Source organism: Achromobacter spanius, assembly GCF_039673305.1.
GTDB classification, from domain to species: Bacteria; Pseudomonadota; Gammaproteobacteria; order Burkholderiales; family Burkholderiaceae_B; genus Achromobacter; species Achromobacter spanius_F.
In genome coordinates, this window is the sequence record NZ_JBDJLJ010000001.1 from 223,696 (window position 1) to 279,975 (window position 56,280).

The 56,280-nt window shown below is 65.7% G+C and carries 55 protein-coding genes (2 of these 55 cut by a window edge); 40 read left to right on the forward strand and 15 right to left on the reverse strand.

The window, feature by feature from the left end:
• The 14 genes from rpsH to rplQ all read left to right on the forward strand — a co-directional run.
• On the forward strand, positions 1–183 hold the end of the coding sequence (gene rpsH / locus ABE485_RS01090) for a 30S ribosomal protein S8 (protein WP_346512835.1). It extends 213 nt beyond the left edge of the window; 183 of the gene's 396 nt are visible here — the last part of the coding sequence; its start codon lies beyond the left edge, outside the window; it ends in the stop codon at positions 181–183.
• Positions 184–195: 12 nt separating this feature from the next.
• Positions 196–729, forward strand: a complete 534-nt coding sequence (rplF, locus tag ABE485_RS01095; protein WP_346512837.1) for a 50S ribosomal protein L6 — start codon at positions 196–198, stop codon at positions 727–729.
• Between the two features lie 21 nt (positions 730–750).
• Entirely contained in the window at positions 751–1,116 is a 366-nt protein-coding gene (rplR, locus tag ABE485_RS01100; RefSeq protein WP_008168985.1) for a 50S ribosomal protein L18, read from the forward strand.
• Between the two features lie 15 nt (positions 1,117–1,131).
• A complete protein-coding gene (rpsE, locus tag ABE485_RS01105) occupies positions 1,132–1,653 on the forward strand; it encodes a 30S ribosomal protein S5 (RefSeq protein ID WP_008168987.1) in 522 nt (173 codons plus the stop codon).
• Between the two features lie 3 nt (positions 1,654–1,656).
• Positions 1,657–1,842 (forward strand): 50S ribosomal protein L30, encoded by a 186-nt coding sequence (rpmD, locus tag ABE485_RS01110; RefSeq protein WP_006216520.1) that lies wholly within the window; start codon positions 1,657–1,659, stop codon positions 1,840–1,842.
• A 9-nt stretch (positions 1,843–1,851) separates the two neighbouring features.
• The gene (gene rplO, locus ABE485_RS01115; RefSeq protein WP_346512840.1) at positions 1,852–2,292 is read left to right on the forward strand and encodes a 50S ribosomal protein L15; all 441 of its coding nucleotides are present in this window, start codon (positions 1,852–1,854) and stop codon (positions 2,290–2,292) included.
• 13 nt (positions 2,293–2,305) lie between these two features.
• Complete coding sequence (secY, locus tag ABE485_RS01120) at positions 2,306–3,631, forward strand: preprotein translocase subunit SecY (protein ID WP_043519460.1); 1,326 nt, start codon at positions 2,306–2,308, stop codon at positions 3,629–3,631.
• 8 nt (positions 3,632–3,639) lie between these two features.
• Positions 3,640–3,858, forward strand: a complete 219-nt coding sequence (gene infA, locus ABE485_RS01125) for a translation initiation factor IF-1 (RefSeq protein WP_003806927.1) — start codon at positions 3,640–3,642, stop codon at positions 3,856–3,858.
• A 34-nt stretch (positions 3,859–3,892) separates the two neighbouring features.
• Entirely contained in the window at positions 3,893–4,006 is a 114-nt protein-coding gene (rpmJ, locus tag ABE485_RS01130) for a 50S ribosomal protein L36 (RefSeq protein WP_003806928.1), read from the forward strand.
• Positions 4,007–4,049: 43 nt separating this feature from the next.
• Positions 4,050–4,415, forward strand: a complete 366-nt coding sequence (rpsM, locus tag ABE485_RS01135; protein WP_008168996.1) for a 30S ribosomal protein S13 — start codon at positions 4,050–4,052, stop codon at positions 4,413–4,415.
• Positions 4,416–4,430: 15 nt separating this feature from the next.
• On the forward strand, positions 4,431–4,832 hold the full coding sequence (gene rpsK / locus ABE485_RS01140; RefSeq protein ID WP_006216516.1) for a 30S ribosomal protein S11: 402 nt from the start codon (positions 4,431–4,433) through the stop codon (positions 4,830–4,832).
• Positions 4,833–4,843: 11 nt separating this feature from the next.
• A complete protein-coding gene (rpsD, locus tag ABE485_RS01145; protein ID WP_088143469.1) occupies positions 4,844–5,467 on the forward strand; it encodes a 30S ribosomal protein S4 in 624 nt (207 codons plus the stop codon).
• Between the two features lie 215 nt (positions 5,468–5,682).
• Positions 5,683–6,669: a DNA-directed RNA polymerase subunit alpha gene (locus ABE485_RS01150; RefSeq protein WP_008169002.1), complete on the forward strand. Its 987-nt coding sequence runs from the start codon at positions 5,683–5,685 to the stop codon at positions 6,667–6,669.
• A 186-nt stretch (positions 6,670–6,855) separates the two neighbouring features.
• Positions 6,856–7,248 (forward strand): 50S ribosomal protein L17, encoded by a 393-nt coding sequence (rplQ, locus tag ABE485_RS01155; protein WP_006216513.1) that lies wholly within the window; start codon positions 6,856–6,858, stop codon positions 7,246–7,248.
• Positions 7,249–7,435: 187 nt separating this feature from the next.
• Here rplQ and ABE485_RS01160 read toward each other — a convergent pair whose 3' ends face one another.
• Complete coding sequence (locus ABE485_RS01160) at positions 7,436–7,873, reverse strand: HIT family protein (protein ID WP_346512846.1); 438 nt, start codon at positions 7,871–7,873, stop codon at positions 7,436–7,438.
• A 122-nt stretch (positions 7,874–7,995) separates the two neighbouring features.
• Between ABE485_RS01160 and cutA the strand changes: the two genes are divergently transcribed.
• The 3 genes from cutA to ABE485_RS01175 all read left to right on the forward strand — a co-directional run bounded on the left by cutA (position 7,996) and on the right by ABE485_RS01175 (position 11,305).
• A complete protein-coding gene (gene cutA, locus ABE485_RS01165; RefSeq protein WP_346512848.1) occupies positions 7,996–8,343 on the forward strand; it encodes a divalent-cation tolerance protein CutA in 348 nt (115 codons plus the stop codon).
• Positions 8,343–10,229: a protein-disulfide reductase DsbD gene (dsbD, locus tag ABE485_RS01170; RefSeq protein WP_346512850.1), complete on the forward strand. Its 1,887-nt coding sequence runs from the start codon at positions 8,343–8,345 to the stop codon at positions 10,227–10,229. Before cutA ends, dsbD begins: the two co-directional genes overlap by 1 nt.
• Positions 10,230–10,426: 197 nt before the next feature.
• Positions 10,427–11,305, forward strand: a complete 879-nt coding sequence (locus ABE485_RS01175; protein WP_346513092.1) for a DMT family transporter — start codon at positions 10,427–10,429, stop codon at positions 11,303–11,305.
• 45 nt (positions 11,306–11,350) lie between these two features.
• On the opposite strand, the gene hemB is transcribed toward ABE485_RS01175, so the two are convergent.
• On the reverse strand, positions 11,351–12,367 hold the full coding sequence (gene hemB / locus ABE485_RS01180; protein ID WP_346512852.1) for a porphobilinogen synthase: 1,017 nt from the start codon (positions 12,365–12,367) through the stop codon (positions 11,351–11,353).
• Entirely contained in the window at positions 12,364–12,987 is a 624-nt protein-coding gene (yihA, locus tag ABE485_RS01185) for a ribosome biogenesis GTP-binding protein YihA/YsxC (RefSeq protein WP_346512854.1), read from the reverse strand. The genes hemB and yihA overlap by 4 nt, the downstream gene beginning before the upstream one ends.
• 251 nt (positions 12,988–13,238) lie before the next feature.
• Here yihA and ABE485_RS01190 point away from each other — a divergent pair, with 251 nt between their 5' ends.
• The 3 genes from ABE485_RS01190 (at position 13,239) to ccsB (ending at position 17,493) form a co-directional block, all read left to right on the forward strand.
• Positions 13,239–13,940, forward strand: coding sequence for a c-type cytochrome (locus ABE485_RS01190; RefSeq protein WP_346513093.1), 702 nt, complete (start codon positions 13,239–13,241; stop codon positions 13,938–13,940).
• Positions 13,941–14,059: 119 nt separating this feature from the next.
• Positions 14,060–16,138 (forward strand): cytochrome c biogenesis protein ResB, encoded by a 2,079-nt coding sequence (locus ABE485_RS01195; protein WP_346512856.1) that lies wholly within the window; start codon positions 14,060–14,062, stop codon positions 16,136–16,138.
• Between the two features lie 8 nt (positions 16,139–16,146).
• Positions 16,147–17,493, forward strand: coding sequence for a c-type cytochrome biogenesis protein CcsB (gene ccsB / locus ABE485_RS01200; protein ID WP_346512858.1), 1,347 nt, complete (start codon positions 16,147–16,149; stop codon positions 17,491–17,493).
• Positions 17,494–17,508: 15 nt separating this feature from the next.
• Here the strand turns inward: ccsB and ABE485_RS01205 are convergent, their stop codons facing one another.
• Genes ABE485_RS01205 through ABE485_RS01225 form a run of 5 tightly spaced genes read right to left on the reverse strand, consistent with a single transcriptional unit; the run spans position 17,509 to position 24,418 of the window.
• Entirely contained in the window at positions 17,509–17,892 is a 384-nt protein-coding gene (locus tag ABE485_RS01205; protein WP_346512860.1) for a DUF4150 domain-containing protein, read from the reverse strand.
• 46 nt (positions 17,893–17,938) lie between these two features.
• Entirely contained in the window at positions 17,939–18,997 is a 1,059-nt protein-coding gene (locus tag ABE485_RS01210; RefSeq protein WP_346512862.1) for a pentapeptide repeat-containing protein, read from the reverse strand.
• Positions 18,994–21,615 carry a DUF2169 family type VI secretion system accessory protein gene (locus ABE485_RS01215; RefSeq protein ID WP_346512864.1) on the reverse strand — a complete coding sequence of 874 codons (2,622 nt, stop codon included), beginning with the start codon at positions 21,613–21,615 and terminating at the stop codon, positions 18,994–18,996. Before ABE485_RS01215 ends, ABE485_RS01210 begins: the two co-directional genes overlap by 4 nt.
• 6 nt (positions 21,616–21,621) lie before the next feature.
• Complete coding sequence (locus tag ABE485_RS01220; RefSeq protein WP_346512866.1) at positions 21,622–22,023, reverse strand: hypothetical protein; 402 nt, start codon at positions 22,021–22,023, stop codon at positions 21,622–21,624.
• 7 nt (positions 22,024–22,030) lie between these two features.
• On the reverse strand, positions 22,031–24,418 hold the full coding sequence (locus ABE485_RS01225) for a type VI secretion system Vgr family protein (protein ID WP_346512868.1): 2,388 nt from the start codon (positions 24,416–24,418) through the stop codon (positions 22,031–22,033).
• Between the two features lie 508 nt (positions 24,419–24,926).
• On the opposite strand from ABE485_RS01225, the gene tssA reads away from it, so the two are divergent.
• The 10 genes from tssA to tssH are packed head-to-tail and all read left to right on the forward strand — an operon-like array spanning position 24,927 to position 36,341.
• On the forward strand, positions 24,927–25,976 hold the full coding sequence (gene tssA / locus ABE485_RS01230) for a type VI secretion system protein TssA (RefSeq protein ID WP_346512870.1): 1,050 nt from the start codon (positions 24,927–24,929) through the stop codon (positions 25,974–25,976).
• Between the two features lie 41 nt (positions 25,977–26,017).
• Positions 26,018–26,557: a type VI secretion system contractile sheath small subunit gene (gene tssB / locus ABE485_RS01235; protein WP_346512872.1), complete on the forward strand. Its 540-nt coding sequence runs from the start codon at positions 26,018–26,020 to the stop codon at positions 26,555–26,557.
• 31 nt (positions 26,558–26,588) lie between these two features.
• Positions 26,589–28,091, forward strand: a complete 1,503-nt coding sequence (gene tssC, locus ABE485_RS01240; RefSeq protein WP_346512874.1) for a type VI secretion system contractile sheath large subunit — start codon at positions 26,589–26,591, stop codon at positions 28,089–28,091.
• A 49-nt stretch (positions 28,092–28,140) separates the two neighbouring features.
• The gene (locus ABE485_RS01245; RefSeq protein ID WP_346512876.1) at positions 28,141–28,626 is read left to right on the forward strand and encodes an Hcp family type VI secretion system effector; all 486 of its coding nucleotides are present in this window, start codon (positions 28,141–28,143) and stop codon (positions 28,624–28,626) included.
• Positions 28,627–28,638: 12 nt separating this feature from the next.
• Entirely contained in the window at positions 28,639–29,454 is an 816-nt protein-coding gene (locus tag ABE485_RS01250; protein WP_346512877.1) for a type VI secretion system accessory protein TagJ, read from the forward strand.
• Positions 29,454–30,005, forward strand: a complete 552-nt coding sequence (tssE, locus tag ABE485_RS01255; protein ID WP_346512878.1) for a type VI secretion system baseplate subunit TssE — start codon at positions 29,454–29,456, stop codon at positions 30,003–30,005. Before ABE485_RS01250 ends, tssE begins: the two co-directional genes overlap by 1 nt.
• Positions 30,005–31,909, forward strand: coding sequence for a type VI secretion system baseplate subunit TssF (gene tssF, locus ABE485_RS01260; RefSeq protein ID WP_346512879.1), 1,905 nt, complete (start codon positions 30,005–30,007; stop codon positions 31,907–31,909). The genes tssE and tssF overlap by 1 nt, the downstream gene beginning before the upstream one ends.
• A 31-nt stretch (positions 31,910–31,940) precedes the next feature.
• Positions 31,941–32,597 (forward strand): DUF3540 domain-containing protein, encoded by a 657-nt coding sequence (locus ABE485_RS01265; RefSeq protein WP_346512881.1) that lies wholly within the window; start codon positions 31,941–31,943, stop codon positions 32,595–32,597.
• Positions 32,572–33,708 carry a type VI secretion system baseplate subunit TssG gene (gene tssG / locus ABE485_RS01270; protein WP_430795376.1) on the forward strand — a complete coding sequence of 379 codons (1,137 nt, stop codon included), beginning with the start codon at positions 32,572–32,574 and terminating at the stop codon, positions 33,706–33,708. Before ABE485_RS01265 ends, tssG begins: the two co-directional genes overlap by 26 nt.
• A 14-nt stretch (positions 33,709–33,722) precedes the next feature.
• Positions 33,723–36,341 carry a type VI secretion system ATPase TssH gene (gene tssH, locus ABE485_RS01275; RefSeq protein ID WP_346512882.1) on the forward strand — a complete coding sequence of 873 codons (2,619 nt, stop codon included), beginning with the start codon at positions 33,723–33,725 and terminating at the stop codon, positions 36,339–36,341.
• 4 nt (positions 36,342–36,345) lie between these two features.
• Here tssH and ABE485_RS01280 read toward each other — a convergent pair whose 3' ends face one another.
• The gene (locus ABE485_RS01280; RefSeq protein ID WP_346512883.1) at positions 36,346–37,107 is read right to left on the reverse strand and encodes an FHA domain-containing protein; all 762 of its coding nucleotides are present in this window, start codon (positions 37,105–37,107) and stop codon (positions 36,346–36,348) included.
• Between the two features lie 27 nt (positions 37,108–37,134).
• Positions 37,135–37,479 (reverse strand): TssQ family T6SS-associated lipoprotein, encoded by a 345-nt coding sequence (locus ABE485_RS01285; RefSeq protein ID WP_346512884.1) that lies wholly within the window; start codon positions 37,477–37,479, stop codon positions 37,135–37,137.
• Positions 37,480–37,624: 145 nt separating this feature from the next.
• Here ABE485_RS01285 and tssJ point away from each other — a divergent pair, with 145 nt between their 5' ends.
• From tssJ to ABE485_RS01315, 6 genes are read left to right on the forward strand one after another with little or no spacing between them, the layout of a single operon-like run.
• Positions 37,625–38,203, forward strand: a complete 579-nt coding sequence (gene tssJ, locus ABE485_RS01290; protein ID WP_346512886.1) for a type VI secretion system lipoprotein TssJ — start codon at positions 37,625–37,627, stop codon at positions 38,201–38,203.
• A 24-nt stretch (positions 38,204–38,227) separates the two neighbouring features.
• A complete protein-coding gene (tssK, locus tag ABE485_RS01295) occupies positions 38,228–39,562 on the forward strand; it encodes a type VI secretion system baseplate subunit TssK (protein WP_346513095.1) in 1,335 nt (444 codons plus the stop codon).
• A 14-nt stretch (positions 39,563–39,576) separates the two neighbouring features.
• A complete protein-coding gene (locus ABE485_RS01300; protein ID WP_346512887.1) occupies positions 39,577–40,863 on the forward strand; it encodes a DotU family type VI secretion system protein in 1,287 nt (428 codons plus the stop codon).
• Positions 40,860–44,486, forward strand: a complete 3,627-nt coding sequence (tssM, locus tag ABE485_RS01305) for a type VI secretion system membrane subunit TssM (RefSeq protein WP_346512888.1) — start codon at positions 40,860–40,862, stop codon at positions 44,484–44,486. Before ABE485_RS01300 ends, tssM begins: the two co-directional genes overlap by 4 nt.
• A gap of 13 nt (positions 44,487–44,499) precedes the next feature.
• Positions 44,500–45,216, forward strand: coding sequence for a type VI secretion system-associated protein TagF (gene tagF, locus ABE485_RS01310; protein ID WP_346512889.1), 717 nt, complete (start codon positions 44,500–44,502; stop codon positions 45,214–45,216).
• A 26-nt stretch (positions 45,217–45,242) separates the two neighbouring features.
• On the forward strand, positions 45,243–46,655 hold the full coding sequence (locus ABE485_RS01315) for a hypothetical protein (protein ID WP_346512891.1): 1,413 nt from the start codon (positions 45,243–45,245) through the stop codon (positions 46,653–46,655).
• 33 nt (positions 46,656–46,688) lie between these two features.
• Here ABE485_RS01315 and lysA read toward each other — a convergent pair whose 3' ends face one another.
• Together lysA and lptM are read right to left on the reverse strand one after the other, a co-directional pair.
• Positions 46,689–47,981, reverse strand: coding sequence for a diaminopimelate decarboxylase (gene lysA, locus ABE485_RS01320; RefSeq protein WP_346512892.1), 1,293 nt, complete (start codon positions 47,979–47,981; stop codon positions 46,689–46,691).
• Positions 47,978–48,247: an LPS translocon maturation chaperone LptM gene (gene lptM, locus ABE485_RS31205; RefSeq protein ID WP_430795377.1), complete on the reverse strand. Its 270-nt coding sequence runs from the start codon at positions 48,245–48,247 to the stop codon at positions 47,978–47,980. The genes lysA and lptM overlap by 4 nt, the downstream gene beginning before the upstream one ends.
• On the opposite strand from lptM, the gene cyaY reads away from it, so the two are divergent.
• The gene (cyaY, locus tag ABE485_RS01325; RefSeq protein ID WP_056327082.1) at positions 48,198–48,527 is read left to right on the forward strand and encodes an iron donor protein CyaY; all 330 of its coding nucleotides are present in this window, start codon (positions 48,198–48,200) and stop codon (positions 48,525–48,527) included. The genes lptM and cyaY overlap by 50 nt on opposite strands.
• 36 nt (positions 48,528–48,563) lie before the next feature.
• Here the strand turns inward: cyaY and ABE485_RS01330 are convergent, their stop codons facing one another.
• Positions 48,564–51,011 carry a penicillin-binding protein 1A gene (locus ABE485_RS01330; RefSeq protein WP_346512894.1) on the reverse strand — a complete coding sequence of 816 codons (2,448 nt, stop codon included), beginning with the start codon at positions 51,009–51,011 and terminating at the stop codon, positions 48,564–48,566.
• Positions 51,012–51,125: 114 nt separating this feature from the next.
• On the opposite strand from ABE485_RS01330, the gene ABE485_RS01335 reads away from it, so the two are divergent.
• Genes ABE485_RS01335 through ABE485_RS01345 form a run of 3 tightly spaced genes read left to right on the forward strand, consistent with a single transcriptional unit; the run spans position 51,126 to position 53,992 of the window.
• Entirely contained in the window at positions 51,126–51,767 is a 642-nt protein-coding gene (locus ABE485_RS01335) for a shikimate kinase (RefSeq protein ID WP_346512895.1), read from the forward strand.
• The gene (gene aroB / locus ABE485_RS01340) at positions 51,764–52,840 is read left to right on the forward strand and encodes a 3-dehydroquinate synthase (protein ID WP_346512897.1); all 1,077 of its coding nucleotides are present in this window, start codon (positions 51,764–51,766) and stop codon (positions 52,838–52,840) included. Before ABE485_RS01335 ends, aroB begins: the two co-directional genes overlap by 4 nt.
• Before the next feature lie 24 nt (positions 52,841–52,864).
• On the forward strand, positions 52,865–53,992 hold the full coding sequence (locus tag ABE485_RS01345) for a deoxyguanosinetriphosphate triphosphohydrolase (RefSeq protein ID WP_346512898.1): 1,128 nt from the start codon (positions 52,865–52,867) through the stop codon (positions 53,990–53,992).
• A gap of 9 nt (positions 53,993–54,001) precedes the next feature.
• On the opposite strand, the gene ABE485_RS01350 is transcribed toward ABE485_RS01345, so the two are convergent.
• Together ABE485_RS01350 and uvrA are read right to left on the reverse strand one after the other, a co-directional pair.
• Positions 54,002–54,664 carry a glutathione S-transferase family protein gene (locus tag ABE485_RS01350; RefSeq protein ID WP_346512899.1) on the reverse strand — a complete coding sequence of 221 codons (663 nt, stop codon included), beginning with the start codon at positions 54,662–54,664 and terminating at the stop codon, positions 54,002–54,004.
• 29 nt (positions 54,665–54,693) lie between these two features.
• Positions 54,694–56,280: the 3' portion of an excinuclease ABC subunit UvrA gene (gene uvrA, locus ABE485_RS01355; RefSeq protein WP_346512901.1), read on the reverse strand. It continues 1,269 nt past the right edge of the window; the window shows 1,587 of its 2,856 coding nt (coding positions 1,270–2,856); its start codon lies off the right edge, out of view; its stop codon occupies positions 54,694–54,696.

Consider the following 56,280-nt stretch of genomic DNA (forward strand, 5'->3'; position numbering starts at 1 on the left):
GTTATCGAGCGCATCGAACGCGTTTCGCGCCCTGGTCTGCGTATCTACAAGGGCCGTACCAGCATTCCTCAGGTCATGAACGGCCTGGGCGTGGCTATCGTTTCGACCTCGCGCGGCGTCATGACCGACCGTAAGGCTCGCGCCAACGGCGTCGGCGGCGAAGTGCTGTGCTACGTGGCCTAAGGAGAAATTCGAATGTCACGTATCGCTAAGTATCCGGTCGAACTGCCCAAGGGTGTCGAAGCTGACATCAAGCAGGATCAGATCACTGTCAAGGGTCCGCTGGGCACCTTGACCCAAGCCCTGACTGGCGACGTCACGATTTCGCTGGACGGCAGCAAGCTCACGTTTGCCGCCGCCAACGAAACCCGTCACGCCAACGCCATGTCGGGTACCGTGCGCGCGCTGGTGGCCAATATGGTTACTGGCGTGAGCAAGGGTTTCGAGCGCAAGCTGAATCTGGTTGGCGTGGGTTACCGCGCCTCGATTCAAGGCGACGCCGTTAAGCTGCAGCTCGGTTTCTCGCACGACGTTTTGCACCAGTTGCCGGCCGGTATCAAGGCCGAATGCCCCACCCAGACGGAAATCGTCATCAAGGGCGCCAACAAGCAAGTCGTCGGTCAGATGGCCGCTGAAATCCGCGCGTACCGCGAACCCGAACCCTACAAGGGCAAGGGTGTGCGTTACTCGGACGAACGCGTCGTCATCAAAGAAACCAAGAAGAAATAACGGCGCACGCAAGGACGAATCATGGACAAAAAAGTTTCCCGTTTGCGTCGTGCGGTTCCGACCCGCCGGAAGATCAACGAGCTGCGCGTTCACCGCCTCTCGATCTTCCGCTCGAACCAGCACATCTACGCCAACATCATTTCGCCGGAAGGCGATCGCGTTCTGGTCAGCGCCTCGACGGTGGAAGCCGAAGTGCGTGCGCAACTGGCCGGCCAAACCGGTCAGGGCGGCAACAAAGCCGCTGCTACGCTGGTCGGCAAGCGCGTGGCCGAAAAGGCCAAGGCTGCCGGCATCGAACTGGTCGCTTTCGATCGCTCGGGCTTTCGTTACCATGGCCGCGTGAAAGCGCTGGCCGATGCCGCGCGTGAAGCCGGCCTGAAGTTCTAAGCGAGGATCTGTCAAATGGCTAAAGTACAAGGCAAGAACGCCGCGGAAAAAGAGAACGATGACGGCCTCCGCGAAAAGATGATCGCGGTCAACCGCGTGAGCAAAGTGGTCAAGGGTGGTCGCACCATGAGCTTTGCCGCGCTGACCGTGGTTGGCGATGGCGATGGCCGCATCGGCATGGGCAAGGGCAAGGCGCGTGAAGTGCCGGTGTCCGTTCAGAAGGCCATGGAACAAGCCCGTCGCGGCATGTTCAAGGTCGCTCTGAAGAACGGCACGCTGCACCACACCGTGGTTGGCAAGCATGGCGCCGCCACCGTGCTGATTTCGCCCGCTGCTGAAGGTACCGGCGTTATCGCCGGCGGCCCGATGCGCGCTATTTTCGAAGTGATGGGTGTGCGTAACGTGGTTGCCAAGAGCCTGGGCTCGAGCAACCCCTACAACATGGTTCGCGCCACGTTGAACGGCCTGCGCGCCTCCCTGACCCCGGCCGATGTTGCTGCCAAGCGCGGCAAGACGGTCGAAGAGATCCTGGGGTAAATCATGGCTCAGAAGCAGATCAAAGTGACCCTCGTGCGCTCGGTGATCGGTACCAAGCAATCGCACCGTGATACGGTTCGCGGTTTGGGCTTGGGCCGCATCAACAGCAGCCGCGTGCTGGTCGATACGCCCGAGGTGCGTGGGATGATCCGTAAGGTGGATTATCTCGTTTCCGTCTCGGAAGCCTAAGGAATCACCATGTCGGATATGCAACTTAATTCGCTGAAGCCCGCCGAGGGCTCCAAGCACGCCAAGCGCCGCGTCGGCCGTGGCATCGGTTCGGGTCTGGGTAAGACCGCCGGCCGTGGTCACAAGGGTCAGAAGTCGCGCTCGGGCGGTTTCCACAAGGTTGGCTTCGAAGGCGGTCAAATGCCGCTGCAACGTCGCCTGCCCAAGCGCGGTTTCACCCCGCTGGGTCAACACCTGTATGCCCAAGTTCGTCTGTCGGACCTCCAGGCCCTGCCCATCGACGAAATCGATGTGCAAGTGCTGAAGGCGGCCGGCGTGATTGGCCAGGCGGTTCGTTACGCCAAGGTCATCAAGTCGGGTGAACTCTCGCGCAAGGTCGTGCTCAAGGGCATTACCGCGACGGCCGGCGCTCGCGCCGCCATCGAAGCCGCGGGCGGCTCGCTTGCTTGATCAGAGGTGACGAGTGGCTAACGCGCAGGCATTGGGCAAATCCGGAGCACGTTACGGCGATCTGAAGCGCCGTCTGGTGTTCCTGGTGCTCGCCCTGGTGGTTTACCGTTTGGGTACACACATCCCCGTACCGGGTATCAACCCGGATGCGCTGGCGGACTTGTTCCGTCAGAACCAGGGCGGGATCCTGGGCCTGTTCAACATGTTCTCGGGCGGGGCGCTCTCGCGTTTCTCGATTTTTGCCCTGGGGATCATGCCGTACATTTCGGCATCCATCATCATGCAGTTGATGTCGGTGGTGGTGCCGTCGCTGGAAGCGCTCAAGAAAGAGGGCGAGGCCGGACGTCGGAAGATTACCCAATACACCCGCTACGGCACGGTCGTGCTGGCGCTGGTGCAGGCTGTGGGCATTTCGGTGGCGCTGGAGTCCCAGCAGGGACTGGTGATCGATCCGGGCATGTTGTTCCGCTTCACGACCGTCGTGACCTTGGTCACCGGCACCATGTTTGTCATGTGGCTGGGTGAGCAAATCACGGAACGTGGTCTTGGCAACGGGATTTCCATCCTGATCTTTGCAGGTATCGTTGCGGGTCTGCCCGCGGCGCTGGCTGCTCTGTTGGACCTGGTCCGCACCAACGCGATGTCTGTGCTTTCGGCGCTGTTCATCGTGGCTCTGGTGGTGCTGGTTACCGCTTTTGTGGTGTTCGTGGAACGCGGACAGCGCAAGATCACGGTGAACTACGCCAAGCGTCAGGTCGGCAACAAGGTCTACGGTGGTCAAAGCTCGCATTTGCCGCTGAAGCTGAACATGGCAGGGGTGATTCCGCCGATCTTCGCGTCGTCGATCATTCTGTTCCCGGCCACGATCACGAGCTGGTTCTCCAGCAGCGAGAACATGCGCTGGCTTAGCGACCTGGCTGCGGCCCTGTCGCCTCGTCAACCGCTCTACATCACGCTGTACTCGGTCGCGATTATTTTCTTCTGCTTTTTCTACACGGCTCTGGTTTTCAACAGCCGCGAAACGGCGGACAACCTGAAGAAGAGTGGTGCGTTTGTTCCGGGCATCCGTCCGGGCGAGCAAACGGCGCGCTACATCGACAAGATCCTGATGCGTTTGACGCTCGCAGGTGCCATCTACATCACGTTGGTGTGCCTGTTGCCGGAATTCTTGGTGATGCGCTGGAACGTTCCCTTCTACTTCGGTGGTACGTCTCTGTTGATCATTGTGGTGGTGACGATGGATTTCATGGCACAGGTTCAGGCCTACATGATGTCTCACCAGTACGACTCGTTGCTCAAGAAGGCTAACTTCAAGGGCGCGGGTTTGCCGATGCGGTAAGCAAAAGAATGTCCAAGGACGACGTCATTCAGATGCAAGGCGAGGTTCTTGAGAACCTCCCGAACGCGACATTTCGCGTCAAGCTCGAAAACGGCCACGTGGTGTTGGGCCATATTTCCGGCAAGATGCGTATGCATTACATCCGGATCCTGCCGGGTGACAAGGTCACAGTGGAGCTCACGCCCTATGATCTGACGCGAGCCAGGATAGTTTTCCGCTCCAAATGAGCGGAACCGGATTACGGAAAATTAGGAGTCAACCATGAAAGTAATGGCATCGGTTAAGCGGATCTGCCGCAACTGCAAAGTTATCAAACGTCACGGCGTGGTGCGCGTTATCTGCACCGACCCGCGTCACAAGCAGCGTCAAGGCTAACTCGGGTTAGCGACTACGCAACGGATTTATTCAAGGAACAGTCATGGCCCGTATTGCTGGCATTAACATTCCGCCGCAACAGCACGCCGAGATCGGCCTGACCGCCATTTTTGGCATCGGTCGTACGCGCGCTCGCAAGATTTGCGAAGCGGCAAACGTACCCTTTGACAAAAAGGTCAAGGATCTGAGCGACGCTGAATTGGAACGCGTCCGCGAACATGTTGGTTTGTTCACGGTTGAAGGCGACCTGCGTCGTGAAGTACAGCTCTCGATCAAGCGTTTGATCGACCTGGGAACCTACCGCGGTATGCGTCACAAGCGCGGTTTGCCCGTGCGCGGCCAGCGCACTCGCACCAACGCCCGGACCCGCAAGGGCCCGCGTCGTGCTGCTGCGTCCCTGAAGAAATAATCGAGGAACAGGATTATGGCGAAAGCTTCCACCAGCGGCGCTTCGCGCGTGCGCAAAAAGGTCAAGAAGAACGTCTCGGACGGCATCGCGCACGTTCACGCTTCGTTCAACAACACCATCATCACCATCACCGACCGTCAGGGCAACGCACTGTCGTGGGCCACGTCGGGCGGTGCTGGTTTCAAGGGTTCGCGTAAGTCGACCCCGTTTGCCGCGCAAGTCGCCGCTGAAACGGCTGGCCGCGTCGCGCTCGAGTACGGCATCAAGACGCTGGAAGTCCGCATCAAGGGCCCCGGCCCCGGTCGCGAGTCGTCGGTGCGCGCTCTGAACGCGCTGGGCATCAAGATTTCGTCCATCGCCGACATCACGCCCGTTCCGCACAACGGCTGCCGTCCGCCGAAGCGTCGTCGTATCTAAAGGGAATCCACATGGCACGTTATATTGGACCCAAATGCAAGCTCTCGCGCCGCGAGGGTACTGACCTGTTCCTGAAGAGCGCCCGCCGCTCGCTGGATTCCAAGTGCAAGCTGGATTCCAAGCCTGGCCAACACGGCCGCACTTCGGGTGCCCGCACTTCCGACTACGGCCTGCAGCTGCGCGAAAAGCAAAAGCTCAAGCGCATGTACGGCGTGCTGGAAAAGCAATTCCGCAAGTACTTCGCTGAAGCCGAGCGCCGCCGTGGCAACACCGGCGAAACGCTGATCCAGCTGCTGGAATCGCGTCTGGACAACGTCGTCTACCGCATGGGCTTCGGCTCGACGCGCGCCGAAGCTCGCCAGCTGGTGAGCCACCGCGCCATCGAACTGAACGGCCACACGGCTGACATCGCTTCGATGCTGGTCAAGGCTGGCGACGTCGTCTCGGTCCGCGAAAAGGCCAAGAAGCAAGGCCGCATCAAGGAATCGCTCGACCTGGCCACCAGCATCGGCATCCCCCAGTGGGTGGAAGTCGACACGACCAAGTTGACCGGTACGTTCAAGTCGGCCCCCGATCGCGCTGACGTCGCTCGCGACATCAACGAATCGATGGTCGTCGAACTGTACTCGCGTTAATCACGCCTGCCGGCGCATCCTTCCTGGAAGCGCTGGCAGCTGGTCCCGCGACCCGTTTGCACGTCCCGCAGCAGCCCGCTTTCCGCCTTTTGGCGGGGCGGGCTTTGCGGTAAGTATCGGGCGGCGTTTTCTGCGCCAACCGCGTTTCAAGTTTCACCCTGTCCATCAGCCTTATCGGTGTAACGAGCCGAGGGTATTGAAAAGGAACACAGTAAATGTCCACTCAAGGTTTCCTGAAGCCGCGCTCCATTGAAGTCGAACCGGTCGGCACGCACCATGCCAAGATCGTGATGGAGCCGTTCGAGCGTGGCTACGGTCACACGCTGGGCAACGCCCTGCGCCGCATCCTGCTGTCTTCGATGACCGGCTACGCGCCGACCGAAGTCCAGATGACGGGCGTGGTGCACGAATACTCGACCATCCCGGGCGTTCGCGAAGATGTCGTCGACATCCTGCTGAACCTGAAGGGCGTGGTCTTCAAGCTGCACAACCGCGACGAAGTGACGCTGGTTCTGCGCAAGTCCGGCGCCGGCACGGTGCTGGCCAGCGACATCGAACTGCCGCACGACGTCGAGATCATCAACCCCGGCCACGCCATCTGCAACCTGACGGAAGCAGGCAAGCTGGAAATGCAGATCAAGGTCGAGAAGGGCCGCGGCTACGTTCCGGGCAACGTGCGCGCGCTGTCGGAAGACCGCACCCACACCATCGGCCGCATCGTTCTGGACGCTTCGTTCAGCCCGGTCCGCCGCGTGAGCTACGCCGTTGAAAGCGCCCGTGTGGAACAGCGCACTGACCTGGACAAGCTGGTGCTGGACATCGAAACCAACGGCGTGATCTCGCCCGAGGAAGCGGTGCGCCAGTCGGCTCGCATCCTGATGGATCAGATCTCGGTTTTCGCCGCCCTGGAAGGCGCTGGCGATTCGTACGAAGCCCCGGTCCGCGGCACGCCGCAGATCGATCCGGTGCTGCTGCGCCCGGTCGACGACCTGGAGCTGACGGTGCGTTCGGCCAACTGCCTGAAGGCCGAAAACATCTACTACATCGGCGACCTGATCCAGCGTACCGAAAACGAGCTGCTCAAGACCCCGAACCTGGGTCGCAAGTCGCTCAACGAGATCAAGGAAGTTCTGGCTGCACGTGGCCTGACGCTCGGCATGAAGCTCGAGAACTGGCCGCCCCTGGGCCTGGAGCGTCCCTAAGTCTTGCAAGGGTGCCGCTCCTGAAAAGGGGCGTCTCCCGCAGCGCCCGGCTTTGCCGCCGGGCGATTTGCGAAACCGTCGTAAAATGCACCGTTTTCTACCGGACCGCGGCCTGATTGCAGGCTGATAGAAGAGCCGGCAACCCGATGGCGGAAACGTCGTCTTTAGATTCAAAGGAAACTTATCATGCGTCACGGTAATGGCTTGCGTAAGCTCAACCGCACCAGCAGTCACCGTCTTGCCATGTTCCGCAACATGGCTGTTTCGTTGATCACCCACGAAGCAATCAAGACCACGCTGCCGAAGGCGAAAGAACTGCGCCGCGTCATCGAACCCCTGATCACGCTGGGCAAAGAGCCCACGCTCGCGAACAAGCGTCTGGCATTTGCCCGTCTGCGCGATCGCGATGCGGTTGTGAAGCTGTTTGCCGAAATTGGCCCGCGCTACGCGGCCCGTAACGGCGGCTACACCCGCGTGCTGAAGATGGGCTTCCGTCAAGGCGACAACGCTCCCATGGCTTTCATGGAACTGGTTGACCGTCCGGAAGTCGATGAAGCCGCTGCGGACAGCGCCGAGTAATTCGGCAGCTCGATAAGCGACAAGGGCGGGTCTTCGGACCCGCCCTTGTTTTTTTGAGCTCGGCCTATGCGGCCAGACCTGAGCGGCCAGACCTGAGCGGCCAGACCTGAGCGGCCCCGCCTGAACGGGTCGACCTGCGCGGCCTCCCGTGTGTGGCCCGACCAAAACCGCCCAGGGCGGCTTTGGGTCAGGAGGCGTGCAGTTCGTCCCGCAGTTGCGCTGCGGTGGCCGCCAGCGCCTCCTGGGGGGGCTGGGGCGGCATCCTGAAGGTCAGGTCCTGCTGCTCGATGTATTGCGTGGACGTGACGTCCTGCGGGTGGTGCATGGGGATGACGTGCGCATGGGCATGCGCGACGTGGATGCCTGTGAAAGCGAAGCCGACCCGTTCCACGCCATACAGGCGCTTCATGTGGCGTCCCAGCTTCTGACCCAGGTTGAGGATGCGGCCGGCCAAATCCGCCGGCATGTCCTCGTAGTAGGGATAGTGCTGCTTGGGAATGATGAGCGTGTGCCCGGCGCGCACCGGTTGTATATCCAGGAAGGCCAGCAGGCGGTCGTCCTCGTGGATGATGTGCGCGGGGATCTCGTGGCGGGCGATGCGGCAGAACAGGCAGTTGTCGGACATGCTTGCCTCGGCGATTGAAATGGCGGCGCGGCTCGTTCGGGCCCGGGCGGAGCCGGGGCGCGGCCGCAATACCGATAAAATACCCCGAGTTACATCCCACGCGGGTATCCCAAGGAGGCTCCATGTTGCGCGATGACGACGTCGTGCTGGTCATCAGCAATGCGCCGGACCTGCTGCTGGCAAAGCGCATTGCGCATGTGCTCGTGGAGGACGGACTGGCCGCCTGCGTGAACCTTGGCGCCGCCGGCCTGTCCATCTACATGTGGAACGGTGAGGTCGAAGGGGCGGAGGAAATCCCGATCCACATCAAGACCACCTTCGCGCGCCAAGCCGCCGTCGTGCAGGCGCTGGCGCAGATGCATCCCTACGATGTGCCCGAGATCATCGTGCTGCCGGTCATCGGCGGCGCGGCGCCATACCTGGATTGGGTGCGCGAGCAGACGGCCACTACGCAGAACAAGAGAGACTGATGTTGCAACTTGCCGGTACCGTCGGCGCGCCCAGGCGCGCCGCCAGCGCGACCTCCGCCTTTATCAGGCAATGCCTGGCGTTCCTGGCGATGCTGCTCCTGCTGATGGCATGGCAAACGGCCGCGCGGGCCGAGGCCGATTTCCTGGAGCCCGAGAAGGCCTTTGCCTTCAGCGCCGAGATGACATCGCCGGACATGCTGGAGCTGCGCTTTCGCGTTGCCCCCGGCTATTACATGTACCGCGAGCGCTTCGCCATCGCGATCACCCCGGCGGACGCGACGACGCTGGGCGAACCTGTCTACCCCAAGGGCGAGGTCAAGTACGACCCGACCTTTGAGAAAGACATGGAAGTCTTCCACAAGGACGTGGCCATACGCGTGCCGGTGACGGCGGCGGGCCAACCCTTCACCCTGACGCTGACGGGCCAGGGTTGCGCGGATGCCGGGCTCTGTTATCCCCCGATGGACAGCAGCGTGAAGCTGACGCCGGTGGCGGGCGGCTACGCCCTGGCGGGGGCCGCTGCTCCGGCCTCGTCCGCGGGATCCGGCGGCCTGGGCGCGCTGATCAATGCGGGCGACACCAGTCTGGCCGACGCGCTGGGCGGCCTGGGCTGGGTCAAGACTGCGGGCGTGTTCCTGGTGCTGGGCCTCTTGCTGGCCTTCACGCCCTGCGTGCTGCCCATGATTCCCATTCTGTCTTCCATCGTGCTGGGCGGAGCGACGCAGCAACGGCCGGCGCGCGGGCGTGGGCTGGCGCTGGCGGCAACCTACGTGCTGGGCATGTCGGTGGTGTACACCGCCCTGGGCGTGGCAGCGGGCCTGAGCGGCGCGGGGTTGGCCGCCTGGCTGCAGACGCCGTGGATCCTTGCCTTGTTCGCCATTCTGCTGGCCGTGCTGGCGCTGGCGATGTTCGACGTGTTCACCTTCCAGATGCCCTCGGGCATCCAGGCCAGGCTGTCGGAAAGGTCTTCGCGCATTCCCGGCGGACGCTACACCGGCGCGCTGGTGATGGGCGCGCTGTCGGCGCTGATTGTCGGCCCCTGCGTGGCGGCGCCGCTGGCGGGCGCCCTGCTGTATATCTCGCAAACCGGGGACGTGGTCCTGGGCGGTTCCGCGCTGTTCGCCATGGCCTGGGGCATGGGCGTGCCGCTGCTGATCGTGGGAGCGTCCTCGGGCGCCTTGCTGCCCAAGGCCGGGCCGTGGATGGACGGCGTGAAGCGGCTGTTCGGCATGCTGTTGCTGGCGACCGCATGGTGGATGCTGATTCCCGTGGTGCCGACCTGGGTGCAGATGACGGGCTGGGCCTTCCTGGCCGTCGTATCCGCGGTGATGCTGCGGGCGTTCGATGCGCTGCCCGAGGGTGCGGGCGCCGCGCGCATGTTCGGCAAGGGCCTGGGCCTGCTGCTGGCGCTGGCGGCGGCGGCGTGGCTGGTGGGCGCGGCCAGCGGCGGCCGCGACGTGCTGCAGCCCCTGTCGCACCTGGCCGCGCGCGCCGATGCGCCGACCGGCGCCGTGAACGCCGGCGGCGAAGTCCATTTCAAGCGTGTGCGCAACAGCGCCGAACTGGACGCGGTGCTGGCGCAAAGCCGCCAGCCCGTCATGCTGGATTTCTATGCGGACTGGTGCGTGTCCTGTCGCGAAATGGAACGCTTCACCTTCACCGACCCCGGCGTTGCGCAACGGATGGCGGGGATGGTGCTGGTGCAGGCGGACGTCACTGCCAACAATGCCGACGACCGTGCGCTGCTCAAGCGTTTCCGCCTGTTCGGCCCGCCCGGGATCATGTTCTTCGAGCCGGGCGGCAAGGAAATCCAGGACGCGCGGGTCGTGGGTTTCCAGGACGCCAAGCGCTTCACGGAATCGCTGGACAGGGTGCTGGTGCGCTGAGGAAGCAGGGCGTGGACGCGCGCCCGCGTCTGATGCGCGCAACGCGCGGGGACGCGCATTGAACCGGGGGACGGGGCGATATACCATGTCCGCTGCGCCGCGTGGGCGGCGCATCCAACCCTTCCAGGCCGACGCCCGTGACGTCCCCGACAGTAGATGCAAGCCAGGACCGGAACGGTCTTATCTACCTTCAATTGATGTTCGTCATGGCCACCTGGGGCCTGAACATCGTCTCCATCAAGTACCTGACGCAGCACATGGACATCCAGGCGCTGGCCGCCGTACGGATCGTCATTGCGTTCATCACCGTTACGCTCATCATCAAGGCGCGAGGCGGCCGCATTCCCAAGCTGGGCGTCACGGAGCTGGGCTGGGTGGCGCTGGCCGGATTCCTGGTGGTGTACGCGCACCAGGTGGCGCTGGTGTCTGGCCTGCGGTTTTCGTCGGCCGCCAACGGCACGCTCATCATGGCCACCAGTCCTTTGCTGTCCGCCTTGCTGGCCGCGATTTTCTACCGCGAAAGACTGACCCTGGTGCGCATTTCGGGCGCGCTGCTCGGACTGCTGGGGGTGGGCATGGTGGTGGCCGGCGGCGGCGCCCAGCTCGGCCTGACAGGGTGGGGCGACGCGGTGGTTTTCGTGGCCGTGCTGGTGTTCGTGTTCGGCGGGCTGGTCATCCAGCGGATGTCGCGGATTATGGATCCGCTGGGGATGCTCTGGTACATGTACCTGGCGGGCGGACTGATGCTGGTTGCGCACGCGGCGCTGACGCCGGCCGCGTACCAGTCCGGCGCGTGGCAGATGCCGTGGTGGCCATGGGCCGTGCTGCTTTTTTCGGCGGTGATCGCCTCGGGCGTGAGCAATATCGTGTGGAATGCGGGCATTGCCCGACTGGGCATCAGCCGCGCGGCCCTGTTCGTGAACTGGCTGCCGATTTTCGGGCTGCTGTTCGCGGCGCTGTTCCTGGACGAACACGTCACGCCGACCCACGTCGCGGGGCTTGCGTGCGTGCTGGGCGGGACCTGGCTGGGGCTGCGGCGCACGCCGCAGGCCAGGCCGGGACCGGTGAAGGCCTGAGCCCGACCCGCGCGGCCCAGGGCCGCGCGGGATGCACGATGCGCCTTACCGCTGGCTCTTGAGCAGCTTTGCGGCTTCGATGGCGAAGTACGTCAGGATGCCGTCGGCGCCGGCGCGCTTGAAGGCTAGCAGGGCTTCCATCATGACCTTGTCGTGGTCCAGCCAGCCGTTTGCCGCGGCGGCCTTGATCATGGCGTATTCGCCGCTGACCTGGTAGGCGAAGGTGGGCACGCGGAACGCATCCTTGACCCGGCGCAGCACGTCCAGATAGGGCATGCCGGGCTTGACCATGACCATGTCGGCGCCTTCCTGGAGGTCGCCGGCCACTTCGCGCAGGGCCTCGTCGATGTTGCCCGGATCCATCTGGTAGGCCATCTTGTTGGACTTGCCCAGGTTGGTGGCCGAGCCCACCGCGTCGCGGAACGGGCCATAGAAGGCGCTGGCGTACTTGGCCGAGTAGGCCATGATGCGCGTGTGGATGAACCCGTTGGCTTCCAGCGCGCGGCGCACGGCGCCGATGCGGCCGTCCATCATGTCGCTGGGCGCCACCATGTCGACGCCGGCCGCGGCTTGCGTGAGCGCCTGCCGGACCAGGATTTCCACGGTGGGTTCGTTGATCACGTAGCCGTCCGCGTCGATGACGCCGTCCTGGCCGTGGCTGGTGTACGGATCCAGCGCCACGTCGCACAGGACGCCCAGTTCCGGGAAGCGCGACTTCAGCTCGCGCACCACCCGCGGGATCAGGCCGTCGGGGTTGGCGGCTTCGATGCCGTCGGGCGTCTTGAGGGCGGGATCGATGGCAGGGAAGAGCGACAGAACCGGGATGCCGAGCGCCACGCATTCTTCCGCGACGGGCAACAGGGTGTCCAGGGAATAGCGGACCACGCCAGGCAAGGACGGGACGGCCTGCCGCAGGCCGGTGCCCTCGGCCACGAAAACCGGATAGATCAGGTCATTGACCGTGAGGGCATTCTCGCGCACCAGACGGCGGGTGAAGTCGTCGCGGCGCAGGCGGCGGGGGCGGGAAACCGGAAAGTCAGGGGTGATGATCTGCGGGTTCATGGTACGACCTTGGGAGAAATCCAGTTTTCGATATGCGCGCCGGCCTCTTCCAGCCCGATGCGCTCGGGCGCCGAGAAAGGAATGGTGTGCAGCGCGCCGATATCAGCCAGGTCCTTGCGGACCGAGAAGACCGTGCGCATGCGCTGGCCGTAGGGCAGTTTGTCGGCCTTGGTGAGCAGCGCCAGCACCGGGCGTCCGGTGGGAGCGATGAAATTGGCCAGGCGGCGGTCCAGTTCGGTGACGCCGCGGCGGATGTCGATGAGCAGCACGATGCCTGCCAGCGACTCGCGGTCGCGCAGATAGCCGCCAAGAATGTCCGCCCATTTTTCTTTCTCGTTGCGGGCCACGGACGCATAGCCGTAGCCGGGCAAGTCGACGAGATAGCCGATGTGGCCCTCCGGATCCAGGGGGTCGGGCAAGCCGAACATGTTGATCAGGCGCGTGCGGCCGGGCGTCTTGCTGGAGAACGCAAGACGGCGCTGGTTGCACAGCACGTTGATGGCCGTGGACTTGCCGGCGTTTGAGCGGCCGACAAAGCAGACCTCGGGAGCGCCGGCGGCCGGCAACTGGTCGAGGCGAGCCGCGGAAGTGAGGAAAGAGGCGCGATGTAGGAGGGACACGGATGGCTTTGGATACGGTTGGTTTCGAGCCCTATTGTATAATCCGGCGTTTGCTACAGTGGTCCCCGTGCGCGGAGCCGTCTTTTTTGCTTACTGTTTAGCTGTTTCAGCCCCTTGTGGGTACTGCCCAAACAGCGCCGCAGCAAGATCGCAAGCAGGACAAGCAAAACAGGTTCGATACGGTTTACTGCGAGTGCGGGCAGGCGTGGGCGCCTTTTTGCGCCTTGATCGATGTGATCGTCGAGGTCTTCATGAAGCGTGTGCTGTCCCGGATGTTGGTCGCGAGCGGGCTGTTGCTCGGCGCCTCCGCCCTCTCTGCTACGAGTTTCGCCGCCAACGGCGCTGCGGGCCCGGCCAAACCAGATGCCGCCAAGGGCGGTCAGCTGTTTGACCAGGGAGACGCGTCCCGAGGAATCATTGCCTGTGCCTCCTGTCACGGCGCGGCGGGTAACAGCACCATACCGGTGAATCCCAACCTGGCCGCGCAGCCCCACGAATATCTGGCCAAGCAATTGGCCGATTTTCAGCTGAAAGAGGGCGCGAAGCTGCCCGTGCGCAATGGCGCAGGCGGCAATCCGACCCCGATGACGGCCATGGCGCAGAACCTAACGCCGGCCGACATGCAGAACATCGCGCTGTACCTGGCGACCCAGCCGCTGAAGGAGCCTGCCACGGCCGGCCAGGAGAAGCTGGTTGAGCTAGGTCAAAAGATCTGGCGCGGCGGTTTGCCTGATCGCAACGTTCCTGCCTGCGCGGCATGCCATTCTGCCAATGGCGCCGGTATTCCCGGCCAGTACCCCCGCTTGTCGGGGCAGTTCCCCACGTATATCGAAGAGCAGCTGAAGCTTTTCCGCAGCGGCGACCGCAAGAACGACGTCATGCACGCCATTGCGGACCGCATGTCGGATGCCGACATCAAGGCGGTGTCGGACTACGCAGCGGGTCTTCGGTAGGCGATCGGCCGCAACGTGCGCGGCTGGTCCGCGTTGACGCAACTTGAGCGTGATGGAACCTGGTTCCATCACGCGCTGTCTATGAGGGGGGTAGCCAATCGCGCGGCCCCCCTTTTTTCATGAATTCGACTCGAACCCACTCCCGTCCCTCTTTGCGCAGCCTGCCAGGCGACTTCTTTGAACTTCTGGGTTCGATGCGCTTTGCCGTCAGCCTGCTGATGTTCATCTGCGTGGCCAGCCTGGTGGGGACGGTTCTGCAGCAGAACCGCTCGTCCAACAATTACATCGACCAGTTCGGCCCGTTCTGGTTCGAAGTGTTCGACAAGTTCTCGATCTGGCACGTGTACAACAGCTGGTGGTTCCTGCTGATCATGGGCTTTCTGGTCGTTTCCACGTCGGTGTGCCTGATCCGCAACGCGCCCAAGATGCTGCGCGATGCGCGCTCGTTCCGCGAGCACGTGCGCGAGGGCAGCCTGCGCGCCTTTCCGCATCGCGTGGAAACCCAGGAGCCCACGGATGTGCCGCATACCGTGGCCGGCCTGAAGGCCTTGCTGGGCCGGCTGGGCTACGCGGTGCGCGAACGCCAGGACCGCGACGGCGTGCTGCTGGCGGCCAAGAAGGGCAGCGCCAACCGGCTGGGTTATGTGTTCGCCCACGCCGCCATGGTCATCATCTGCATCGGCGGCCTGCTCGATAGCGAACTGCCGACGCGCCTGCAGGTCATGTTCGGCGGCAAGCAGCCCATCGTCGAGAACATGCTGATCTCCGAAGTGCCCGAGAGCGGCCGCCTGTCGGTCAATAACCCGAGCTTTCGCGCCAGCGTGCTGGTGCCCGAGGGCGGCCAGGCCAGCACGGCCGTCGTGATGGTGGGCGACGGGGCGCTCGTGCAGCCCATGCCCTTCACGCTGAAGCTCAAGAAGTTCATCGTCGATTACTACTCCACCGGCATGCCCAGCCGTTTCGCCAGCGAAGTCGAGGTGACGGATCCCGATACGGGCAAGACCTTCGATTCCACCATCGAAGTGAACGAGCCGCTGCGCTTCAAGGGCATGACCGTCTACCAGTCCAGCTTCGATGACGGCGGCAGCACCGTCGTGCTCAAGGGCTATCCGCTGGTGGGCGCCAACGACGCGACGTTCGCCGTCGACGGCACGGTGGGCAAGACCAGCGAGCTGACGGCCCAGACGGCAAAGGGCCCTCGCAGCATGGGCATCGAGATCACGGCCATGCGCCCGATCAACGTCGAAGACCTGACCCGCGGCGACCCCAAGGGCGCCAACCAGAGCTTCGCCGAGCACGTGGCGTCGGTGTCCGGCAGCGCCGCGGGCAAGAAGAACGAAAACCTGCGCAACGTGGGTCCCAGCGTCGAGTACAAGCTGATCGACGACGCCGGGCAGGCCCACGAGTTCCAGAACTACATGCTGCCCGTCGAACTGGACGGCGCGGCCGTGTTCCTGGCAGGGGTGCGCAACAACGCTTCCGAGCCCTTCCGCTATCTGCGCATCCCCGCCGACGACGACAGCTCGATCGCGGAATTCATGCGCCTGCGCGCCACCTTGGCGGATCCGGCCGCGCGCCAGGAAGCCGCCCGCCGCTTCGCGGAGCGCAACAGCCCGTCCGGCGCGGATCGCCAACCCTTGCAGACCGCCGCCGAACGCGCGCTGGACACGTTTGCCACCGGCGGCCTGCAGGCCGTGGCCGCCTTCCTGCAGGCGAACACGCCCGCGGCCGACCTGGAGCGCGCGGCCGACGTCGTGATACGCCTGATCGGCGCCAGCATGAACGAGCTGCGCGCCATCGCGCGCGAACGTGCGGGACAACCCCCTGTCGCGGTCGAAGGCCCGGAGGGCGAGCGCGCGGCGGCATGGTCCAGGCTGGCCGTGGCGGCGCTGTCCGACCTGACCGTCTACCCGGCGCCGGTGTTCCTGTCGCTGGCTGATTTCAACCACGTGCAGGCCAGCGTGTTCCAGGTGAGCCGCACGCCGGGCAAGAACACGGTCTACCTGGGCAGCCTGCTGCTGGTCCTGGGGGTTTTCTCGATGTTCTATATTCGAGACCGCCGCGTCTGGATCTGGGTCAAGCCGCAAGCCGGCGGCAGCAGCATCCTGGCGGCCATGACGTCACAGAAGCGTACACTCGACTTCAATCAGGAGTTCGAACGCTTCAAGCAGGCGCTGCTGCGCCAGAAGAGGTCCTAAGGTTTTTTATGTCCACTACGACCACCACGCACCCCGCGTCGCCCGAAACGCTCTGGCAGGACGCCTTGTCCGAAACCGGCGACAGCCGCGCGCAGCGCGGCAAGCCCGACTGGACCGACGTCGTCTTTTTCCTGCTGCTTGCAGTCGGCGCCGGCTTCGCGCTGACCCGCTACGGCAACGCGATGGACTACTACGAGAAGATCATCCTGTGCGGGACCGTGCCCGCCCTGGCCTGGCTGGGCTGGCTGTGGCGTCCGTTGCGCCGCCTGATGATCGCCTGTGCGATCTCGGCGGGGCTGGCGCTGATGCTGTACGGCACAGACCTGGCCCGCGCCGAGCAGGTGTTCTTCCTGAAGTATCTGTTTTCCTCGCAATCCGCCATTCTCTGGATGAGCGCGCTGTTTGCGCTGGCCATGGTGTGCTACTGGATCGGCGTGTTCAGTCCCACGGCCGCATGGCTGGGCACGGCGCTGACCTGGGGGGCGGTGTTCGCGGGCGTCACGGGCCTGCTGGTCCGCTGGCGCGAAGGGCATCTGATGGGGCCTGATCTGGGCCACATCCCGGTCAGCAACCTGTATGAAGTGTTCGTGCTGTTCTCGCTGATCACGGCGCTGTTCTACCTGTACTACGAACGCAAGTACGCCACGCGCGCGCTTGGGGGCTTCGTGCTGCTGGTGGTGACCTCGGCCGTCGTGTTCCTGCTCTGGTATTCGTTCACGCGCGATGCGGGTCAGATCCAGCCGCTGGTGCCGGCGCTCAAGAGCTGGTGGATGAAGCTGCACGTGCCCGCCAATTTCATCGGCTACGGCACGTTCTCGCTGGCGGCCATGGTGGGCTTCGCTTACCTGGTCAAGCAGCACGGGCAGACCACGTCCTGGGCCAAGCTCGCGCCGCTGTTCATCCTGGGCGTGCTGCTGTGCGCCGAGCCGATGGTGTTCCGCACCGACGGCCTGTCGGCAACGTGGATGCTGTATTTCGGCGTGGGCGCCGTGATCGTGGGCGCCATCCTGCTGGGCCGCCGGCGCATTGCGGACGCGTTGCCTTCGCTCGAGGTGCTGGACGACATCATGTATCGCGCCATCGCGATCGGCTTTGCGTTCTTCACGGTGGCCACCATCCTGGGCGCGCTGTGGGCGGCGGACGCCTGGGGCGCCTACTGGCAGTGGGATCCCAAGGAGACCTGGGCGCTGATCGTCTGGCTCAACTATGCGGCATGGCTGCACATGCGCCTGATCAAGGGCCTGCGCGGCGCGATGGCGGCCTACTGGGCGCTGATGGGCCTGCTGATCACCGGTTTTGCCTTCCTGGGCGTGAACATGTTCCTGTCGGGCCTGCACTCGTACGGCCAGCTGTAACTGGGGAGCTGGCGGTTACGCCGCCAGCGCAAACATCGACTTTTGCGGTGTTGCCGCCTTGAACCCCGGGGCGTTGACGGTGTTCTGCAGGGTCAGGCTGGTCACGCGCACAAGCGGCGCTGCACGCACCAGCACGGTGAAGGCGCCGGTCATGTAGCGCGCCTGACCCATGAAAGTCTGGGAAATCAGCCCGCCGCCCACACCGGCGGTATCGCCCAGCGTGACGGGAATCACGGTCGCCATGTTGTGCATCGGCGCGCAGCACAGCCACACGTTCCAGACGACGGGAATACCCATGGACGACGTCGAGACGTCAATGTGCGGCACCGGCGGCACGGGCGTCTTGCACACATCGGGAAATCCCAGGCCGACGCTGGGCAATTGGCAGAGGACTTGCATGTTCACGGCTCCTGGTGCGGTGGGGTGCGGCGCGGCTGCGCCGGGTTCATGTCGTTTCGCGTCCGGCCGACCATAGTTCGGCCTCTAGCAAGGGCGCATCGTTTTCGATGATGCCGTGGCGGTGGGTCCATCGGGCGCCTTGCGTCAGTGCGCGGTGCATGCGCGTGCGCAGGAATGTCGCGTCGCGCAGGTCAGCGCAGTCCAGGTCCGCCAGCGAAAAATCAGCGTCGGCGAGATGGGCGCCGCGAAAGTCCGTCCTGGCGCAGCGTGCGCGCTGGAAGATGCACAGGTTCAGGCTGGCGCCCTGCAGGAGGGCGTCGTCCAGCGTCGCGTCGACCCAGATAGCGCCGTCGAAACGGCCCTGACGCAGGTCGGCGCCGCTCAGGTCGGCAAGGGGAAACAGGCACTGCGGTGCGGATGCGCCCGCGAAACGCGCCCCGCGCAGCATGGAGCCCTTGAAGCCGGCCTGGCGCAGGTCGGCATGGCGGAAGTCCGCCGCCTCGAGCTGGCAATCCGTGAAATGACACAGGGCATAAGCCCGGCCGGAAAAATCCTGTCCGGCCAGATTGCATTCGATGAACATCGTGCTGGCCGCGTCGACGCCAGTGAGCGTCACGCCACGCAGGTCCAGCTGATGGAACAGGGTGTGGCTGATCCGGGCGCCCGACAAATCGGCATTGGCCATGGCGCCGCGCGAGAACACGGCGCGCTCCAGCAGCGTGGATCGCAATGACGCACCCTCCAGCGAGGTGGCGGTGAAGGACGACTCGTAGAGCTCCGCCTCGTCCAGCGCGGCTCCGCTCAGATTGCATTCGACGAGGCTGGCGCCCCGCAACCGGCCACCAATGAAAGTGGCGCCGGAGGCCTGGCAGCGGATGAGCCGCGCCATGCCGAGGTCGACGCCACCGGCTTCCCAGCGCGTCATGTCGCAGTGGGTGAACTGGCTGTCCTGGAGCTGGCATCCGTCCACGCGTGCGCCGCTGAAATCCACGTGATCAAAAAATGCGCCGGCCAGGTCCAGGCCGCGCAGGTCGGCGCCTGCGAGGCTGAGATGCTGTATGGGTTCGCCATGCCGCACACGGTCCTGCAACTGGTCCAGGTTCATGCGGGCGCCTCCGGCTGCCGGGCGGGCCAGCGCTTTGCGCCCTGCGTGTAGGCGTTGTCCAGCCCCGTGCTGTCGTCCATCTGCGCCTGCGCCACATCGGCGCGAAATAAGTTCGCGCCAGTCAGATCCGCGCGCAGGAAAATGGCCTTTCCAAGCAGACTGTTGATCAGATTGGCGTTTCGCAGGCGCGCGCCGGTGAAGTCGGCGCGCACGAAATGCGTGTCGGGTGCGGACACGCCGCTCAGGTCGGCGCCCTGCAATTGGCTCTCGGAGAAGTCGCTGGCGCTCAATCGGGCGTCGCGCATGTCGGCCCCTGTGAGGATGGCGCCGCGCGCGCTGCCTTGCTTGAACCGCATGCCGCGCAGGCAGGCGCCCGCCAGTTCGACGCGGCCCGCGAACGCACAGCCGTCCAGCGCGGCGTTTTCCAGGCTGAAGCGGCCCGAGAACGCGACGTCCATGAAGCTCACGCGCACCAGCGTCGCGCCGTCAAATCGGGCGTTGCCCAGTGCGCCCTGCATGAAAACGCATTGGTCCAGGCTCGATTCGCGAAAGTCGCAGTCTTCCAGCGTGGCGTTCATGCTTGCCCATTGGCTGAACGTGGCGCGGCCCAGATCGCAGCGCAAGAGCCGCGCCTGGTGCAGGCGTCCAAGTTGCCACGCACTGTCGGAAAAATTGCAGTCCTCGCAGAAGGCATCGTCCCACGTGGTTTCGTTGATCCGGCTTGCGGAAAAGTCGGTCCGCAGGCAGCGCGAGCGGCCCAGGTTGGCGCGTGTGAGGTTGACCCCACGCATGCCCGCGCCGGTCAGATCCGCGCCAGTCAGCACCGCATCGGTCAGGTCGCTGCCGTCCAGCCGGGCGCCCACGAGCAGGGCGCCGGCCAGGATCGCGCGCTGGAAGTCCACATTGGACAAATCCATGCCAGACAGGTCCGCGCCGGTGAGATTCATGTCCTTGCAGTCGCGGCTGCCTTTCAGTCGCGCGTCCAGCTTGCGGCGTGTGCGCTGCGCGCGTAGCGGCGGCATGGGCGGGGGCGGGGCGAAGTGATGGGCGGATTGCTGGTAGGCCTGATGGACCTGCGGACCCAGCGTCTCGGAGAGGGGAGGCGTTGCGTCTTCGCCGCCAGGCGCGTGACGCCGCGCCTGCGCATGCGGACTTGTGTCGAAATCCGCTATGTGCCGTCTGAGCTTGCGTGGATCGAAGCCCGCTGCGGACTTGCCGCCACCGTCAAGCCGTCGCAGCGCGTCGAGATCCACGCCGGCCACGTCGGCCATGGCGGGCAGGTTGGGATCGGCCAGCGCGCGGGCCGCGGTGGCGCCCGACAGGCGCTTGGCGTCTTCCATTTCCTGCTGCATGCGCAGAATCGTGTGCGGCAGGTCGGCGAGCCGTGGCGCGGTCGGCGGAGGGTCGAGCGGCGCCATGTACAGATCCGGATCCAGTCCCTGCGCCAGCAGCGATTCGCGTTCACGCGCATGGCGGCGCGCCGCGCCGGCATGCACGTTGCGGTTCGACGGACGCACGGCTGGCGCTTCGGATTCCGTCAGCTCGCCGCAGATGTCTTCCGGCACGAGTAGGGCATCCAGCAGCGCGTAAACGGGCCCCAGTTCCGGATCCAGGCGTTGCCGCAGCACGGCTTCGTAATGCGCCATGTCCCGGGCCTGCGTCGCGTGCTCCAGCGCGGGCATGATGTGCCGCACGTCGGCCGCGTCGTCCTCGCGCACGTGCAGGGCGCCGTGCCAGATCAGCGCCATCCGATGGCGTTCCGGAAAGAACCAGGCCGTGCTCAGGCGCAGGTCCAGTTCCTGGAGCGCGGCGCCGTCGGCCTCGCGGCTGAAAAAACAGCGCGCGCGCCATGCCGGCAGGCGGCCGCGCAGCACCGGCTGCGTTGGGTGCATGTTCCACAGTTCGTATTCGGCGCCGCCGGCGAGGGACGAATTCGCCGGTCCCCACTGGTCCGGCTGGGCCGCGTTGAAGAAGCGCCAGTCCATGTCGGCGGCAAAGCCGGGAAAATCATGCTCCAGCCAGTCCTGCCCGTAATCGCGGCCCATGTGCGCGGCCCGCTGCGGCCATTCGGCCGGCAAGGGCGCAAAGCAGGCTGGCGGGACGCGCTGGGCGGGGGCGCCGACGCGGTGCATGGGATGCTCGATATTCGGCAGCCGGCGCGTGTGCACCCCGCGGATGTCTTCGTCCTGCTCGCCGATGCCCAGCGGGTTTTCGGCGACGCCCGGCCCTCCGTAGGCGCGGCTCCAGTCCAGGCGCATGCGCTCGAACGGCTGGGGCGCGGTGGCCTTGCCGTCCAGCCAGTAGCGGTCGCCGAACACCAGCAGCGACTTGTCTATCGCTCCAAGCTTCATGCGCACGGCGCAGGCGCCAGGGCTGCCGGCGTCATGCGGATAGGCGTGGCCGCAGACGAGCGCTTCCGGATACATTTTGGGCGTAGCGAAGTCCAGGGCGCCGATGCCTTCGGCGGCCGCGATCTGCCACAGTTCCTGGTCCGTGAGAAGCGTTGCGGACTCTGAAATGTCCACCAGCCCGAACACCGCCACGCCCAGCATGTCGCGGCGTTGCTGGCGATAGGGTCGGGTCAGAATGCCAAGGCGCAGCGGCTTGATGGTTTTCATGGCCTGTCAGGTCGGCTGGTCGACGGCAAGTTCCCGCGTGGAAGGATCCACCCGGACCTGGATGGTTTTGCCCGCGCCGAAGTTGGCCAGGTTCAATGGCGACAGCGGAACTTCTATCGTGCGGGCGAACGCCGGCGTGGCCGAGGTGGCTGCGACGTCCAGCGTCAATTCGATGACGTAATACAGGGTTTCGCCGATGCGCCGGTTCGTGTCGCGCGCCGCCGTGATGAGCGCGGTGGTCGGTTGTCCGCTGGCCCGTATCACGTCGCGGCGCTGCGCGTCCGCGCGTCCCGCGGCTCGGCGCCGGCTTTCCCGGCGCAGCATGAAGGCGGCCTGCGCCAATGACAGCAACAGGCCCAGCAGGACCCACTTTCCCCAATCCGGCCAGGCATCCGCAAAATCCGGCATCGCGACCTCAGATAATTGTCCAGAGACCCACCATCGAGGCGCCCAGGCCCACTTTCTCGGCCTTGGCGCCATCGAACGCGTAGCTGGAACCCGTGGTCCGGTAGGACACCACCTGGCCGATGTTGCTGACCAGGGCATAGTTGGTGAATGAATAGTTCAGCATGACCGTCGTGCGAAACAAGGCCACGCGGTGCAGGCCGAACTCTGCCTTGGCGACCGCCAGGCCGATGGAGAATGGCGTGGCCTGCAGCCAGCTTTCCTTGGACAGGTCCTTGACGTTAGCCGCGTCCATGACGACATCCGCCGGCGTTTCCAGCGTGATGTTGCCCTTGGCCTTGATCAGCACGGTGGAGTCCTCGGATTCCATGTGCATCTTGCTCTTGGACTTGAGGTCCATTGCCGCGGTTTCCGATTGCACCAGCATGGCGGTCTTGGCCTTGACGTCCATGTTTGCTTCGGTCGAAAGCACTTCGACCTTGCCCTTGGCCTTTTCGGTGAGCGTGCCCGCCATGACGTGATGCAGGGAGTTTCCCTCTTCCACATACACGTCCTGACCCGTCTTCAGCGTCTCCTTGAAGAGGCCCTTCACCTCCCGTTCCTCGCCCTTTGCTGCCACCGTGGTCTTCAGGCCGTTGTCGAATTTCTCGTCCATGAGGCCGTCTTTCACGTGTACGGTGCGCGACGCCTTGACGGTGTATTCCTCGTGCCCGGTGACATAGACGTCGCGCCGCTTTCCGACTTTCAGGTAGTCGGTGCCGGTAATGCGGATGTCGCGGTTGCCGCAGATCGTGGTGGTGTCGTTTTCGCCGATATGCGTTGTGCGGTTCAGGTCGGTGGTGTGGGTCTCGTTGGCCTCGACTTCGGTGCAGAGTTCGCGCTCCGCATGCAGCCAGATGCGTTCACTGCCGCTCTTGTCTTCGAACATCAGCGCATTCGCGGTGGCCGGCGTGCCGCTCTTGGAGCGGCTCAGGAATCCGCTTTGCGTCGCGTTGTCGGGCAGGTCCCAGGGCGGCAGGTTGTTGGCGTTGAAGACACGCCCGATCACGATGGGGCGGTCGGGCTGTCCGCCGATGAAGTCGACGATCACTTCGTCGCGCACGCGCGGCAGCTGGATGCCGCCAAAGCCGCCGCCGGCCCATGGACTGGAAACGCGTACCCAGCATGAACTGTTCTCGTCCTTCTTGCCGTAGCGGTCCCAGTGGAACTGGACCTTCACGCGTCCCATCTTGTCCGTCCAGATCTCCTCGCCCTCTTTGCCCACCACTGTCGCGGTCTGAGGGCCGTGCGTGCGCGGGATCGGCGTTACGCGTGGCGCGCGGAACTGGGTGGAGGACGGCACCACGACAAATTCCAGGTCGAAGCTGCCGGGATCGGGCTGGCCGCTGGCGTAGCCCGATTCGCGGATGCGGTAGTACGTGCTGACGACGAGATACTCGCGGTTCTCGGCCTGGCGGGGATGATTGCGCAGGGTGAAGAGATGGCCGGTGGACAGCCCGCGCGCGTTGGAAGAGCCGGAGCTTTGCTCCTGCCGGGACTGCAGGTCCTCGAGCCGCACGCGGGTGTAGTGGTCCGCGTCATCGGGATTCGTGTAGCCGCCCTGCCATTCGTACATTTCCAGGTCGCCGTGATCATGCGCGCCGGGATTGTTGCGGCGCGCTTCCAGGCTCGCGGCCGGCGTCAGCGGATGGTAGTCGGTGGTGGCGAACGCGCCCGGCGTGATCTGCTCGGCGACTTCCCATTTGCCGATGTAGTCTTCGCGCGGAACGGTGATGCGGTCCGGACCGTAGTAAGGGATCTGTTCGTAGTCGGGGATGGGCTCGTGCTGAGTGACGTCGTCGGTCAGCATCAGCGTGTGCTTGCCGTTGTCGTGCTTGAACCAGAAGTAAATGCCTTCATGCTCCATCAGCCTGCAAATGAAGGCGTAGTCCGTTTCCTGGTACTGCACGCAGTATTCCCAGCTGCGGTACGTGTCCACCAGCTTGAACTCGACGGGGTAGTTGTAGTCCTTGAGCACCTCGCGGAGGACGTCGGGCACATTCTTGTTCTGGAATATCTTGTTGTCCGAGGTCTGGGTCAGGTACCAGAGCCAGGGGCGCACCGTGGCACGGTAGATGGTGTAGCGCGACGTGTTGTTCTCGCGTCCGACCAGCACACAGCGCGTGATGTGTCCGCTGAGATAGCGCGGCGCGTCGGCGGCCGTTTCGATCTCGAGCGTCAGCGGCTTGCCGAGCAGGGATTTCATGTCCAGCGAATACGATTCCGACACCAGTTCGACATCGAACTCGAACAGCTGGGAGAGGCTTTCGGAGCCGTGCATGCCCCGGAACTTCAACTGGTCCGGGGGCAGGGGGGTGTGCGCCCGGATGACGCGTTCGCTCGGCACGTTGCGGTCCATCTCACCGTCTCCTTATGAGAATTCAACTGCTGCTGCGCTTGCTCTGCTGGGCTTTCCGCGGCGCGCAGCTTCTCGCGCGCCGAAAAGGCAAATGGATGGCGGCCACGCAAGGGGGCTGCCTGCAAATAGGGGCGACGCGGGAAAGGGGGCGTGCCGGACGGGGAAGCTTGTCTCTGGATCTGTTTACGCGCCGGTCTGCCGCCAGCGTGAGCGCCGATTGTAGGCATCGCGCAAAGCCCCCGAGAAGTGGGATCACATGCTTTTGTGATTTTTACGCTTTGGTAACAGGAGCCCCCAATTTCGAAGGTCTGCGTAAGGTGTATTTCAAAATATCAATGCATGAGGGTAAGAAGTGTTCATTTGTTTAGTGGACTGTTAGTTATCTGTAAGAAAAATCTGAAGGTGTGAGTTGTTCGTTGCATAAAGAAAGACGTGCATAGAATTCACCCTTTCCGTTGAGCAGCGCGGAACGTAGTGGTAGCAGGCAGCATCCCCAGGCATTTCAGCAATGACTATGACTATGGAATTCGCCGATATCCTCAATACCCTCGATTCACGTCTGCCCTGCGGGGAAGACCTCGAATACGACCCCGACTTCCTGCGGCTTCAGCAGGCCGCGGCCGGTCGGGACGAACAGCAGTTCGGCCCGACGATCATCGCCGCACAGCCACCCGACTGGCGCGAGGTCGAACGCCTTGCCCGAGCCCTGCTGGAACGCACCCGCGATTTGCGCGTGATCGGCCTGTTGACCTGTGCCTGGACCGAAATCCGCGGATTGCCGGGGTACAGCGATGGACTCGCGCTGGCGGTCGATGCGCTGGAGCGGTATTGGGAGCCCCTGCATCCCCGGCTGGACAGCGTCGGCGAAGACGATCCGATGCCGCGCATGAATGCGCTGGCGGCCTTTGGCGACGTGCAGGGCTGTGCGCGCAGCGTGCGCTCCGCCAGCCTGGTCAGCGGCGTGCATGGCCAGCTATCGCTGCGCGATACCGAGGCGCTGCTCGACGGCAGCCGGCAGGACGCCGAATGCTATCCCGGCGGCCGCCCGCGGGTCGTCGCGCGCTTGCGGCAGGCATGGACGCAACGCGAGGCCGACGTGCTGGCGCTGGCATCATCCTCGGACGCGCTGCGCCGCATACAGAAATTGGTGACCGACAAGCTGGGCGGCGCGTGGACGCCCGATTACGCCGCCGTATTGCGCACGCTGGATATCGTGCTGGATGCCGCGCGCGATGTGCCCGATGCCGTTTCCGAACCTTCCGCGGTTGCTGCGGCCGACGAGCCGGCGCCCGCGGCTGCCATGCCCGGCGGCGACGCCGGCAAACACTGGCGCGATGCGCCCGTCCGCTCCCGCGACGAAGCCGCGGCGCTGCTGGACAAGGTATGCGCGTACTTCGAGGCCCATGAGCCCGGTCATCCGGCGCCCTACCTCATTCGCCGCGCCCAGCAACTGATACCCATGAGCTTTCACGACATTATCAGAAACCTGGCGCCCCAGGGCCTGGAGCAATTCGAGGCCTGGCTGCCGCGGGACGCGGGGAGCCGGCCAGATACGTAGGGCAGGCCAGACCCTGAAAACCCACCAGAGGAGACGACACCATGGCGACCAGCCTGAAAGGAAGCGGCCAGAAGTTCATTGCAAGAAACCGCGCGCCGCGGGTGCAGATCGAGTACGACGTGGAGATCTATGGCGCGGAGCGCAAGATCCAGCTTCCGTTCGTGATGGGCGTGCTGGCGGATCTGGCCGGCAAGTCCGAGACGCCCCAGCCGGACGTGGGCGAACGCAAGTTCATGGACATCGATATCGACAATTTCGATGAGCGCATGCGGTCGGTTCAGCCGCGCACGGCCTTTCGGGTGCCCAACACGCTGACCGGCGACGGGGACCTGAACGTGGACATCACGTTCGAGAGCATCGACGACTTCTCGCCGGCCACCGTCGCCCGCAAGGTGGGCGCGCTGAACGAACTGCTGAGCGCGCGGACCCAGCTTGCCAACTTGCTGACGTACATGGACGGCAAGACCGGCGCCGAGGAGCTGATCGGCAACGTGCTCAAGAATCCCGCGCTGATGAATGCGCTGGCGGCCGCGCCGAAGCCCGACGCGCAGCCGGCGTCGGATACCGCCGCCACCGACTAGTTTCCGCTCGAACCGCTTTTCGGAGAATGCCATGACCGCAGTGGCCAAACGCGCCGACGCGCGCGCCATCGAGACCCTGGAGGCGGATGACCTGTCCGCGCTCCTGAAGAAGGAATTCAAGCCCAAGACCGAGCAGGCGCGCGAAGCGGTCGAGCATGCCGTGCGCACGCTGGCGCACCAGGCGCTGGAAAACAGCGGGGTCGGGTTGTCCTCGGACGCCTACCGAACCATCCAGGCGATCATCGCCGAGATCGATCGCAAGCTGTCGGAGCAGATCAACGGGGTCATGCATCACCCAGACTTCCAGCAGCTGGAAGGCGCATGGCGCGGCCTGCATTACCTGGTCACCAACACCGAGACCGACGAGCTGCTGAAGATCCGTGTGATGAACCTGTCGAAGTCGGAACTGGGGCGCACGCTCAAGCGCCACAAGGGCGTTGGCTGGGACCAAAGTCCCATCTTCAAGCGCGTGTACGAAGAAGAGTACGGGCAGTTCGGCGGAGAACCCATCGGCTGCCTGGTTGGCGATTATCACTTCGACCACAGTCCGCCTGATGTCGAGCTGCTCGGCGAGATCGCGAAAATTTCGTCTGCCGCCCATTGCCCGTTCATCACCGGCGCATCACCCAACGTAATGCAGATGGATTCCTGGCAGGAACTGGCCAATCCGCGCGACCTGACCAAGATCTTCACCAACACGGAGTACGCCGCATGGCGCAGTCTGCGCGAGTCCGAGGACTCGCGCTATATCGGCCTGGCGATGCCGCGCTTTCTTGCGCGCCTGCCGTACGGCGCGCGCACCAATCCGGTCGATGAGTTCGACTTCGAGGAAGACACCGACGGCGCCAACCACGACCGCTACACCTGGGCCAACTCCGCGTACGCGATGGCGGCCAACGTGAACCGCTCATTCAAGCTGTACGGCTGGTGCACCTCGATCCGCGGCGTCGAATCGGGGGGCGCCGTGGAGAACCTGCCGTGCCACAGCTTTCCAACCGATGACGGCGGCGTGGACATGAAGTGCCCGACCGAGATCGCGATCAGCGATCGGCGCGAGGCCGAACTGGCCAAGAATGGCTTCATGCCGCTGGTGCATCGCAAGAACTCCGACTTTGCGGCGTTCATCGGGGCCCAATCGCTGCAAAAGCCCCATGAGTACTACGAAGCCGATGCGTCCGCCAACGCCAAGCTGGCGGCGCGCCTGCCGTACCTGTTCGCCTGCTGCCGCTTCGCCCATTACCTGAAGTGCATCGTGCGCGACAAGATCGGTTCGTTTCGCGAGCGCGACGACATGGAGCGCTGGCTGAATGACTGGATCATGAACTATGTGGACGGGGACCCCGTGAACTCGTCCCAGGAGACCAAGGCCCGCAAGCCGCTGGCGGCGGCCGAGGTGCAGGTGCAGGAAATCGAGGACAACCCGGGCTACTACTCGGCCAAGTTTTTCCTGCGGCCGCATTATCAGCTTGAAGGGCTGACGGTGTCGCTGCGGCTGGTGTCCAAGTTGCCCTCGCTCAAGCAGAGCGAAGGCTGAGTGTCATAAAGACGGGCGCATCCGCGCCCGATAACTCCAGGAGACAGATGTGGCTGTGGATATGTTCATGAAAATCGATGGCGCCAACGGAGAGTCGAAGGACGCCAACCACAAGGACTGGACCGACATCGTGTCGTTCTCGTGGGGCGCCACGCAGCCAGGCAACATGGCCAGCGGGGGCGGCCTGGGCGCGGGCAAGGCGAGCTTCAACGATCTACACGTCGTCGCGCGCATCGACAAGGCGGCGCCGGCGGTGATGAAGCACTGCGCCAGCGGCAAGCATCTGGGCAAGATAGAACTGTCCATGTGCAAGGCGGGCGGAGAGCAGATCGAGTATTCCAAGATCACGCTGGAGGACGTGCTGGTATCGTCGGTGCAGATCTCCGGAGACCGCAGCGCCGAAGGCGTGGTGGTGAACTTCGCGTTCCAGGCCGCCCAGGTCAAGCAGCAGTATTGGGAGCAGACCGAAAAGGGCGGCAAGGGCGCCGAAAGTCTGGTTGCCTGGGATATCAAGCAGAACAAAGAAGTGGGTTAAGGCGGGGCACGTATGTCCATCGCCGCGGTTCCTTTTGGCGTCGTCAGCCTGCAGGGTCAGCTGGACGAAGTGCAGTCGCATATCCGCCGTCGCCCCGCCGACGCGGACCTGCGCGCGCAACTGTTCCAGCTGCTGGTTGCGCAGGGAGACTGGACGCGCGCCAGCGAGCAGCTCAACCTGTGCGCGCAGCTGAGCGAGCAGGCCCGACCGATGGCTGCGCTCTATGCGGGCGCAATTGCCGCGGAGCGTGAACGTGAAGCCGTGCTCGGCGGCAGCGGCGAACCGGCGTTGCTGGAAAATCCCGGAGACTGGATGCGGACGTTGATGTCCGCGCTGCGCGTCGAAACCCAATCCACGGTGCAGGCCGCCGCGCTGCGTGCGCAGGCGTTCGAGGAGGCTGCCTCGCGCGCAGGCAGCATTGGCGGCGCCACGCAGTCCGAGTCGCAGCCCTTTCAGTGGATCTGCGATGGCGATAGCCGGCTGGGTCCGGTGTTCGAATTCTTTGCCGCAGGCAGGTACGTCTGGTTGCCGTTCTCCTCGCTCAAGCGGGTTCGTCTGTTGGCGCCGGACGGATTGTGCGACGTGGTGTGGGCGCAGGCGGAAGTCGAGCTGGAAGGGGGCAGGGCGCTTCAAGGCCTGGTTCCCGCCCGCTACCCGCCGATGCCTGGCGAGCGCATGGTCGACCTGCCCGATCCGGTCAAGCTCGGGAAGATGTCCGACTGGCGTCTGCTGCATGGCGATACCTATGCGGGGGTGGGCCAGAAGATGTGGCTGACCGATGTGGATGAGTTCGCACTGCTCGATGTCCGCAGCCTGGAGATGGCGTAATGGGCCAGGTCGACGAAGCCGCGCATTTGGAGCCGCTGCCGCGCAACCGGCGCGCCGCCCGCGACCGCCTGCAGCCGTCGCTGCTGGATCGTCTGACGGACAACGATCCGGGCAAGCGCGAGGAGCCGCGCGACAGCGCGATGCTGACGCACGAGGAGTTGCGCGCGGCGGTGCTGCGAGACCTGCGCTGGCTGCTCAATACGGTCAACCTGCAGACGTCGCAGGACCTGTCTTCCCATCCGCGCGTGGTGGCGTCGACGGTCAATTTCGGCGTGCGCGCCATGGCTGGAAAGCGCATGTCGGAGATCGACTGGATCGACTTCGAAGAGTCGATCCGGAACGCGATCTCTGCATTCGAGCCACGCATTCTCGATTCCTCGATCGAGGTGCGCTGCGTGACCGACACCGGTTCGCTGGAACACCACAACGTGCTGAGCCTGGAAATCCGGGGCATGCTGTGGTGCGTGCCGCATCCTCTCGAATTCCTGTTTCGCACGGATATCGACCTTGAGAGCGGCCATATGGACCTGCACGACCTGGGCGGCATCTGATGGACGCCCGGCTGCTGGACTACTACAACCGCGAGCTGGTGTATCTGCGCGAACTTGGCGCGGAATTCGCACAGGCGCATCCCAAGGTGGCCGGCCGCCTGGGCATGAACGCCACGGAGGTGTCGGATCCTTATGTCGAGCGATTGCTGGAGGGATTCAGCTTCCTGACCGCACGCATCCAGATGAAGATGGATGCGGAGTTTCCGCGCTTTTCGCAGCGTTTGCTGGAGGTGGTGTACCCCAACTATCTGGCGCCCACCCCTGCGATGGCAATCGTGCAGTTTGCTCCAAGCATGAACGAAGGCACGCTTGCCACGGGCTTCGAGCTGCCGCGCGGCACGCTGCTGCGCGGCCGCGTGCCGCGCGGAGAGCAGACGCCGTGCGAGTTCACCACGGGCCATGCCGTTCGGCTTTGGCCCTTGCAGGTGACACAGGCGGAGTTCACCTCGGCCCCGCAGGATCTGCCGCTGGCGCGGCTGGGCCTGTCGAGCCGCGCCGCGCGCGTCTTGAGCGCGCTGCGCATACGGCTGCAGGTTGGTGGGGGGCAGCGGCTGGAAGACCTGGACATCGATCAGCTGGTCTTTCACCTGAGCGGCCAGGACCTGCAGATGCATCGTCTGCTGGAAATGGTGATGGGGCACACGGTGGCCGTGCTGGGGCACGACGCGGCGCGGCCTGTCGGGTGGATAAACAGGTTGCCGGCCAGTGCGATCCGGCACGAAGGCTTCGCAGACGACCAGGCGCTCCTGCCCGCCGATGCGCGAGTCTTCCAGGGCTATCGCCTGCTGCAGGAGTATTTCGCGTTTTCGCAGCGTTACCTGTTCTTCAGCGTCAATGGACTGAAGGCAGGATTGCGCAGTCACGCATCGGCGCCGGGGCCGCAGCGCGAGACCCGCGAGTTCGAGCTGACCTTGCTGTTTTCGGCTGCGGCGCCCGAACTCGAGGGCGCGATATCGGCGAGCAATATCGCCCTGCATTGCGCGCCGGTGATCAATCTGTTTCCCAAGCGAGCCGACCGGGTGGCCGTGACACCCCGCACATCGGAATATCACGTGGTGGTGGATCGCAGCCGCCCACTGGATTATGAAGTCTTCGGCGTGACGCGCGTGACCGGCCACGCGAACGCGCAGCGGCAGGAACAGGAGTTCCGTCCGTTCTATGGGTCGCTGGGCAGCGATCCGGATGACTACGGCGCGTATTTCTCGGTACGCCGGGAGCCCAGGCTGATTTCCGACACGGCGCAGCGCAACGGCACGCGGACCGGCTATACGGGCAGCGAGGTTTTCCTGTCGCTGGTGGACAGGCAGGAGGCGCCGTTCTCAGGCCAGTTGCGCCATCTGACGTTGGATACGTTGTGTTCGAACCGCGACATGGCGATGCTGCTGCCCCTGGGGACCGAGACCGACATGACCTTGCGCGTGTCGGCGCCGGTGCGTGCGGTGAAGGTGCTGCATGGGCCCACGCGCCCCAGCCCCGCCTTGGCCGAGAACGCCGCAACCTGGCATTTGATCAGCCATCTCGGCCTGAACTATCTGAGCCTGACCGATCTGGATGCGGAGGAGGGCGCGCAGACGCTGCGTGAAATGCTGCACGTGTACGGCAGCCTGGCGGATCCTGCGCTGCGCAAGCATATTTCCGGCTTGCGGCATGTTAGCGCCGTACCCGTGCACCACCGTCTTCCGGTTCCAGGACCCATTGTGCATGGCCGTGGCGTGCGTATTTCGCTCCAGGTGGACGAGGCGGCGTTCTCGGGCATCAGCCCTTATCTGTTTGGCGCCGTGCTGGAGCAGTTCTTCGCACGCCACGTATCGATCAACATGATGTCGGAGCTGGTCCTGTCGACCCTGCAGCGCGGAGAGGTCGCCCGGTACCAGCCCCGAATGGGGCGCCGGCCTGCCGTCTAACCCGCATTCCGCCAAGAACAGGAGAGCAACCATGACATCCGCCGCAAGCCTGAGCCGCATGAACTACGACCCCGTGCACCTGCTGGGCAAGGTGCTGCACCGCGAACCCGACGGCGGCTATGCCGTGGCGTGCGATGGCCGCACGTGGTCCGCGCGCCGGGCCGCCAGTTGCCTGCTTGTGCCGGAGCCGGGCGACGAAGTGCTGATCAGCGGCCCGGATCCGTCGCGGGTATATCTGATCGCCGTCACCGTGCAGGCGGACCCCGCGCGCGCGACGCTGGAGGCGCAGGGTGAACTTGTCGTGCGTTCGCGCGGTGCAAGCGTGCTGCTGCAGGGTGCCGACGAGGTCCGGCTGGAGGGGGGCAGCGCCGTGCGCGTGGATGCGCCCGAATACACGGTCAAGGCCCAGGACGCGCAGCATGTCTGCAAGCGCGTGCGCATGATCGCGGAAAGCCTGCATGCCACGGTGGGCGAAACGACCTTGACCGGCAGGACCTACGAAGCGGCGCTGGACCGGCTGACGGTGATGGCGCGCCTGTCGATGCGCAGCATCGCCGACGTCGAACAGGTGCGGGCAGGCACCATCGATTACCAGGCCGGACAGAACGCGCGGCTGCACGCGTCCTATACCCTGGTGACGGGCTCCAACCTGGTGAAGGTGGATGCCAAGCAGATCCACGTGGGGTAACGCGGTGGATGTCGTCGAACCCGTTGCCGATCAGCAAGCCCGGAATGCCGCCGAGTCTTCGGACGCCTATGCGCGATGGTGGCGGGCGCTGGAGCGCGAGCCGTACGCGCACGACCTGTTTCATGCCCTGCGCTGGATCGATGCGCATTGCGGCGCGCGCAAGCCGCTGGGGCGCGACACCGTGGCGCGGCATGAGCCCGTGCGTCTGCGGCAGGAGCCGTCGCTGGCGTTCGCGCCTTCCTCGTTGGCTCGCGCCCAGGCCGCCCGGGGCGGCCGTCCGGCCCAGCTTTCCATCTACGGCTTCGGGCTGTTCGGCCCCAATGGCCCGTTGCCGCTGCACCTGACCGAGCACGTCCATGAACGGAAGGCGCATCACGGCGACCCTACCCTGGCGGCATTCGCCGACATCTTTCATCATCGGCTGATCCTGCTGTTCTACCGGGCATGGGCCGACGCCCAGAGCACGGTCAGCCTGGATCGCAGGGAGGCGTCCTTCAGCCGTTACATCGCCAGCCTGCTGCATATGGGCGAACCGTCGATGCGCCGCCGCGATGCCGTGCTGGACCATGCAAAGTACTTCATGGCCGGCCACCTTGTACGCCAGACGCGCAATCCGGAAGGCCTCCAGCACATCCTGCAATCGTTCTTTGGGCTGCCCGTACGAATCTGCGAGTTCGTGCCGCAATGGATCCGCTTGGAGCCGGACCAGCGGCTCGGCCTGGGCGGTGCGGCGGGGCTGGGGCGCGATACGGTGCTGGGCGTCGCGGTGCGCGACGCCCAGCACAAGTTCCGCATCGAGATCGGCCCGCTGACGCTGGAGGACTATGCCAGCTTCCTGCCCGGCGGCTTGAGGGCGCGCCAAGTGACGCATTGGATCAGGCAGTACATCGGCGTGGAGCTGGCGTGGGAACTGCGGCCGGTCCTGAGCGCGAAGGACGCTTGCGGACTGACGCTGGGCGCCTCGCGGCCGCTTGGCCTGTCGGCGTGGCTCGGGCGACGCAGGCCGTCGCAAGGCGAGGCACGCGATCTGCTGTTGGACTATGAACGCCGGGAACGAATCCCGGCGCGTGGCCGCAGGCCGGCCCAACCTTCCGGAACTCAGCGCGCCTGAACGCGCCAAACGCCATGTCGGATATCGACCGCATCGATCTCTTCGGAAAACTCAACCCGCTGCTCTACCAGACCCTGGAAGGCGCAACGGCCTTCTGCAAGCTGCGTGGCAATCCCTACGTGGAACTGGTCCATTGGCTGCATCAGATCCTGCAGGCGCAGGACAGCGACCTGCATCGCATCGCGCGCCGCTTCGAGGTGGATCTTGCCCGATTGCAGGCGGACCTGATCGACGAACTGGATCGCCTGCCGGCCGGCGCGGGGTCGGTGTCCGATCTGTCGGAGCATATAGACCACGCGGTCGAGCGGGCCTGGGTGCTCGGATCGTTGCGCTATGGCGCTGCGCGCATCCGCAGTGGCCATCTGCTGGCGGGGCTGGTGCGGACCTATGCCTTGCGTCACGTGCTGCTCGGCATGTCGCCGCAGTTTTCGCGTATCGCCCCGGACACGCTGCTCGAGCACATGGGCGACATTTTGCACGGATCGCCCGAAGAGCCGGACACGGCGGGGGTGCCGGACGGCGGCGCCGCGGCAACGGCGCCTGACCAGGGCGGCGGCGCGCTGGCGAGGTTTGCGGTGGATCTGACGGCCAAGGCGCGCGAGGGGGCGATCGACCCCGTGTCCGGCCGGGACGAGGAGATCCGTCAGCTGGTCGACGTGCTGATGCGGCGCCGGCAGAACAACCCGCTGCTTGCGGGTGAAGCAGGCGTCGGCAAGACCGCCGTGGTGGAAGGGTTGGCGCTGCGCCTGGCTTCGGGCGACGTGCCGCCGCCGCTGCGCGAGGTATCGCTATACCTGCTGGACATCGGCTTGCTGCAGGCGGGCGCGGGCGTGAAGGGGGAGTTCGAGCAGCGACTGCGCAGCGTGATCGACGAGGTGCAGTCCAGCGAACGACCCATCGTGCTCTTTATCGACGAGATCCATACGCTTGTGGGGGCGGGAGGCGCGGCGGGCACCGGCGATGCGGCCAACCTGCTCAAGCCGGCGCTGGCGCGCGGCCAGTTGCGCACGATAGGCGCGACGACGTGGTCGGAATACAAAAAGTACATCGAAAAAGACCCGGCGCTGAGCCGCCGCTTCCAGCTCGTGCAGGTCCACGAACCGGACGAGGCCCGCGCATTCGACATGTTGCGCAGCCTGGCGGACACCTTGCAGGCGCATCACGGCGTGGTGTTGCTGGACGAGGCCATCACTGCCGCGGTGGCCCTGTCTCACCGCTACATTCCCGCCCGGCAATTGCCCGACAAGGCGGTGGCGCTGCTCGATACCGCATGCGCCCGCGTCGCGATCAGCCAGCATGCCGTGCCTTCCGCCCTGGAGGACGCACGGCGACGCATTCAGGCGCTCGATGTCGCGCAGCGCATCGCCGGACGCGAACTCCATCTGGGGACTGGCGACGCGGTGCGCGCCGAGCGCCTGGCCATGGAGCGGGCCGAGGCCGTGGAGGCCGAGCAGGCGCTGGCCGTGCAATGGGAAAGCGAGCGGGAGCTGGCCGCCCGGGTCTTCGCGTTGCGCGAAGCGCTGGACCAGGAATCGGCGCCGGAGCAGGTGGCGACTCGGCAATCGCTGGCGCAGGCGGGCGCCGCGTTGGCGCGCAGCCAGTGCGAGACGGCGATGATCCACGCCTCGGTGGACGCGGCAGCGGTGGCCGCCGTCGTGGCGGACTGGACAGGCATTCCCGTGGGGCGAATGGTGCGCGACGAGGCGCAGGCCGTCCTCGCCCTTGCGGACACCCTGGAGAAACGGGTGATCGGCCAGCGCGCGGGCCTGGAGACGGTCGCGCGCCGCATCCAGACGTCGCGTGCCCGATTGACGGATCCCGGAAAGCCTGTAGGCGTATTTCTGCTGTGCGGGCCCAGCGGCGTCGGCAAGACCGAGACCGCGCTGGCATTGGCCGAAGCGCTTTACGGCGGCGAGCAGAATCTGATCACCATCAACATGAGCGAGTTCCAGGAGGCGCACGCCGTGTCCACGCTCAAGGGCGCGCCGCCGGGCTACGTGGGCTATGGCGAGGGCGGTGTGCTGACCGAGGCGGTGCGCCGGCGCCCCTACAGCGTGGTGCTGCTGGACGAGATCGAGAAGGCCCATCCCGACGTGCACGAGATTTTCTTCCAGGTGTTCGACAAAGGCTGGATGGAAGACGGCGAGGGGCGCTACATCGATTTTCGCAACACCGTCGTCATCCTGACCTCAAACGTGGGAACGGAACGCATCGCAGCCTTGTGCCGGGACCCAGAACTGATGCCGGACGCGCAAGGGCTGGCGCAGGCGCTGCGGGAACCGCTGCTGCAGGCCTTCCCCGCGGCGTTGCTCGGCCGTCTCGTCGCCGTGCCCTACGTCCCGCTGTCCGATGCCATGCTGGCGCGCATCGTCGATCTGCAGTTCGAGCGGGTGCGGCGCCGCTTGATGGAGCACCATGGCATCGCGCTGGAGGTGTCGCGCGACGCGGTGGCGCTGGTGGCGGCGCGATGCACGGAGGTTGAGTCGGGGGCGCGCATGGTCGATGCCATTCTTGCCAATACCGTGTTGCCGCACATCAGCCGCGAACTGCTGGGCGCGTCGATGCAGGAGCGCAGGCTGCAGTGTGTGCGACTGTCAGCGGCCGGGGGGGAGTTCTGCTATGACTATGCGTGAACGGCTACCCGTCCTGGCCGTCGCCCGGCTTCTTCACGGAAGCCGGCCGCATGAAGCCGCCGATCTCGCGCACGTGGTTGGATGCGCTGCGGCCGTCCGTCGCGTCGCGGCGGTCTTCCAGCGCCTCGGAGACGGGATGCGCCCGATGCCCCTCCAGCGGATCGTGCGCCGGCAGCGTGGAAGGCGTGGTGTCCTCGAAGACGCTGGGTGGTCCTTCGCCGGACACCTCGAACAGCGCAAGCGGATCCGTGGCCGGGCGGGAGACCGTGGCGTCCGCGCGCGGCAGATGCCGCAAGGGATCTTCGGGATTGCGCATTTGCGCGGATTCCAGGTCGAAGGGGTGGACGGTAACCTCCGGCGCGGCGCCGACGGGCAAGGTGCCGGGTCCGATCAGATCGCCGAAGATGTCGTCGTCGGGCGCGGCGGCCACGGGCGGGAGCTCGACAGGCTCGGAATCTGGTTCCGTGCGCAGGCGGTATGTGCCGATTGCCAGTTCGTCGCCAGGGCTGATGGGCACTTCCTGGCCCTGCGCGACTGCGCGTCCGTTGACGCTGACGCCGCTCATGGCGCTCAGGTTTTCAAGAAAGGCGGCATCCGCATCATTGAGACGGATCGCCGCCTGCACCCGGCAGATCGTGCGGGTGGAATCGGGCAAGGCGAGCTGGTTTTCCGGACTGCGGCCAATGGTGCCGCCGGGCGCCGTGAACTCGGCATGCAGGGGTTCGAAGGCCGGATCGCCGGCACGTTGGAACACGGTGAGTTTCATGCCTGTCTCCGCGGCGCCGGGCGCGCCTTATCTGGTCTGGGCCGTTGCGGCCGACTGGAATGCCGGACCCCACTGGGGGTGCCCGGTTTCGTTGGGGGCAAGTTCGAACGATGGCTGCAGCGTCAGGATCTGAGCGAAGGCGTCTTCGCAGAGCTGGCGATAGCCGGTGACGCAGTAGCTGAACGCCTGAAGCTTCAAGGCTTCCACGCGCATGGGCTTGGGCGCGGTGCTCAGGGCATCGGAGGTGGCCACGGTGCGCACGACGTCGCCGAAGCGGCTGGCTGCGTACTCGTCGCGGACCTTCTGCAACGCGTCGGCGGCCTGGGGCGATGGTGTGGATGCACAGGCGGCGAGCGTGGCGAGAATCGACATCAGGCAGATACGGACGGACGGTTTCATGGCGCGGGTCTGTCGGTTGCGGAGTGCGAGGCTGGAGTCTGGAACCGATGATAGCGGGCCGACGCGGCAGGGGTGCGTCCTGGCGTAACAGACGTGTGTACTTTATTTCCGGAGTCTTATGAACGCGTTACTTCAACGAACGGACTCGAGGGAACGCCTCGCATGGGGACTCTTGCGGCGTGGCGCGCGGATCGCCGCGGGTGTGGCGGCCGGGGCGTTGCTTGCAGGATGCTCGTCGACGGCCAAGGTCGTTCCGGCGCCCTACGCAATTGAATTGCGCGCGGATCCCAAGGTGAACCTGAATGCCAACGGCAGGCCTTCGCCGGTGCAGGTAACCGTCTACGAACTCAAGTCCGCAAGCGCCTTCGAATCCAGCGACTTCTTTACCCTGCAGGCCGATGCGCATGCGGCGCTGGGTGCGGAACTGCTCAATACGGAGCAGGTGATCCTGAAGCCGGGAGAGACGAAGGTGCTCAGGTACGCCGGCAATCCCGAGGCGCGCGTGGTGGGGGTGGTGGCCGCCTATCGGGATCTGGAACAGAGCAAGTGGCGCCTGCTGGTGTCCCTGCCTGAACCCCAGAACACCAACATCTACAAGGTCTGGCAGTTTTCGCCCAACGAGGAAACGGTGAAAGTCGCGGTCGCGCGCAGCGGCCTGCAGGAAGTGGACCGTAGCCGGTCCTGGTGGCCATTCTAGATACAGGACGAGAGAACCGTGACGATGGTGAGCAAGGACAAGGTGGTCTGGTCGGAAGGCATGTTCCTGCGGCCCCAGCATTTCCAGCAGTTCGAACGCCATCTGTTGCATGGCGCGCAGCAGCGCGCCGCTGCGGGGCAGGGCTTTTTCTGGGGATTCAGCCAACTGTCGCTGGACCGCGATGCGCTGGCGATCGGCAAGCTGGTGTTGACCCAGGCGCGCGGGGTGATGCCTGACGGCACGCCGTTCGAATTTTCCGAGCCGGATGCCGCGCCCGCGGCGTTCGAAGTGCCCGCGCAGGTCCGCGGCGAACGCGTCATGCTGGCGGTGCCGCGCATGCGGCCCGGCGCCACGGATGTCATCTATGAAGGCGAAGAAGACACGCTGGCACGCTATCTGGTGCACGAGGCCGAGGTGGAAGACTCCGGCTCCATGGGGCTGGAGCCGGCCTTGCTGCAATTGGGCCGGCTGCGGCTGCGCCTGATGCTGGAGGACGACCTTACCGATGACTGGCTGGGCGTGGGCGTGGTGCGCGTGACCGAGCGCCGCTCGGATAACCGGGTGGTGTTGGACGAGGCGTACGTGGCGCCCTGGTTGGCGGCAGGCGAACATCCGGTCCTGCGCGGACTCGTGAACGAGCTGTACGGACTGCTCCACGCCCGCAGCGAGGCCCTGGCCGAACGCCTGTCGCAGCCCGGCCGCGGCGGCGTTTCCGAAGTGTCCGATTTCATGCTCCTTGAGACGGTCAACCGGTACGTGGGCGCGCTCTGGCATGCGCGCCAGAGTCCCTTCCTGCATCCCGAACGGCTGTTCCACGACTGGCTCATGCTGGCCTGCGATCTGGCCACTTTCACATCCGCCACGCGGCGGCCGGAAGTGCTGCCGGCGTATGAGCACGACGATCTCCAGGCCAGTTTCACGCCCCTGATGGACGAGCTGCGTCGTTCGCTGTCGGCCGTGCTGGAGCAGCGCGCCTTGCAGATTGCCTTGCAGGACCGGGGCCAGGGAGTGCGGGTGGCGCAGATTCCGGACCTGGACCTGCTGCGCACGGCCGGCTTCGTGCTGGCGGTTCAGGCGGACCTGCCCACGGATACGGTGCGGACGCGCTTTCCCGCGCAGGTCAAGATCGGTCCGGTCGAACGCATCCGCGACCTGGTGCATCTGCAACTGCCCGGCGTGGCGGTGCGTCCGCTGCCGGTGGCGCCGCGCCAGATCCCCTATAGCGCCGGACACGTGTATTTCGAGTTGGATAAGAACGGCGAATTCTGGAAGCAGCTTGAGCGCACGGGTGCGCTGGCGCTGCACCTGGCCGGCGATTTCCCCGGGCTGACGCTGGAGTTCTGGGCATTGCGCGATTGAGCGCGGAGACGGATATGCATGCATCGGATCACACCTTGGGCGCCCCGCCCGGGAGCCTGGGCGACGGCCCCGCTCAGGCTTCTGGCCGGTTGCGGCACCATGACTACGTCATCAGCGGCGCGAATCCGCTCGTGGCTGCCGCCAATCCGTTGCTGGATCTGATTCCACAGATCCGTGCGACCGCCACGCATCCTTCGCCGGCCATGCTGCGCGAGCATCTGCTGGACGAGGTCCGGCAATTCGAGTTGCGGGCCCAGCAGGCGGGCATCGCCAATGAGACGATCCTCGGCGCGCGCTATTGCCTGTGCACCGCCCTGGACGAAGCCGCGGCGCTCACGCCGTGGGGCGGCAACGGGGTCTGGTCGGCGCACAGCCTGCTGGTCACATTCCACAATGAAACCTGGGGTGGAGAGAAGTTCTTCCAGCTGCTGGCCAAGCTGTCGCAGAACCCCGCGCAGCACCTGGACCTGTTGGAGCTGCTCTATTACTGCCTGTTGCTCGGCTTCGAAGGACGCTATCGCGTCATCGATAACGGTCGTTCGCAACTGGAGACGCTGCGGCAGCGGCTGCTGCGCATTCTGCGGGGCGCGCGCGGCGAGTATGCCCTGGCCTTGTCGCCGCACTGGCGCGACGAGCCCGCGCAGAACCCGCTGCGCCGCCTGCCGGTGCCTCTGTGGGTGTTCGGCGCGCTGGCGGCCGTCCTGGCGCTGATTTTGTATTGGGGGCTGGGGTGGCGGCTGGGCAGCCAGTCCGATGGCGTGTTTGCGTCCATCAGCCAGCTCAAGCCGCCGGCGGTGCAGATTGCGCCGGCGCCCGCTCCCCGTCCCGCGCCCGCGCCGCGGCTCGCGCAGTTCCTGGCGCCGGAGATCCGCGACCAGCTCGTCAGCGTGCGGGACGAGGTGGACCGCAGCGTCGTGGTGTTGCGGGGAGACGGCGCATTCGAGTCGGGCGCAAGCTCGGTGCGCGACCAGTACCTGCCGGTGCTGTCGCGGGTGGCGGACGCTTTGCGCGAGACGCGCGGCAGCATCCTGGTGCGCGGCTATTCCGACAACACGCCGATCCGCAGCGCGCGCTTTCCCTCCAACTGGCATCTGTCGCAGGCGCGCGCCGACGCCGTCAAGGAGATGCTGGAACAACGCCTGGGCCAGACGGCGAGGGTCCGGGCGGAAGGCCGCGGAGATGCCGATCCCGTCGCACCCAACGATACGGCCGCTGGCCGGGCAATGAACCGGCGGGTGGAGATCACGGTGCTGGTGCCGCCGGCGCCGCATGAGGACGGCGCAAAGGGAGGCCAGGAATGATCTACCGGGTGTTCGGATGGTTCTTCAGCCGGCGCGTCTGGAATTTCCTGGGGCTGGTTGCCCTGGCGCTGCTGATCTGGATCGCGGGGCCGCTCATTGCGGTGGGCGCGGTGCGGCCGCTGGAAAGCGAGACGGTGCGCATCATTGTGATCGTGGCGATGTTCGCGGTCTGGCTGTTGCGCATTCTGTGGCGAAAATGGCGGGAGGGGCGCCTGAACGCCCAGTTGCTGGGGCAGTTGCGGCCTCGTCCGCGCGCCGAGAAGGCGGCGCCCGAGAACACCGGGAGCGACGAGATCCGCCAGCTCGAGGCACGCTTCGATGAAGCGGTCGAATTGCTGCGCAAGACGCGTTTCGAGAATCGCGGCAGACGCCGCGCGCTCGACCGCTTTTCCAAGCAATACCTGTATCAGCTGCCCTGGTACGTCATCATCGGCGCGCCCGGAGCGGGCAAGACCACCGCGCTGGTGAATTCGGGCCTGAATTTTCCCTTGGCCGAGCGGTACGGGAAGGTGGCATTGCGAGGCGTCGGCGGGACCCGCAATTGCGACTGGTGGTTCACCGATGACGCCGTGCTGCTGGATACGGCGGGACGCTACACCACGCATGAAAGCGATCCCACGGGCGATGAGGAAGAGTGGCGGGGCTTTCTTGGCCTGTTGACCAAGTACCGCGGCAGGCAGCCGATCAACGGCGCGATGCTGACGGTCAGCGTCGAAGACCTGCTTTCCGCGTCGGACGCGGAGCGGGCGCGGCACGCCGCCGTGCTGCGCCGGCGCCTGCAGGAATTGCGCGAACAGCTGGGCATCGCGTTTCCGGTGTATGTGCTGGTGACCAAGACCGACCTGTTGTCCGGCTTCGAAGAATACTTTGCGTCATTCAGCCGCGACGAACTGGCCCAGGTCTGGGGTTTCACGCTGCCGTACGCGCGCACGCAGGAGCCCGGCTTTGACCTGTTCGAGGCCTTTCACGCCGAGTACGCCTTGCTGCAACGCCGTCTGGACGACGCCCTGCCGGAAGTGGTGGCGGCCGAAGACGACCCGTCGCGGCGTGCGCTGGCCTACATGCTGCCGCAGCAGTTCGCGGGGCTGCAGGCCATCCTGGGGCATTTCTTGAGCGATGTCTTCGCCACGTCGAAGTTCGAGGCGCGCGTCATCCCGCGCGGCGTGTATTTCACGAGCGGCACGCAGGGTGGAGAGACTTTCGACCAGGTCACGGGACATCTCAAGCGCTACCTGCGCATAGACGGCGCGGCGGCGCCCGCGGCCAGCGTGCCGGGCGAGGGAGAGGGGCGCAGCTACTTCCTGAAGCATCTGCTGCGGGACGTCATCTTCCGTGAAGCGGGCCTGGCGGGGAGAAATCTGCGCTGGGAACGGCGTTATCGGCAACTGCACTGGGCGGGATACGGGCTCGTCACGGCGTTGTTCGTCGCGCTGATCGCCGGATGGGCCGTGAGCTACGGCAACAACTCGGCCTACGTGGACGAGGTCGCTCGGCGGGTGCCCGCCGTGGAGAAGCTGACACGCGACATCAAAATCACGCGCAACGGCGACCTGCTGGGCCTGATGCCGTTCCTGGACAGCCTGTGGTACCTGCCGCGGCACGAAGACTTCGAGATCGACGCGCCGCCGCTCGGATACCGATTTGGCCTGTACCAGGGCCGCAAGCTGCAGGCGGCGGCCCAGGGCGTGTACGGCAATACGCTGGACCAGGTGTTGTTGCCGCAGGTCGCCCGGCGCGTGGAGTCCGCCTTGCGGGACGCGTCGGCGAGCGACCTGGAGTATTCCTACGAGGCGCTGCGTGCCTATCTGATGCTGTACGACGCCGAGCGCTACGACGCGGACTTCATGCATGCGTGGCTGCTGTCGGACATGCAGTCGACATTGCCGGAAGGCTATACGCGCCGCCAGTACGAGCAGCTGTCGCTGCATCTTCGCAACCTGACTCAGGGCCGCGTGCTGGCGTCGCCATTTCCGAAAGACGAGGCGCTGGTGGCGCAGGCGCGCGAGAGGCTGGCGCGCTACACGCTGGCGCAGCGCGCGTACAGCCGGTTGCGCCGCACGCTGGCCAACGCCGATGCGGCGCCCGAGAACACCGTGGTGACGCTTGGCGGCCCGCAGGCCAGTTCGGTGTTCGTGCGCAAGAGCGGCAAGCCGCTGAGCCAAGGCATCCCGGCGCTCTACAGCTATCGCGGCTATTGGGACGTTTTCAACAAGCGCATCACGAGCGTGGCGGAACTGCTGAGGTCGGATGACGCGTGGATCCTGGACATCCCTCCGCCCGGCGTGCTGGACCAGGCCGCGCAGCGCCAGCTGATCGCGGGTATCAAGCGCCTCTACATGAATGATTATGTCGCGCAGTGGGACGGCTACCTGAACGATCTGCAGCTGGCGCCCAGCAAATCGTTGCTGCAGAACATCCAGATGGCGCGCACCTTGTCCGCGCCGGAGTCCCCACTCGTGCAATTGGTCAGGGGCGTGGCGCGAGAAACCGCCCTGTTGCGCGATTCTCGCGGCGAGGACCGTTCGCTGGTGGATCAGGCGCGCGATCGGGTCAGCAGCACCCGCGAGGCGCTGGAGCAGATGTTCGGGCCCACGGGGCCCGGCGCCGCCGCGCGCGGCGATGTGTCCGACGACAGACTGGAAAGCATTGTGGACCAGCACTTCGAATCGTACCGGCGGCTGGCGCAGGGCGAAGGCGGCCAGGCGGGCGCCACCGCGCCCATCGCCGCCACGACCGGCCTCATCAATGAACTCTATACCTATCTGACCGCCGCCGATGCGGCGCTGCGCAGCGGCAGCCCAACCCCGAGTTCCGATTCGGTGACCAAGCTGCGCGCCGAGGCGGGGCGCCTGCCCGGCCCTTTGCGCGACGTGCTCAATGCCTTGTCCGTGAACGCGTCGGGCGAAGTGTCCGATGTGGCGCGGGCACGCATGGGCGAGACCGTGTCGGCCACGATCGGCGTGTTCTGCAGCCAGTCCGTGGCGGGACGTTATCCGTTTTCCAGCCGGTCGACGCGCGACGTCGCGCCCAACGACATGGCGCGGCTGTTCGCGCCCAATGGACTGATGGACGACTTCTTCCAGAAGAACCTCGCGACGCAGATCGACGTTTCCGGGCAGCGCTGGCGCTTCAAACCCGGCGTCGACGGCCGGTCCGGTTCCAACTCGGCCACGCTGGATGCATTTCAGCGCGCGGGCGTGATCCGCGACGTGTATTTCATGACGGGCAACCCCATGCCGTCCTACCGGGTGGCGATACGCCCCGTGGAGATGGACGCGGGCATCACGCAGTTCGTGATGGACGTCGACGGCCAGCCGGTGCGCTACGCGCATGGGCCGCAGGTGGCGACCACGGTGCAGTGGCCCGGTCCGCGCGGCAGCAATCAGGTGCGTATCGAGCTGACGCCGCAGGAAGGCGCGGCGGGCATGACGACGTCGGGCCCGTGGGCGCTGAACCGCATGCTGGACCGGGCGCAACTGCGGCGCGGCGCCTCGCCGGAGATCACGCTGGCCACCTTTGACCTGGGCGGACGCAAGGTCGTGCTGGAGATCACGGCCAGCAGCGTGAAGAGTCCTTTTCATCTAGCCGAGATGCAGGGTTTCGCCTGCCCCGGCGCGTCGTGAGCGGGATATGGACATGGAGCCAGGAGTGGAGAGCGGGCAATTGGGCTGGTACGGCAAGATTCCTGCCGCCGGTGATTTCGTGCACCGTCGCCTGCCGCGCGAGTTGATCGTCTGGTGGGACCGCTGGCTGCAGTTCGGGCTGGCTGCGCTTAAACAGGCGCCGGACGTTGCCGTGGCCCGCGGTTTTGCATCGGCGCCGATCTGGAATTTCGCCATCCCGGCGGGACCCGGCGCGGGCGTGGCGCAGCTGGGCTGCATCACGCCAAGCCGCGATCGCGTGGGACGCGGCTATCCCTTGTGCGTGGTCGCGGCCTTCCCCCCCTCGCAGTATCACAGCAGCATCCTGGACGGCGCCAGCGACTACTACCGGCAGGTGGGCGCCAGCGTGCTGACTGCCGTGCGCCATGGCTGCGCACCGGAACAATTCGATCGCAGCCTGCAGCAGGTGCGCATGCCCGCCGCGGCGCCAAGCACGGCCGCGCCGCCGGGGGGCAGCGACATCATGGATATCTTGCGGTCGGGTCGGGAACAGGATTCCGCGCCGCTGGCGCGTCGCGCGCTGGGTGCCTGGCCCGATCTGCCGTTCTGCTTCAATCCGAGCTCGCACACCAGCTATTGGTGGACCAACCAGGCCGATGGCGCCGCGCTGCAGACCTATGTGCACGGGGGCGCATTGAACGCCACCTTGTTTGCCCGCCTGTTCTCGTCGCTGCCCACGTGGCGGCCATGAGTCCAGGATCAACCGGAGGACCGCGCATGAAGTCCCAATCTTCCTCAGCGCCACCGGATGCGGAGCTGGTCGACGACCGCGCCGCGCCGCGAATCGAGGACCTGTTGCGCATGCCGCCGGGCCGCAAGCGCCAGGAGGGCATCGCGTGGATCGTCGCCGGCCTGGCTTCCTGCCTGGCCGCTTTGCATGAGACCGGTGTGGTCCACGGTGGAATCCATCCCGACGCCGTGGCTTGCGGCCCGTCGGTTCAGGCCCTGCTGGCTGAGCCACCGGCTGCGCCGGCGCCTGATGCCGAAGATGCGCCGCGGCATGCCGGCTATGCCGCATTCGAGCAATACACGGACGATCCGGCTCATCCCTGCGGCCCCTGGACCGATGTGTACGGCCTTGCGGCGCTGGCGTATTTCCTGGCTACGGGCAGCGCCCCACCGAATGCGCTGGCGCGCCGCGTTCGAGACGACTGTGTGCCGTTGCATGAACGCGAGTCCGGTGCCTACGGCAAGGCGTTCTGCGATGCAATCGATCGCGGACTTGCCATGCCGGCGCATGTGCGGCCCCAGACCGTGGCGGCGTTTGCCGCGGCGATGGGGGCGTTGCCGCCATTGCGCGGCGACGAACCACGGCCGCCCGAGGCCGAGGTCACGAAGGAACCGGCCGGCGTCCTGTCGGCGGGCGAGACGATGGACGATCCCTTGGTCCCCCCTTCCGCGGGAATGGTGCCCGCGGACGATTTGATCATGGCGGGCCCGGGCAGCCAGGAGGGGGCGGCCGTCGACCCCGCCGGTTCAATCACTCCGCCGCACGCGCCGGCCGGCACGTCGACGGCGACGCGGTGGGACTCGCAAGCTCGCGCGCGGCGCATCCTGCCCGTGGCGCTGGTGATCGGGCTGCTGTTGGCGGGGGGAGGGTATATCCTGGTGCGATCGATGGCGCCGCCCGCGTCGACGCCCGAGCCGCCGCGCGCGCCGGCTCTGGCGTCCGTGCCCCCTGAACCGGGGCCGCAGGCGCCGCCTGTCGCGCAACCGCCCGTGGCGCAACCGCCTGAGGCGCAACCGCTTGCGTCGGCGGAAAACCAGCCCGCGCCCGCTGAAAGTCCGACGGCGTCGGTGGCGCCAGCGCTCCCGCCGTCGCAGGACGGCGGCATGGGCGCCAGGGCCGGGAGCGCAGCCGGTGCGCCTGAGACGGCGCCCGAGCTCGCGGACGCCGTGCCGAAGGAGCCGTCCAAGGGTGCGCCGGTGACGGTGCGCGTGGCGGTGCGTCCGTGGGGAGAGGTGCTGGTCAATGGCCGGTCGCGCGGAATAAGCCCGCCGTTGCGCGAATTGTCCCTGGCGCCTGGCCGCTACCAGGTGACGGTGCGCAACGCTACGGCGGGAGACCACCGCATGACGCTGACCGTCGCGCCGGGCCGGCCTGTCTCCATCACGCATGCGTTCGAGTGAACGGGCACGGGACCGCGCCCGGACGCGTCGGGCCTACGGCAGCATGGATTCGCCGCGCAGCTGATCGGCCAGGGTTTCGCGCTGGCGCACCACGTAGTATCTGTCGCCGTCGACCATGACTTCGGCCGGGCGGCCGCGCGAGTTGTAATTGCTGGCCATGGTCATGCCGTAGGCCCCCGCCGATTCGACGGCCAGCACGTCGCCCTGGCGAATGGCCAGCGGACGCTTCTTGGCCAGCCAGTCGGCGCTTTCGCAGACCGGGCCGACGATGTCGTAGTCGACGAGGTCGCCCGCGCGAGGATGCAGCGGCTGCACGCCGTGGAAGGCGTCGTAAAGGGCGGGGCGCAGCAGGTCGTTCATGGCCGCGTCGACGATGGCGAAGTTGCGCGCCTCGGCGTGCTTCAGGTACTGGACAGTGGTGAGCAGCACGCCGGCATTGCCGACGAGCGAACGACCCGGCTCCAGCACCAGCTGGAGATGGCTGTGGCCGCGTGCGGCGAGGCGTTCGAATACGCGGTCCAGCAAGGATCTGGGTGAAGGCGGCGTTTCATCGGCGTAACGGATGCCCAGGCCGCCGCCGAGGTCCAGGTGCGAAATCCTGATGCCAGCCTGATTCAGGTTGTCGATGAGGTCCAGCAGCTTTTCAAGCGCATCGAAATAGGGACTGATGTCCGTGAGCTGGGATCCGATGTGGCAATCCACGCCGACGATCTCCAGCCCGCGCAGCGATTGCGCCGCGCGATAGGCGTCGAGCGCGGAATCGATGGAGATGCCGAACTTGTTTTCCTTCAGGCCGGTGGAGATGTAGGGATGGGTCCGGGCATCGACGTCGGGATTCACGCGCAGCGAAACGGGGGCGCGCACGCCCATGTGCTGCGCGACGTCGGACAAACGGTGTAGCTCGTCTTCCGATTCGACGTTGAAGCATTTCACGCCCGCCGTCAGCGCGTCGCGCATTTCCCAGGCCTCTTTGCCCACGCCCGAAAAAACGATCCTGGACGGATCGGCGCCGGCTGCCAGCGCGCGCTTGAGCTCGCCGCCGGAGACGATGTCAAAGCCTGCGCCGACGCGCGCGAACTCCTTCAGGACGGCCAGGTTGGAATTGGCCTTCATGCCATAGCACACCAGCACGGGATGCTGCCCGACGGCGCTTTGGTAGGACTGCCACGCCGCTTTGAGGGCGGCGCGCGAATAGACGTAAAGCGGGGTTCCCAACCGTTCGGCCAGATGGTCAAGCGGCACGTCTTCGGCGTACAACACGTTGTTGCGGTACTGGAAGTACGGGTGGCCTGCCAGATCGGGCGGGGTCGGGAACGGGGGCGTCATGGGATGGTCGGAGCGGGAGGTATCTGCGCCGCCGGCTGGGTCTGCTGCGAGCGCGCAGGCGCTTTGCCGTCAGGGGGCGGGGGCATGTACAACGGCCCTTTGTACCCGCAGGCGGCGACCATGCCAGTCGCCAATAGCGTGGCTACAATGCGAAGAGCCATGCGGCTGAATGCCAATTGGAACACTGGAAACTCCGTAATTCTTGCAGGCTCGATTATGACCGAAACCGAATTTCTTGCGTTGATCGACCAGGTGCTGGACAGCATCGAAAGCCAGGCCGATGACTGGGCGGCTTCGCTCGACGTCGACGTTGAAACCAGCCGCAGCGGCAATGTGCTGACCATGGTCTTCGAAGACAACACGCATGTCGTGGTGAACAGCCAGGCCGCCATGCAGGAGCTGTGGGTCGCCGCGCGCAGCGGTGGTTTCCACTACCGCTACGATGGCCAGCACTGGAACGATACCCGAGGCGGTCCGCAGCTGCCGGATGCCCTGTCCCAGATCTGCTCCGCCGCGGCCGGCGTCCCCGTGACGATACGGCTGTAAACAAAAGGCCGGCCCATCGGGCCGGCCTTTTTTGCATCAGAACGGAATCTTCTGCGACCAGGGCGTGTTGGTCTGCGTGCCCACGCCAGGGGCGACCTTGATCCGGGTGTCCTCGCCCGAGCTGCTGCTCAGGCCATTGAGGAATTCTCCGAGCGTGTCGGCTTCCGGCAGGCCCAGGCGGGCCACGGCTTGTCCAGGCGGGAATTCCGAGAAATAGAATTCGCCGTTTTCCACAAGCAGGCCGTCCGGACGGGCGCGGGGCTTCTCTTCGGGCACGCCCTTGAGCACGTCCTGCATGTAGTCGACCCAGATCGGCATGGCCACGCCGCCGCCGGTTTCGCGCGAACCCAGCGACTTGGGCTGGTCGAAGCCGAGCCAGGCGGTGGCCACCAGGTTGGGCGTGTAGCCGGAGAACCAGGCGTCCACGGATTCGTTGGTGGTGCCCGTCTTGCCGGCGATGTCGTTGCGCTTGAGCAGGACGCGGGCGCGGGCCGCGGTGCCGTAGGTGGCCACGCCGCGCAGGATGTCGTCCATGACCCAGGCGGTGCGCGGATCGATGGCGCGGGCCGCGGCGTCGCCCGCAACGACCGGCTTGGACTGCATGATGACCTTGCCGCTGCTGTCGGTGACGCGGTCGATCAGGTAGGGCGTGACGCGGTAGCCGCCATTGGCAAACACCGAGAAGGCGCCCGCCAGTTGCAGCGGCGTCACGGAACCGGCGCCCAGCGCCAGCGGCAGCACGGCCGGCTGGCGGGCCTTGTCGAAGCCGAAGCGGGTCAGGTAGTCCTGCGCGTACTGCGGGCCGATGGCCTGCAGGATACGGATCGACACCATGTTCTTGGACTTGTACAGGCCCTGGCGCAGCGTCAGCATGGGTTCATACTGATTGCCGTAGTTCTTGGGGTTCCAGGCCTTGGAGCCGGTCTGCGCGGCGGTCAGCTCGAACGGCTGGTCCGAGATCTGGGTGCCCGGCGTCAGGCCGCGTTCCAGCGACGCGGCGTAGATGAAGGGCTTGATGTTCGAACCCGGCTGGCGCCATGCCTGCGTGACGCGGTTGAAGTTGCCGCGGTAGAAGTCGAAGCCGCCCACCATGGCGCGGATGGCGCCGTCCTGCGGCGACAGCGCCACGAAGGCCGCCTGCACCGAAGGCAGGTTGATGATTTCCCAGTTGTCGCCGAACTTGCGGATGTAGACCACGGAGCCGCGCTTGATGCGCTGTTCCGGCTTGGCCTTGTCGTTCAGCGCGCGGGCGACCACGCCCAGCACCTTCTTGTCGGTGACGGTGATGATCTCGCGCGAGCTGCGCGCCAGCTTCACTTCAGTCGGGCTGGCGGACAGCACCACGGCGGTCAGGAGGTCGCCGCTGTCGGAGAACTTGTCGAACACGCCATCCAGGAATTCGTCCAGGGCGGCGGGGTTGTTCTCGGTGCCCGGGGGCAGGTCGAGCTGCTCCTCGGGGCCGGGGTAGGGGGCCCGGCGCGTGTATTCCAGGACGCCTTCGCGCACGGCGCGATAAGCCGCTTCCTGGTCCTTGGACTGCACGGTGGTGTAGATGTTGATGCCGCGCGAATAGACGTTGTCCTGGTACACGTTGTACAGCAGCTGGCGCGCCAGTTCCGCCACGTACTCGCCATGGATGGAATAGCCGCCGGCCGGCGTGCCTTCCGCCGATTTCATGACGATGGGCTGCGCCATCGCCTGCTTGTACTCGGGTTCGGTCAGGTAGCCCAGCGAATGCATGCGTCCCAGCACGTAGCGCTGGCGCAGTTCGGCGCGCGGGCGGTTGGCGATCGGGTTGAAGCGCGACGGGGCCTTGGGGATGCCGGCGAGCATCGCGGCCTCGGCCGGGGTGACTTCGGACAGCGGCTTGCCGAAATACGTGCGCGAGGCGGCCGCGAAGCCGTAGGCGCGGTGGCCCAGGTAGATCTGGTTCATGTAGAGCTCGAGGATCTGGTCCTTGGTGAGCTCGGATTCGATCTTGAACGTCAGGAGCAGTTCGTAGAACTTGCGCGAGTAGGTCTTTTCCGACGACAGGTAGAAGTTGCGCGCGACCTGCATTGTGATCGTGCTGGCGCCCTGCGTCTTGGACATGCTGATCAGGTTGGTCAGGCCGGCCCGCACCACGCCCATCCAGTCGATGCCGCCGTGCTGATAGAAGCGGTCGTCTTCGGCGGCCAGGACCGCGGACTTCATGACGTCCGGGATTTCATTGAAGCGCAGCACGTTGCGGCGTTCTTCGCCGAATTCGCCGATCAGGACGCGATCCGCCGTGTAGACGCGCAGCGGCACCCGCGGCCGGTAGTCCGTCATGGCGTTCAGGTCGGGCAGGTTGGGCCAGGCCAGTGCCAGCGCCATTCCCGCGAGCAGGACGCCGCACAGGAACAGGCCTGCACAGAGGATGCCGGTTTTAACGAAGAATCGCAGTATCGGGGAGCCGCTGTGGGCGGGCTTGTCTTTCTTGGAGGAATTCTGGGGCTTGCTCATCGCGGCGATTTTACGGGTATCTCCGGTCCCGCCTCATCGCGGGGGATCGGTTTCTGTAACAAAATAGTTCAGTGTGGTGCGCGGGCAACTGGCGGCAGATGTGATAATGCCGGCATGAACTTTGCCGCTAACTCATGTCCGGAGGCAGCCCCGGACCCGGCGCCCTCCGACGAGGCGCCTGACAGCCTGCCTTGCGCCGCCGACGGCGCAGGCAAGACCGCGTCGTTGCCGCATGACCTTCCCGTATTCTTGGTCGGGATGATGGGTGCAGGCAAGACGACCATAGGGCGTAGCCTGGCGCGGGCCCTGGGGCGCGAGTTTATGGATCTGGATCATGAGCTCGAGGCGCGTTGCGGCGTGCGGGTGCCGGTAATCTTCGAAATCGAGGGCGAAGCCGGTTTTCGTCGCCGAGAGTCCGCCGCCTTGGAAGAGTGTACCCAACGGCGCAACATAATTCTTGCCACCGGCGGCGGCGCCATCCTGGCCGCCGAAAACCGGCAGCTGCTGCACGAACGCGGCATCGTGGTCTATTTGAGGGCCAGTGTGGATGAATTGTTCCGCCGAACCTGCCGCGACCGCAATCGTCCCCTGCTGGCCACCGCCGATCCGCGCGGCACCCTGCGGGACCTGATGACGCGGCGCGAGCCCCTCTACAAGGAAGTGGCCGACCTGGTGGTGGAAACGGGGTCGATGCCCATCCACACCCTGGTCAAGGCGCTGCTGCCGCAATTACAGGCTTTTGAGAAGCGCATATGAACGTTGTTGAAGTCGAAACCCCGGGCGGAAGCTATCCGATCCACATCGGCCCTGGCCGCCTGGATGCCCTGGACCAGTGCATACCGGCCGACGCCACTGCGATCGCGGTGGTGACCAACCCCACGGTGGCGGCCCTGTACGGCGAACGCGCCGAAGCCGCGCTGGCGCGCACCGGCAAGCGCGTGCTGCGTATCGAGCTGCCCGACGGTGAAATCTACAAGGACTGGCAGTCGCTCAACCTGATCTTCGACGCCCTGCTGAGCCATCGCCTGGACCGCCGCTGCGTCCTGGTGGCCCTGGGCGGCGGCGTCATCGGCGACATGACCGGTTTTGCGGCTGCCGTGTACATGCGCGGCGTGCGCTTCCTGCAAGTGCCCACGACCCTGCTGGCGCAGGTGGATTCGTCGGTGGGCGGCAAGACGGCCGTCAACCATCCGCTGGGCAAGAACATGATCGGCGCCTTCTACCAGCCGATTGCGGTCGAGATCGATACCGACGTGCTCGGCACCTTGCCCGCGCGCGAAGTATCCGCCGGCCTGGCCGAAGTGATCAAGTATGGCCTGATCCTGGATCCCGCGTTCTGGAGCTGGTGCGAAGACAACGCGCAACAGCTGCGCGCCCTGGATCGCGACGCCATTTCCCATGCGATCCGCCGTTCCTGCGAATTGAAGGCGCAGGTGGTGGGCAAGGACGAACGCGAATCCGGCCTGCGCGCCATCCTGAACCTGGGCCACACGTTCGGCCATGCCATCGAATCCGGCCTGGGCTACGGCGCCTGGCTGCACGGCGAGGCGGTCGGATGCGGCATGGTCCAGGCGGCCGAGCTATCCGCCGACGTGGCGGGCTTCGAGCGCGCGGACGTGGAGCGCGTGCGCGCGCTGGTGCAGGCCATCGGGTGTCCGGTGGTGGCGCCCGACCTGGGCGCGGACCGCTGGCTGGACCTGATGCAGGTGGACAAGAAGACGGAAGGGGGCTCGATCCGCTACGTGCTCATGACACGCATCGGCGAGGCCGTCACCCGGCCGGCGCCGGACGATGCCGTGCGCGCGGTCCTGGCCCGCACCACTCAGTAAACAAAGGGAAAGACGGTGTCGCAGATGAATGAATTGGCTTCCTATGCATCCGACCCGTCCAGATCGCGCGGCCGGGCCCATGCCGAGCCGCCGCCCGAGAACCGCACCGAGTTCCAGCGCGATCGCGATCGCATTGTCCATTCCGGCGCTTTCCGGCGCCTGGAATACAAGACCCAGGTCTTCGTGAACCACGAAGGCGACCTGTTCCGCACCCGCCTGACGCACAGCCTGGAAGTGGCGCAGATCGCCCGCACGCTGGCGCGCAGCCTGCGGCTTTCGGAAGACCTGACCGAGGCCATTTCGCTGGCGCATGACCTGGGCCACACGCCGTTCGGTCATGCCGGACAGGACGAGCTCAACGCCTGCATGCGCGAGCTGGCGCCGGAGGCGGGCGGCTTCGAGCACAACCTGCAAAGCCTGCGGGTGGTGGACGAACTCGAGGAACGCTACGCGGACTTCAATGGCCTGAACCTGTGCTTCGAAACCCGCGAAGGCATCCTGAAGCACTGTTCCGTCGCGCACGCGCGTCTGCTGGGGGATGTCGGCGAGCGTTTCCTGAGCCGCACGCAGCCCTCGCTGGAGGCCCAACTGGCCAACCTGGCCGACGAAATCGCCTACAACAACCACGACGTCGACGACGGCCTGCGGTCAGGGCTGATCACGCTGGAGCAGTTGAAAGAGGTGGCGATCTTCGAGCGCCACCATGGCGACGTGATGGATCGCTATCCGGGCCTGGCGCCCCGCCGCGCGGTGGCCGAAACCATCCGCCGCATGATCAATACGCTGATCGTCGACCTGACGCGCACGTCGCTGGCGCGCATCCGCGATGCGGCGCCGGCCAGTGCGGACGACGTGCGGCGGTCGCCGCCGCTGGCAGGATTTTCCGACGAGATCCGGCGCGAGGCGGACACGCTGAAGAAATTCCTGTTCGATAACCTTTACCGGCACTACCGCGTGCTGCGCATGACCAGCAAGGCCCGGCGCATCGTGCGCGAGCTGTTCGCGGCCTTCCTGGATGATCCTCGGCTGCTGCCGCCCGATTACCGCCGCGCCACCTTCAACGACCAGGCCCGCGCCATCGCCGACTACATTGCCGGCATGACCGACCGCTACGCCATCCGCGAACACAAGCGCCTGTTCGACATGGCGTAGCTGACGCCGTCAGCGATGTGTGCGGTAGGGTTCGTCCGCGGCCACGAACGTGGCTTCCGCGCGCGCATCCCGCATCCATTCCTGCATGGCCGGCAGCGCCAGCACCGCGTCCATGTAGTCGCGCACCGGGCCCGCCGCCGCGACGCCGTACGTGACAAAGCGCGAGACCACTGGCGCGAAGAAGGCATCGGCGACCGAGAACTTGCCAAACAGGAAGGGGCCTCCCTGGCCGAATTCCGCGCGCGTGTCGTGCCAGATGGCCTGCATGCGCGAGATATCCTGCTGCGCGGCTTCGGGGAATTCGATGCCGGGCAGGTCGGCCTCGATGTTCATGGGCATGGCCTGGCGCAGCGCGGGAAAGCCGCTGTGCATCTGCGCGGCCAGCGAGCGGGCCCGCGCGCGCGCTTTGGCGTCCTGCGGCCACAAGCCGGCGTCGGGATGGCGTTCGGCGGCGTATTCGCAGATGGCCAGCGAATCCCACACGGCGAAGTCGCCGTCCAGCAGGACGGGCACCAGGCCGGCGGGCGATACCGCGCCCAGCCGCTTGGCAAATTCCTCGGTGAACAGGCCGACCTTCTGTTCCGTGAAGGGAACGCCCGCGGCGCGCAGGGCGATCCACGGCCGCATGGACCACGAGGAGTAGTTCTTGTTGCCGATGATCAAGGTGTACATGCCGTTTCCTGCGGATTGAAGATTGGTGTTCAGGCGTCCGGCGTGCGGCGCAGGAGCTTGCCCAGGTACTGGCCGGTGTGGCTGGCCTCGGTTGCCGCGACGGCTTCCGGCGTGCCTTGCGCCACGACGCGTCCGCCGCCGTCGCCGCCTTCCGGACCCATGTCGACCAGCCAGTCGGCCGTCTTGATGACGTCCAGGTTGTGTTCGATGATGAGCACGGTGTTGCCGGCGTCGACAAGCTGGTTGAGGACCTGCAGCAGCAGTTCGATGTCGCGGAAATGCAGGCCGGTGGTGGGCTCGTCCAGGATGTAAAGCGTGCGGCCGGTGCTGCGGCGCGACAGCTCCTGCGACAGCTTCACGCGCTGCGCCTCGCCGCCCGACAGCGTGGTCGCGCTCTGGCCCAGGCGGATGTACGACAGGCCCACGTCGATCAGCGTGTGCAGCTTGCGCGCAATCGCCGGCACCGAGTCGAAGTATTCGAGCGCCTGTTCCACCGTCAGGTCCAGCACTTCGCTGATGTTGCGGCCGCGGTAGCGGATCTCAAGTGTTTCGCGGTTGTAGCGCTTGCCGTGGCAGACATCGCACGGCACGTACATGTCGGGCAGGAAGTGCATCTCTACCTTGACCACGCCATCGCCCTGGCAGGCTTCGCAGCGGCCGCCCTTGACGTTGAAGCTGAAGCGGCCGGGATCGTAGCCGCGCGTGCGCGCCTCCGGCACGCCCGCGAAGAGCTCGCGGATGGGCGTGAACAGGCCGGTGTAGGTGGCCGGGTTGCTGCGCGGCGTGCGTCCGATGGGACTCTGGTCCACGCTGATGATCTTGTCGAAGTTCTCCAGCCCCTGCATCGACACGTAGGGGGCGGGTTCGCTTTGCGCGTGGTGCAGCTGGCGCGAGACCGCGACCGCCAGCGTGTCGTTGATGAGCGTGGACTTGCCCGATCCGGACACGCCGGTCACGCAGATCAGGCGGCCCGCGGGCAGGCGCAGGTCCACGTCCTTCAGGTTGTTGCCGCTGGCGCCGGTGAGGGTCAGCCAGGGCAGTTCGTCGTTGACGGGGCGGCGCGCGGGAATGGCGATGGCGCGGGCGCCGCTCAGGTATTGGCCGGTCAGCGAGTTGGGATCGCGCTGCACGGTTTCGGGGTCACCCTGCGCGACGACCTCGCCGCCGTGTTCGCCCGCGCCGGGGCCCATGTCCACGACCCAGTCGGCCATGCGGATCATGTCTTCGTCGTGCTCGACGACGATGACGCTGTTGCCGAGGTCGCGCAGGTGCTGCAGGGTGCCGATCAGGCGGTCGTTGTCGCGCTGGTGCAGGCCGATGGAGGGTTCGTCCAGCACGTACATCACGCCGGTCAGGCCGGAGCCGATCTGGCTGGCCAGGCGGATGCGCTGGGCCTCGCCGCCGGAGATTGTGTCGGCGCTGCGGTCCAGCGACAGATAGTTCAGCCCGACGTTGTTCAGGAAGCTCAGGCGCGCTTCGATTTCGCGCACGATGCGCTGCGCGATCTCCTGCTTGGCGCCCGTCAGGTTCAGGTTGCGGAACCAGTCCAGGCAGCTCGACAGCGGCATGGCCTCGACTTCGTAGATGGCCTGGCCGTGGCGTTCGCCGCCGCGGTG

Coding starts and splice junctions, on each gene's coding strand:
- ABE485_RS01265 (WP_346512881.1), top strand. CDS start 31,941: ATGACATCCGCCGCAAGCCTGAGCCGCATGAACTACGACCCCGTGCAC.
- tssC (WP_346512874.1), top strand. CDS start 26,589: ATGACCGCAGTGGCCAAACGCGCCGACGCGCGCGCCATCGAGACCCTG.
- aroB (WP_346512897.1), top strand. CDS start 51,764: ATGAACGTTGTTGAAGTCGAAACCCCGGGCGGAAGCTATCCGATCCAC.
- lptM (WP_430795377.1), bottom strand. CDS start 48,247: ATGCTGTCCAGCACCTGGTCGATCAACGCAAGAAATTCGGTTTCGGTC.
- ABE485_RS01345 (WP_346512898.1), top strand. CDS start 52,865: ATGAATGAATTGGCTTCCTATGCATCCGACCCGTCCAGATCGCGCGGC.
- cyaY (WP_056327082.1), top strand. CDS start 48,198: ATGACCGAAACCGAATTTCTTGCGTTGATCGACCAGGTGCTGGACAGC.
- tssJ (WP_346512886.1), top strand. CDS start 37,625: ATGAACGCGTTACTTCAACGAACGGACTCGAGGGAACGCCTCGCATGG.
- ABE485_RS01250 (WP_346512877.1), top strand. CDS start 28,639: ATGTCCATCGCCGCGGTTCCTTTTGGCGTCGTCAGCCTGCAGGGTCAG.
- rpsM (WP_008168996.1), top strand. CDS start 4,050: ATGGCCCGTATTGCTGGCATTAACATTCCGCCGCAACAGCACGCCGAG.
- dsbD (WP_346512850.1), top strand. CDS start 8,343: ATGTTGCAACTTGCCGGTACCGTCGGCGCGCCCAGGCGCGCCGCCAGC.
- rplO (WP_346512840.1), top strand. CDS start 1,852: ATGTCGGATATGCAACTTAATTCGCTGAAGCCCGCCGAGGGCTCCAAG.
- infA (WP_003806927.1), top strand. CDS start 3,640: ATGTCCAAGGACGACGTCATTCAGATGCAAGGCGAGGTTCTTGAGAAC.
- ABE485_RS01280 (WP_346512883.1), bottom strand. CDS start 37,107: ATGAAACTCACCGTGTTCCAACGTGCCGGCGATCCGGCCTTCGAACCC.
- rpsE (WP_008168987.1), top strand. CDS start 1,132: ATGGCTAAAGTACAAGGCAAGAACGCCGCGGAAAAAGAGAACGATGAC.
- ABE485_RS01330 (WP_346512894.1), bottom strand. CDS start 51,011: ATGAGCAAGCCCCAGAATTCCTCCAAGAAAGACAAGCCCGCCCACAGC.
- ABE485_RS01225 (WP_346512868.1), bottom strand. CDS start 24,418: ATGGACCGCAACGTGCCGAGCGAACGCGTCATCCGGGCGCACACCCCC.
- lysA (WP_346512892.1), bottom strand. CDS start 47,981: ATGACGCCCCCGTTCCCGACCCCGCCCGATCTGGCAGGCCACCCGTAC.
- ABE485_RS01215 (WP_346512864.1), bottom strand. CDS start 21,615: ATGAAAACCATCAAGCCGCTGCGCCTTGGCATTCTGACCCGACCCTAT.
- ABE485_RS01175 (WP_346513092.1), top strand. CDS start 10,427: ATGTTCGTCATGGCCACCTGGGGCCTGAACATCGTCTCCATCAAGTAC.
- hemB (WP_346512852.1), bottom strand. CDS start 12,367: ATGAACCCGCAGATCATCACCCCTGACTTTCCGGTTTCCCGCCCCCGC.
- tssM (WP_346512888.1), top strand. CDS start 40,860: ATGATCTACCGGGTGTTCGGATGGTTCTTCAGCCGGCGCGTCTGGAAT.
- ABE485_RS01195 (WP_346512856.1), top strand. CDS start 14,060: ATGAATTCGACTCGAACCCACTCCCGTCCCTCTTTGCGCAGCCTGCCA.
- rplF (WP_346512837.1), top strand. CDS start 196: ATGTCACGTATCGCTAAGTATCCGGTCGAACTGCCCAAGGGTGTCGAA.
- tssK (WP_346513095.1), top strand. CDS start 38,228: ATGGTGAGCAAGGACAAGGTGGTCTGGTCGGAAGGCATGTTCCTGCGG.
- ABE485_RS01285 (WP_346512884.1), bottom strand. CDS start 37,479: ATGTCGATTCTCGCCACGCTCGCCGCCTGTGCATCCACACCATCGCCC.
- tssB (WP_346512872.1), top strand. CDS start 26,018: ATGGCGACCAGCCTGAAAGGAAGCGGCCAGAAGTTCATTGCAAGAAAC.
- tssF (WP_346512879.1), top strand. CDS start 30,005: ATGGACGCCCGGCTGCTGGACTACTACAACCGCGAGCTGGTGTATCTG.
- rpsK (WP_006216516.1), top strand. CDS start 4,431: ATGGCGAAAGCTTCCACCAGCGGCGCTTCGCGCGTGCGCAAAAAGGTC.
- ABE485_RS01350 (WP_346512899.1), bottom strand. CDS start 54,664: ATGTACACCTTGATCATCGGCAACAAGAACTACTCCTCGTGGTCCATG.
- ABE485_RS01220 (WP_346512866.1), bottom strand. CDS start 22,023: ATGCCGGATTTTGCGGATGCCTGGCCGGATTGGGGAAAGTGGGTCCTG.
- ABE485_RS01190 (WP_346513093.1), top strand. CDS start 13,239: ATGAAGCGTGTGCTGTCCCGGATGTTGGTCGCGAGCGGGCTGTTGCTC.
- rplQ (WP_006216513.1), top strand. CDS start 6,856: ATGCGTCACGGTAATGGCTTGCGTAAGCTCAACCGCACCAGCAGTCAC.
- cutA (WP_346512848.1), top strand. CDS start 7,996: ATGTTGCGCGATGACGACGTCGTGCTGGTCATCAGCAATGCGCCGGAC.
- ABE485_RS01300 (WP_346512887.1), top strand. CDS start 39,577: ATGCATGCATCGGATCACACCTTGGGCGCCCCGCCCGGGAGCCTGGGC.
- ABE485_RS01160 (WP_346512846.1), bottom strand. CDS start 7,873: ATGTCCGACAACTGCCTGTTCTGCCGCATCGCCCGCCACGAGATCCCC.
- ABE485_RS01150 (WP_008169002.1), top strand. CDS start 5,683: ATGTCCACTCAAGGTTTCCTGAAGCCGCGCTCCATTGAAGTCGAACCG.
- tagF (WP_346512889.1), top strand. CDS start 44,500: ATGGAGCCAGGAGTGGAGAGCGGGCAATTGGGCTGGTACGGCAAGATT.
- tssG (WP_430795376.1), top strand. CDS start 32,572: ATGCCAAGCAGATCCACGTGGGGTAACGCGGTGGATGTCGTCGAACCC.
- ABE485_RS01315 (WP_346512891.1), top strand. CDS start 45,243: ATGAAGTCCCAATCTTCCTCAGCGCCACCGGATGCGGAGCTGGTCGAC.
- rplR (WP_008168985.1), top strand. CDS start 751: ATGGACAAAAAAGTTTCCCGTTTGCGTCGTGCGGTTCCGACCCGCCGG.
- tssA (WP_346512870.1), top strand. CDS start 24,927: ATGACTATGACTATGGAATTCGCCGATATCCTCAATACCCTCGATTCA.
- rpmD (WP_006216520.1), top strand. CDS start 1,657: ATGGCTCAGAAGCAGATCAAAGTGACCCTCGTGCGCTCGGTGATCGGT.
- ABE485_RS01205 (WP_346512860.1), bottom strand. CDS start 17,892: ATGCAAGTCCTCTGCCAATTGCCCAGCGTCGGCCTGGGATTTCCCGAT.
- rpmJ (WP_003806928.1), top strand. CDS start 3,893: ATGAAAGTAATGGCATCGGTTAAGCGGATCTGCCGCAACTGCAAAGTT.
- ABE485_RS01210 (WP_346512862.1), bottom strand. CDS start 18,997: ATGAACCTGGACCAGTTGCAGGACCGTGTGCGGCATGGCGAACCCATA.
- ccsB (WP_346512858.1), top strand. CDS start 16,147: ATGTCCACTACGACCACCACGCACCCCGCGTCGCCCGAAACGCTCTGG.
- tssE (WP_346512878.1), top strand. CDS start 29,454: ATGGGCCAGGTCGACGAAGCCGCGCATTTGGAGCCGCTGCCGCGCAAC.
- rpsD (WP_088143469.1), top strand. CDS start 4,844: ATGGCACGTTATATTGGACCCAAATGCAAGCTCTCGCGCCGCGAGGGT.
- ABE485_RS01335 (WP_346512895.1), top strand. CDS start 51,126: ATGAACTTTGCCGCTAACTCATGTCCGGAGGCAGCCCCGGACCCGGCG.
- tssH (WP_346512882.1), top strand. CDS start 33,723: ATGTCGGATATCGACCGCATCGATCTCTTCGGAAAACTCAACCCGCTG.